The organism is Micromonospora sp. WMMD730 (assembly GCF_049178955.1).
Classification (GTDB): Bacteria; Actinomycetota; Actinomycetes; order Mycobacteriales; family Micromonosporaceae; genus Micromonospora; species Micromonospora wenchangensis.
In genome coordinates, this window is the sequence record NZ_JBMHML010000002.1 from 7,494,934 (window position 1) to 7,552,604 (window position 57,671).

The 57,671-nt window shown below is 71.8% G+C and carries 46 protein-coding genes and 1 pseudogene (2 of these 47 only partly in view); 20 read left to right on the forward strand and 27 right to left on the reverse strand.

Annotated features, from left to right (window positions below; translation table 11 throughout):
* The 3 genes from ACN265_RS32310 to ACN265_RS32320 all read left to right on the forward strand — a co-directional run.
* Positions 1-226, forward strand: the 3' portion of a protein-coding gene (locus tag ACN265_RS32310; RefSeq protein WP_421411174.1) for a TetR/AcrR family transcriptional regulator. 440 nt of this gene lie to the left of the window's left edge; 226 of the gene's 666 nt are visible here — the last part of the coding sequence; the start codon falls outside the window, past its left edge; it ends in the stop codon at positions 224-226.
* Positions 227-562: 336 nt separating this feature from the next.
* A complete protein-coding gene (locus ACN265_RS32315; protein ID WP_421411176.1) occupies positions 563-1,675 on the forward strand; it encodes a serine hydrolase domain-containing protein in 1,113 nt (370 codons plus the stop codon).
* Positions 1,676-1,957: 282 nt separating this feature from the next.
* Positions 1,958-3,199: a serine hydrolase domain-containing protein gene (locus ACN265_RS32320; protein WP_421411178.1), complete on the forward strand. Its 1,242-nt coding sequence runs from the start codon at positions 1,958-1,960 to the stop codon at positions 3,197-3,199.
* A gap of 174 nt (positions 3,200-3,373) precedes the next feature.
* On the opposite strand, the gene ACN265_RS32325 is transcribed toward ACN265_RS32320, so the two are convergent.
* Positions 3,374-3,586 carry a hypothetical protein gene (locus ACN265_RS32325; protein WP_204925386.1) on the reverse strand — a complete coding sequence of 71 codons (213 nt, stop codon included), beginning with the start codon at positions 3,584-3,586 and terminating at the stop codon, positions 3,374-3,376.
* Between the two features lie 156 nt (positions 3,587-3,742).
* Positions 3,743-3,949 (reverse strand): hypothetical protein, encoded by a 207-nt coding sequence (locus tag ACN265_RS32330; RefSeq protein WP_421411180.1) that lies wholly within the window; start codon positions 3,947-3,949, stop codon positions 3,743-3,745.
* A gap of 134 nt (positions 3,950-4,083) precedes the next feature.
* Here ACN265_RS32330 and ACN265_RS32335 point away from each other — a divergent pair.
* The 3 genes and pseudogenes from ACN265_RS32335 to ACN265_RS32345 all read left to right on the forward strand — a co-directional run.
* Positions 4,084-4,594: pseudogene (locus tag ACN265_RS32335) on the forward strand (sensor domain-containing protein); the annotation flags it as partial.
* On the forward strand, positions 4,586-5,320 hold the full coding sequence (locus tag ACN265_RS32340) for a sensor histidine kinase (RefSeq protein ID WP_421411731.1): 735 nt from the start codon (positions 4,586-4,588) through the stop codon (positions 5,318-5,320). The pseudogene ACN265_RS32335 and the gene ACN265_RS32340, both read left to right, overlap by 9 nt.
* Positions 5,308-5,967 carry a response regulator gene (locus ACN265_RS32345; RefSeq protein ID WP_421411182.1) on the forward strand — a complete coding sequence of 220 codons (660 nt, stop codon included), beginning with the start codon at positions 5,308-5,310 and terminating at the stop codon, positions 5,965-5,967. The genes ACN265_RS32340 and ACN265_RS32345 overlap by 13 nt, the downstream gene beginning before the upstream one ends.
* A 130-nt stretch (positions 5,968-6,097) precedes the next feature.
* Here the strand turns inward: ACN265_RS32345 and ACN265_RS32350 are convergent, their stop codons facing one another.
* The 4 genes from ACN265_RS32350 to sigJ (ACN265_RS32365) form a co-directional block, all read right to left on the reverse strand.
* Positions 6,098-8,608 (reverse strand): ABC transporter permease, encoded by a 2,511-nt coding sequence (locus tag ACN265_RS32350; protein ID WP_421411184.1) that lies wholly within the window; start codon positions 8,606-8,608, stop codon positions 6,098-6,100.
* Positions 8,609-8,611: 3 nt separating this feature from the next.
* On the reverse strand, positions 8,612-9,385 hold the full coding sequence (locus ACN265_RS32355) for an ABC transporter ATP-binding protein (protein ID WP_421411186.1): 774 nt from the start codon (positions 9,383-9,385) through the stop codon (positions 8,612-8,614).
* 214 nt (positions 9,386-9,599) lie between these two features.
* A complete protein-coding gene (locus ACN265_RS32360) occupies positions 9,600-10,787 on the reverse strand; it encodes an NAD(P)/FAD-dependent oxidoreductase (protein ID WP_421411188.1) in 1,188 nt (395 codons plus the stop codon).
* Positions 10,788-10,868: 81 nt separating this feature from the next.
* Positions 10,869-11,813 carry an RNA polymerase sigma factor SigJ gene (gene sigJ / locus ACN265_RS32365; RefSeq protein ID WP_420119643.1) on the reverse strand — a complete coding sequence of 315 codons (945 nt, stop codon included), beginning with the start codon at positions 11,811-11,813 and terminating at the stop codon, positions 10,869-10,871.
* A 120-nt stretch (positions 11,814-11,933) separates the two neighbouring features.
* Between sigJ (ACN265_RS32365) and bla the strand changes: the two genes are divergently transcribed.
* The gene (gene bla / locus ACN265_RS32370) at positions 11,934-12,839 is read left to right on the forward strand and encodes a class A beta-lactamase (protein WP_420119644.1); all 906 of its coding nucleotides are present in this window, start codon (positions 11,934-11,936) and stop codon (positions 12,837-12,839) included.
* A gap of 26 nt (positions 12,840-12,865) precedes the next feature.
* Here bla and ACN265_RS32375 read toward each other — a convergent pair whose 3' ends face one another.
* From ACN265_RS32375 to ACN265_RS32385, 3 genes are read right to left on the reverse strand one after another with little or no spacing between them, the layout of a single operon-like run.
* Positions 12,866-13,831, reverse strand: coding sequence for an ABC transporter permease subunit (locus ACN265_RS32375; RefSeq protein ID WP_421411191.1), 966 nt, complete (start codon positions 13,829-13,831; stop codon positions 12,866-12,868).
* On the reverse strand, positions 13,828-14,727 hold the full coding sequence (locus ACN265_RS32380) for an ABC transporter ATP-binding protein (protein ID WP_421411193.1): 900 nt from the start codon (positions 14,725-14,727) through the stop codon (positions 13,828-13,830). Before ACN265_RS32380 ends, ACN265_RS32375 begins: the two co-directional genes overlap by 4 nt.
* A complete protein-coding gene (locus tag ACN265_RS32385) occupies positions 14,724-15,119 on the reverse strand; it encodes a GntR family transcriptional regulator (protein WP_204925376.1) in 396 nt (131 codons plus the stop codon). Before ACN265_RS32385 ends, ACN265_RS32380 begins: the two co-directional genes overlap by 4 nt.
* Positions 15,120-15,338: 219 nt before the next feature.
* On the opposite strand from ACN265_RS32385, the gene ACN265_RS32390 reads away from it, so the two are divergent.
* From ACN265_RS32390 to ACN265_RS32405, 4 genes are read left to right on the forward strand one after another with little or no spacing between them, the layout of a single operon-like run.
* On the forward strand, positions 15,339-16,601 hold the full coding sequence (locus tag ACN265_RS32390; RefSeq protein WP_421411195.1) for a serine hydrolase domain-containing protein: 1,263 nt from the start codon (positions 15,339-15,341) through the stop codon (positions 16,599-16,601).
* Positions 16,602-17,291, forward strand: coding sequence for a VanZ family protein (locus ACN265_RS32395; RefSeq protein WP_421411197.1), 690 nt, complete (start codon positions 16,602-16,604; stop codon positions 17,289-17,291).
* A gap of 40 nt (positions 17,292-17,331) precedes the next feature.
* Positions 17,332-18,015 (forward strand): response regulator transcription factor, encoded by a 684-nt coding sequence (locus ACN265_RS32400; protein ID WP_421411198.1) that lies wholly within the window; start codon positions 17,332-17,334, stop codon positions 18,013-18,015.
* Positions 18,008-19,150: a sensor histidine kinase gene (locus tag ACN265_RS32405; protein WP_420119649.1), complete on the forward strand. Its 1,143-nt coding sequence runs from the start codon at positions 18,008-18,010 to the stop codon at positions 19,148-19,150. Before ACN265_RS32400 ends, ACN265_RS32405 begins: the two co-directional genes overlap by 8 nt.
* An 18-nt stretch (positions 19,151-19,168) precedes the next feature.
* On the opposite strand, the gene ACN265_RS32410 is transcribed toward ACN265_RS32405, so the two are convergent.
* Positions 19,169-22,039: a CHAT domain-containing protein gene (locus ACN265_RS32410; RefSeq protein ID WP_421411201.1), complete on the reverse strand. Its 2,871-nt coding sequence runs from the start codon at positions 22,037-22,039 to the stop codon at positions 19,169-19,171.
* A gap of 53 nt (positions 22,040-22,092) precedes the next feature.
* On the opposite strand from ACN265_RS32410, the gene ACN265_RS32415 reads away from it, so the two are divergent.
* Positions 22,093-22,461, forward strand: a complete 369-nt coding sequence (locus ACN265_RS32415; RefSeq protein ID WP_204925372.1) for a hypothetical protein — start codon at positions 22,093-22,095, stop codon at positions 22,459-22,461.
* An 832-nt stretch (positions 22,462-23,293) separates the two neighbouring features.
* Here ACN265_RS32415 and ACN265_RS32420 read toward each other — a convergent pair.
* The 9 genes from ACN265_RS32420 to ACN265_RS32460 all read right to left on the reverse strand — a co-directional run bounded on the left by ACN265_RS32420 (position 23,294) and on the right by ACN265_RS32460 (position 33,063).
* Complete coding sequence (locus ACN265_RS32420) at positions 23,294-24,898, reverse strand: hypothetical protein (protein ID WP_421411203.1); 1,605 nt, start codon at positions 24,896-24,898, stop codon at positions 23,294-23,296.
* Complete coding sequence (locus ACN265_RS32425; RefSeq protein ID WP_421411205.1) at positions 24,895-25,749, reverse strand: protein phosphatase 2C domain-containing protein; 855 nt, start codon at positions 25,747-25,749, stop codon at positions 24,895-24,897. Before ACN265_RS32425 ends, ACN265_RS32420 begins: the two co-directional genes overlap by 4 nt.
* Positions 25,746-26,423, reverse strand: a complete 678-nt coding sequence (locus ACN265_RS32430; RefSeq protein WP_357924500.1) for a vWA domain-containing protein — start codon at positions 26,421-26,423, stop codon at positions 25,746-25,748. Before ACN265_RS32430 ends, ACN265_RS32425 begins: the two co-directional genes overlap by 4 nt.
* A 127-nt stretch (positions 26,424-26,550) precedes the next feature.
* Positions 26,551-27,669 (reverse strand): polyprenyl synthetase family protein, encoded by a 1,119-nt coding sequence (locus ACN265_RS32435; protein WP_421411207.1) that lies wholly within the window; start codon positions 27,667-27,669, stop codon positions 26,551-26,553.
* The gene (locus ACN265_RS32440; RefSeq protein ID WP_421411209.1) at positions 27,666-28,808 is read right to left on the reverse strand and encodes a DegT/DnrJ/EryC1/StrS family aminotransferase; all 1,143 of its coding nucleotides are present in this window, start codon (positions 28,806-28,808) and stop codon (positions 27,666-27,668) included. The genes ACN265_RS32435 and ACN265_RS32440 overlap by 4 nt, the downstream gene beginning before the upstream one ends.
* A gap of 13 nt (positions 28,809-28,821) precedes the next feature.
* Complete coding sequence (locus ACN265_RS32445) at positions 28,822-29,370, reverse strand: cupin domain-containing protein (protein WP_204925366.1); 549 nt, start codon at positions 29,368-29,370, stop codon at positions 28,822-28,824.
* Between the two features lie 17 nt (positions 29,371-29,387).
* Positions 29,388-30,503 (reverse strand): type III polyketide synthase, encoded by a 1,116-nt coding sequence (locus tag ACN265_RS32450; protein ID WP_420119655.1) that lies wholly within the window; start codon positions 30,501-30,503, stop codon positions 29,388-29,390.
* Positions 30,504-30,615: 112 nt separating this feature from the next.
* Complete coding sequence (locus ACN265_RS32455) at positions 30,616-31,374, reverse strand: DUF3050 domain-containing protein (protein ID WP_421411211.1); 759 nt, start codon at positions 31,372-31,374, stop codon at positions 30,616-30,618.
* Positions 31,375-31,479: 105 nt separating this feature from the next.
* Positions 31,480-33,063 carry an AMP-binding protein gene (locus ACN265_RS32460; protein ID WP_421411213.1) on the reverse strand — a complete coding sequence of 528 codons (1,584 nt, stop codon included), beginning with the start codon at positions 33,061-33,063 and terminating at the stop codon, positions 31,480-31,482.
* A 1,782-nt stretch (positions 33,064-34,845) separates the two neighbouring features.
* Between ACN265_RS32460 and ACN265_RS32465 the strand changes: the two genes are divergently transcribed.
* The 5 genes from ACN265_RS32465 (at position 34,846) to ACN265_RS32485 (ending at position 41,937) form a co-directional block, all read left to right on the forward strand.
* Positions 34,846-37,458: a BTAD domain-containing putative transcriptional regulator gene (locus tag ACN265_RS32465; RefSeq protein WP_421411215.1), complete on the forward strand. Its 2,613-nt coding sequence runs from the start codon at positions 34,846-34,848 to the stop codon at positions 37,456-37,458.
* A gap of 86 nt (positions 37,459-37,544) precedes the next feature.
* Entirely contained in the window at positions 37,545-38,615 is a 1,071-nt protein-coding gene (locus ACN265_RS32470) for a methyltransferase (protein WP_420119659.1), read from the forward strand.
* A gap of 82 nt (positions 38,616-38,697) precedes the next feature.
* A complete protein-coding gene (locus tag ACN265_RS32475; protein ID WP_363649293.1) occupies positions 38,698-39,696 on the forward strand; it encodes a methyltransferase in 999 nt (332 codons plus the stop codon).
* A gap of 78 nt (positions 39,697-39,774) precedes the next feature.
* A complete protein-coding gene (locus tag ACN265_RS32480) occupies positions 39,775-40,689 on the forward strand; it encodes an aromatic prenyltransferase (RefSeq protein WP_421411217.1) in 915 nt (304 codons plus the stop codon).
* A gap of 57 nt (positions 40,690-40,746) precedes the next feature.
* Entirely contained in the window at positions 40,747-41,937 is a 1,191-nt protein-coding gene (locus tag ACN265_RS32485; protein ID WP_420119662.1) for a cytochrome P450 family protein, read from the forward strand.
* Positions 41,938-42,109: 172 nt separating this feature from the next.
* On the opposite strand, the gene wrbA is transcribed toward ACN265_RS32485, so the two are convergent.
* Entirely contained in the window at positions 42,110-42,718 is a 609-nt protein-coding gene (wrbA, locus tag ACN265_RS32490; RefSeq protein WP_204925357.1) for an NAD(P)H:quinone oxidoreductase, read from the reverse strand.
* A 307-nt stretch (positions 42,719-43,025) separates the two neighbouring features.
* Between wrbA and sigJ (ACN265_RS32495) the strand changes: the two genes are divergently transcribed.
* The gene (gene sigJ, locus ACN265_RS32495) at positions 43,026-43,949 is read left to right on the forward strand and encodes an RNA polymerase sigma factor SigJ (RefSeq protein ID WP_421411219.1); all 924 of its coding nucleotides are present in this window, start codon (positions 43,026-43,028) and stop codon (positions 43,947-43,949) included.
* Positions 43,950-44,030: 81 nt separating this feature from the next.
* Here sigJ (ACN265_RS32495) and ACN265_RS32500 read toward each other — a convergent pair whose 3' ends face one another.
* From ACN265_RS32500 to ACN265_RS32510, 3 genes are all read right to left on the reverse strand, one after another.
* Positions 44,031-45,353, reverse strand: coding sequence for a cellulose binding domain-containing protein (locus tag ACN265_RS32500; protein ID WP_421411221.1), 1,323 nt, complete (start codon positions 45,351-45,353; stop codon positions 44,031-44,033).
* 76 nt (positions 45,354-45,429) lie between these two features.
* The gene (locus tag ACN265_RS32505) at positions 45,430-46,794 is read right to left on the reverse strand and encodes a glycoside hydrolase family 43 protein (protein ID WP_421411223.1); all 1,365 of its coding nucleotides are present in this window, start codon (positions 46,792-46,794) and stop codon (positions 45,430-45,432) included.
* 14 nt (positions 46,795-46,808) lie between these two features.
* Positions 46,809-48,308 (reverse strand): glycoside hydrolase family 43 protein, encoded by a 1,500-nt coding sequence (locus ACN265_RS32510; protein ID WP_307798933.1) that lies wholly within the window; start codon positions 48,306-48,308, stop codon positions 46,809-46,811.
* 497 nt (positions 48,309-48,805) lie between these two features.
* Here ACN265_RS32510 and ACN265_RS32515 point away from each other — a divergent pair, with 497 nt between their 5' ends.
* Positions 48,806-50,032 (forward strand): cellulose binding domain-containing protein, encoded by a 1,227-nt coding sequence (locus ACN265_RS32515; RefSeq protein WP_421411225.1) that lies wholly within the window; start codon positions 48,806-48,808, stop codon positions 50,030-50,032.
* A 27-nt stretch (positions 50,033-50,059) separates the two neighbouring features.
* Here ACN265_RS32515 and ACN265_RS32520 read toward each other — a convergent pair whose 3' ends face one another.
* The 3 genes from ACN265_RS32520 to ACN265_RS32530 form a co-directional block, all read right to left on the reverse strand.
* Positions 50,060-52,417, reverse strand: coding sequence for a low temperature requirement protein A (locus tag ACN265_RS32520; RefSeq protein WP_420115773.1), 2,358 nt, complete (start codon positions 52,415-52,417; stop codon positions 50,060-50,062).
* Between the two features lie 274 nt (positions 52,418-52,691).
* A complete protein-coding gene (locus tag ACN265_RS32525; protein ID WP_420115772.1) occupies positions 52,692-54,176 on the reverse strand; it encodes a ricin-type beta-trefoil lectin domain protein in 1,485 nt (494 codons plus the stop codon).
* 186 nt (positions 54,177-54,362) lie between these two features.
* Positions 54,363-55,421 (reverse strand): polysaccharide deacetylase family protein, encoded by a 1,059-nt coding sequence (locus tag ACN265_RS32530; RefSeq protein WP_363649279.1) that lies wholly within the window; start codon positions 55,419-55,421, stop codon positions 54,363-54,365.
* Positions 55,422-55,663: 242 nt separating this feature from the next.
* Between ACN265_RS32530 and ACN265_RS32535 the strand changes: the two genes are divergently transcribed.
* Positions 55,664-56,359 (forward strand): histidine phosphatase family protein, encoded by a 696-nt coding sequence (locus ACN265_RS32535; RefSeq protein ID WP_421411228.1) that lies wholly within the window; start codon positions 55,664-55,666, stop codon positions 56,357-56,359.
* Between the two features lie 5 nt (positions 56,360-56,364).
* On the opposite strand, the gene ACN265_RS32540 is transcribed toward ACN265_RS32535, so the two are convergent.
* Positions 56,365-57,671 carry the 3' portion of a peptidase domain-containing ABC transporter gene (locus ACN265_RS32540; protein WP_421411230.1) on the reverse strand. The gene runs 847 nt beyond the window's last position, so 1,307 of the gene's 2,154 nt are visible here — the last part of the coding sequence; the start codon falls outside the window, past its right edge; its stop codon occupies positions 56,365-56,367.

Genomic DNA, 57,671 nt, shown 5'->3' on the forward strand with positions numbered 1-57,671 from the left:
CGCGCTCGACGTCCTGCACCGCAGGTTCGGTCTCGCGTCCGACGACCTCCGCCCCCGGCTGGCACTGGACGTCCTCGTCGCCGCGTTCCACCGCGGGCTCGAGACCTGGACCGCCCGGCCACCCGCCGCCACCGCCGACCAACTGGCCGCCGACACCCGCGCCGCGTTCGCCGCGGTTCCCGGCGTCCTCACCCTCACCGCTGCCACCCCGGCAGAAACTGCCTGACCGCGACGTTGCGCTGTCGACCGGTGTGGTCAGCGCGTTCGGGACGCCGGCGCGAGTCCCGCGATGGATCTTCGCCGACGACCGCAGTTCCAGGGCGACGGGTGACTCCCGGCCGTCCGTCCGGGTCACGCGCCGGTCCTCGGTGTCGGGTTGGGGTGCCACCGCTACCGAGGCTGTCCAGCAGGCTGGATTGAGGGCTTTCGTCGGCTTCCGCAGACTCAGGGAGTTCGATGTCGTAGGACCCACGAGGAGCTGTTCAACGTGCCTACCGTCCTCTTCCCGAAGGATCGACCCACCCGGCGGCGTCTCCGTGCACTCGCCATCACAGCGGTCGCCGTGACCACGGTCGGCGGTCTCGCGTTCACCGGCTCCGCCTCGGCCGGGCCGCCCGACACCCGCCGCGACAGCATCCAGCAAGGTCTGGACAAGCTCGTTGGCACCGACCGGCACCCGGGCGCGCTGGCCGCGGTCCGCGACCGGCACGGCCGGACGAGGCACTACACGGCCGGCACCGGTGATCTGCGGACCGGCGAGAAGGTGCCGGTGAACGGCAGGGTCCGCATCGGCAGCGCCAGCAAGATGTTCGCCTCCGTCGTGATCCTGCAACTGGTGGGCGAGGGCACGGTGAAGCTCGACGAGCCGGTCGAGACCTACCTGCCCGGCCTGGTACGGGCCGAGGGCGTGGACGCCACCAAGATCACGGTACGTCAGCTGCTCCGGCACGACAGCGGCCTGCCCGACTACACCGACACCATGTTCTCGGCCATGGGCGACCTGCTCACCTACCAGCACATCTACCTGGAGCCCCGCGAACTGCTCGACCTGGCCAACGCGCGCACGGACGGCAGGCCCGCCGGCGGCGGCTGGTCCTACAGCAACACGAACTACCTCCTGGCCGGCCTGATCGCCCAGCGGGTCACCGGCCGCCCGTTCAACGAACTGGTCACCTCCCGCGTGATCGAGCGGATCGGCCTGCGCGACACCTACGCGCCCGGGGTCGGCGACAAGCAGATCCACGGCCGGCACCCGCACGGCTACCAGCGTGACCCGGCGACCGACAAGCTGGTCGACTTCACGACGATGGACCCCAGTTGGGGTTGGGCCGCCGGTCAGCTGATCTCCACACCGGGTGACCTCAACACGTTCGTGCGGGCCCTGCTGGACGGCAAGCTGCTGCGGCCGGCCCAGTTGGCCGAGATGCGTACGACCATCCCGGCGTACCCGGCGGGCCGGAGCTACGGACTCGGCCTGTTCCGCATCCCGCTCAGCTGCGGCGCGGTGGCGTGGGGCCACGGTGGTGACATTCCGGGCTACTCGACCGCCAACGCGGTCACCGACGACGGCCGCGCCGTGACCGTCGTGGTCACCTCCCTCAACGGGTCGGTGAAGGACGGGTCTGTCGGCGCGGACCGGGACGCGCTCGTCGACGCCGCACTGTGTGGGCGGTGACGGCCGCCGCGAGAGCAATTTCCCCGCAGAGCGCCTGGGTACGGTGTGTCCACACCGTACCCAGGTTGCGTCGGTGTGGGAGGGCCCAATCCGACCGGCAGGCGATGCCGATGGTGGGCCCCGACCTGCCCGCGTTCGAAGACGATTCGGCGCACATTCTGACGCACGACCCGGCCATCGGCCCGGCCGCTGGCATGCCCCCGACCAGATCGAGTAGTGCTGGCTGTACCGGTCTCGGGTAGTGCGGGGGATCGTGCGGCGTGGATATGCAAACAACACTGAGTGAGTCAGCGCGAGGCAAATAAATGGGGAGTTCCCGTGTTCAGTATGGTGAATCGTCCGACGCGTGAGCCGCGTTCCACCGGTGCCTGGCGCCGGGGTGTGATCGCCGCAGCGATGGTCTCGGTGGCGGCGGCCGGCGTTGCGGTCGCGGGCGTGGCGTCGGCGGACGTGTCGAAGGCAAGCACCGGCAACGGCCGGGACAGGTCGCTGCAGGCGGCCCTGGACGCCGCGGTCGCAGACGGAACGCTTCCCGGTGCCCTGATGTCGGTCCGGGATCGGCACGGACGGGTCACCAACTACACCGCCGGGGTGGGTGACATCCGGACCAGGGCGAAGGTTCCGACCGACGGATACGTGCGGATCGCCAGCAACACGAAGATGTTCACCGCTGTGGTCATCCTCCAGTTGGTGGGGGAGGGCACCATCGCGTTGACCGATCCGGTGGAGAAGTTCCTGCCGGGTGTGATGCGGGGGACCGGTGACGGCGCGGCGATCGACGGCCGCCGGATCACGATCGGGCAGCTGCTGCAGCACACCAGCGGGCTGGGCACCTACACCTTCCTCGACAAGGGGATCCTGCCGATCCGGAACCGGTTCTTCGAACCCCGGGAGTTGCTCGACTCGGCCCTGACCCAGCCTCCGACGTACACCCCGGGTGAGGACCCGGTGTGGGAGTACAGCAACGCCGGATACGTGGCACTGGGTCTCGTGGCGCAGCATGTGACCGGCCGGCCGCTCGCCGAGGTGATCACGGACCGCATCCTGAAGCCGGCCGGACTGCGGGAAACCTACTACCCCGGCCCGGGGCAGCGGGGCATCCGTTCACCCCACCCGCAGGGCTACCTCTTCGCCCAGGACGGCAGGCTGCTGGATATCACCCGCTTCGACCCGTCGGTCGCCGGTGCCGCGGGGCAGATGATCGCGACCCCGACCGACATGAACAAGTTCCTGGTCGCCCTGCAGGACGGCCGGTTGCTCAAGCCGCGCGAGCTGGCGAACATGCGCCGGACGGTGTCGGCCCCCGGCCTTCCCGAGGGGTGGAGCTACGGGCTGGGCACGATCAGGTTCGAGCTCAGCTGCGGGGTGACCGCGTACGGCCACGGCGGCGACGCCGACGGTTTCCAGAGCCGTGTGGGGATCACGACCGACGGCCGGGCGGTCACCCTCGTCGGAACGAACGACGACGCCAAGGTGGATGAGTTGCTGGCCCTGTTCGACAAGGCGCTGTGCGCCGGCAGGTGAGATCGACCTGCCCTTCCCGGGCCGGTGCGGTGGATTCCACCGCACCGGCCCGTTTCCCTGTGCCGGTACGGCCCCACGCGTCACGGCGCGGCTACGGACGAGGATCTCGCCGTAGCCGCGCGGGACGACCTGGGTCTGAAGGCCCGGTCAGGGCACACCTGTTTCGAGGGTGGATCAGCTGCGGTACGCGCGATGCAGGAAGTACAGCCCGGCACCCACACCGCCGAGCAGCAGTACGGTGCTGCCGACGTGACCCCACCAGTGGTCCAGCAGACCGTCGGCCAGCGTGCCGGAGCGCAGCAGTTCCTCCATCACGACGGCCACCGCGAGGACGGCTGTCGCAGCGGCGATCCACCCCCGGCGGCCCGTGTTCCTGTCGCTCGTCATGGCTGGAATCGCCTCCCTTGTCTTCCGCCCCGGCGGTATCGTGCCGCAGTGATCCGCCTGCCGCATCGGCCCGGGGGACACTCCGGCACCTGTGCCGTGCGGCATTGTCCGCTGATGTCGTTGCGGCCACCGGTGCGCCGGCCGCGGCGGACGGGTTCACTGTTCGCGGTGGCGGTAGTGGCCGACCACCAGGGAGCCGGCGCAGACGAGGGCGGTGACGCCGAAGAGGACGCTGACGACGGTGCTGCCGGTGGTGGTGCCGACGGACGACGCGATCGCGTTGGCGGTGATGCTCACGAAGAGCAGCAGCCACAGGACCGGCCGCCGGTGGCGGCCGTCGCTCGACGAGATGTGTTCAGCCATCAGCACACGCTAGGAGGATCGCGGGTCGGAAACGATCCCGCCAGCGCGACGACAGGCAGTACAGCCTGCTGTACTGCCAGGCCGGTGGCAGGTGCCCTAAGGTCACGGGCGACGGGGGCTCGCGGGAGGTGGGCATGCGGCGGTACGCGGGGGAGCGGATACGCGCCGCCGTCGACGCCCTGGAAGACCTGGTCGGTGGCCTCACCACTGCCGTACTGGCGATCGGGGCGCTGCTGTGCCTGCTCATCGTGCTGGTGTCGAGCATCCTCGGCGTCGGCATCCTGCTGATCCCCGGTGCCCTGCGGGTCGTGCGATCGGTCGCCGACCGCGAACGGCTGCGGCTGTCCCGGTGGGGCCCGGAGATCCTCAGCCCGCCCCCCGGCACCCGACCGGGCCCTGGCCGGGCTGCGTGACCCGGCCGTACGTCGTGAACTCGTCTGGTTGCCGGTGCACTCCTCCTTCGGCCTGGCGATGGGCCTGCTCGGGCTGACCCTGCCGTTGACCGCCCTGCAGAGCCTGACCTTCCCGTTCTGGCACCGCCTGGTACCCCCCGAGGACGGCGGGCCCGGCCTGGTGTCGTGGCGGATCGACGGCCTGGTCGACGCGATCGGCGTGTCGCTGCTCGGCGCGGCCCTGATGGCGGTGCTCTTCGGCGCGGGCCGGTGGCTGGCCCGGCTCCAGGCGTGGCCGGGCCTGCTGCTGCTGTCGCCGCCTGCCGGCACCGACCTCAGCCTCCGGGTGGCCCAGTTGACGGCCACCCGGGCCGCCGCCCTGGACGCGCACGCCGCCGAACTACGCCGGATCGAGCGGTCGCTGCACGACGGTACCCAGAACCGCCTGGTTGCGGTCACCGTGCTGCTCGGCGCTGCCGGCCGGGCCCTGGCACGGGACCCGGCGGTCGGCCGGGAACTGGTCGAGCGTGCGCAACTGGCGGCCGAACAGGCGCTCGGCGAACTGCGTACCGTGGTGCGCAGCATCCTGCCGCCGGTGCTCGACGACCGGGGACTGGCCGGTGCGCTCGACGGTCTGGTCGCCGGGTGTGCCCTGCCCTGCCGTCTGGACGTCCACCTGCCCGGCCGATGTGCGGTGTCGGTGGAGGCCACCGCCTATTTCGTGGTCGCCGAGGCGCTGACGAACGCGGTCAAGCACAGTGGGGCCGCCGGCGTCGCCGTGAGTGTCACCATGGACGTGGTGAACCGCCGGCTCCGGCTCACGGTCAGCGACGACGGCTGCGGCGGTGCCGACGAGCACGGCGGATCCGGCCTGGCCGGCATCCGTCGTCGGGTCGAGGCCCACGACGGGAAGTTTTTGCTGATCAGCCCACCCGGTGGGCCGACGACGATGGACGTGGAGTTGCCGTGCGAATCGTGATCGCCGAGGACGACGCCCTGCTACGCGAGGGCCTGGTCCTGCTGCTGCGCGCGGAAGGGCTCGACGTGGTGGCGACCGCCGACAATCCGTCCGGTTTCCTCGCCGCCGTCGACGAGCACCGACCGGACGTCGCCATCGTCGATGTGCGGATGCCGCCCACCCATACCGATGAGGGCATCGTCGCCGCCGGTGAGGCCCGCCGCAGACAGCCCGGGTTGGCGGTCCTGGTGCTGTCGGCCTATGTCGAGCAGGCCTTCGCCACCGAGTTGCTCGCCGGCGGCAGCGAACGGCTCGGTTACCTGCTCAAGGAGCGGGTCGGCCGGGTGGAGGAGTTCCTCACCGCCCTGCACCGGGTCGCCGGGGGCGGCACCGCGGTCGACCCGGAGGTGGTGGGGCAACTGCTCGCCCGCAGCCGGCCGGACACCGCCCTGGACCGGCTCACCCCGCGTGAGCGTGAGGTGCTGTCACTGATGGCCGAAGGCCTCGGCAACACGGCCATCTCGGAGCGGTTGTTCGTCACCGAGGGCGCGGTGCACAAGAACATTCGCAGCATCTTCGCCAAGCTGGACCTCACCCCGACCGACCGGGTGGACCGCCGGGTCAGTGCGGTGCTGCGCTACCTCGAGGACACCCAGCGCCAGTCGTGAGCGTCCACGGCGTGCGCCGCCAGCCGGCGGTGCGGCCGGGAACAGCAGGCTGTGCCGTGACACGGACGTCGACGGGCGGGCCCGTGATGCGGGCCCGCCCGTCGAACGTGTTCGGCCGATCCGTGGCTGACTACTCCTTGATGCCGATGCCGGCGACCGGCGGGACGCGGAGCAGCCGGGCAACCGGCAGGATCGTGGTGAACAGCGCCAGCAGCGTCGTGCCGCCGATGATGGACACCCATCCCAGCGGTGGCACGTAGGGCACCAGCTGGCCGGTGAGCGTGTGCACGATCGACACCAGGGTGACGGCGGCGATGGCTCCGCCGATGAGCAGCGAGACACCGAGCAGGCCGGTCTGTTCCGCGTGGACCATCCGCTTGACCTGCTTGCCGGTGACACCGACCAGGCGCAGCAGGGCCAGCTCGCGGCCCCGGGCGAGGGCGGCCATGACCATGGTGTTCGCCGCGGCGAGAGCGGCGTAGCCGACCATGATGCCGATCAGGAGCTTGTTGAGCCAGGCGCTCAGCGCGAGGTCGTCGGCGAGCTGACCGCTGACGTCGGCCGTGGTCGTCACCGAGCTGCCGGGGTACTGGCCGATGACCTCGCCCAGCGCGGCGGAGACATCCCTGCCGGGCTCGGTGCGTACCAGGATCCGCTCGTAGCCGGCGACGGCGGTGTGCCCGGCGACGACGTCCTTGACGACGGTGACGTCGCCGAACGCGAAGCCCCGGTCGTAGATCGCCACGACGCGCAGGTCGGCGGGTGTACCGTCGCCGAGCCGCACCGTGACCTGGTCGCCCACCCGCCAGCCCCTCGACCCGGCCTGCAGCGTCGACGCTGCCATGGCCGACCCGCGCAGGTCCGCCAGGCTCCCGCTGCGGACCTTGAGGTCCATGGTGAGGTCGACGCCCTGCGGGTCGATCGCCTGCGCATCCGCGCCCTCGGCGGCTCCGTCCGGGATGATCGAGGTGTTCCGGACGCCGGTCGCCGCGAGCACACCGGGGATGTCGCGGATCTGCGCCAGCATGGAGTCGGGCAGTCCGGTGGCGGAAACCACTGTCTGCTGGGCCAGCATCCCACCACGGTTCTCGGCGACGATCTGCTTGTCCAGGTTGTCCTGGAGGAACCAGATCGAGCCACCGAAGCCGACGGACAGCACCAGTGCGGTCAGCACCGTGACCATGCCCTGGGCGTTGGCGCGCAGATTCGCCGCGGCGAGGTAACCGCTGTCACCCCACACCCGCCGCAGCACCGGGGCGAGCAGACGGGCGGCCGCCCGGTTGACCCACGGCCCGAGCAGAGCGACCGCGAGGACGAACAGGCACAGCAGACCCATCGCGGGCCCGAGGGCGGCGGTCCCCTTCGCCGCACCGGTGAGGGCGATCAGGACGAAGCCGCCGGCCAGGGCGGCGAAGCCGAAGATCAGGCGAAGGACACCGTTGCGGCCGGATTCCACGGCGATCTCACCGAGCGCCTCCGTCGGGCGGATCCGCACCGTCCGGCGCGCCGCGAGCAACGCGGCACCGGTCGCCACCGTGACCGTCGCCACCGCCACGGCGATCGCCGCCCAGCCGCCACCGCGAACCGGGAAGGTGTCCGGGATGAAAGCCCGGTCCACCAGCTCCTGGTGCAGCCAGCGGCTGGCGAGCCAACCGACGGGCACACCGATGACGACCGACAACAGGCTGAGCAGTCCCACCTCGGCGAGGACCAGGCGGGCGACCTGGCCGGGGGTGGCGGCGACGGCGCGCAGCAGGGCGAGGTCACGGCGGCGGTGCCGGACCGCGAGACCGATGGTGCCCGCCACCACGAACATGACCAGCAGCGCCACATAGCCGCCGAACACGCTGCCCAGCTGGACCAGCATGAGGGAGGCCGCCTGGTCCGCGGACTGCTCCAGCAGCCCCCGTTCGTCGCCGGCGTAGGCCTTGACGCCGGCCTCGGCGGCCAGCCGGCGCACGTCGGCCACCACGGCCGCAGCGGCACCGGGTTCGGCCAGGACGGCCACCGCGTCGACCTGTCCCAGCCGTGGGTGGATGACCGTCGCGTGCGCGTCGGTGAAGAACACCGCGGGTGGTGCGTGCGGGTCGGGCCGGGGACCCGCGTGGCGGACGAAACCGCTGACCCGGTACGTCCGCGCGCTGCCGTTCACCAGGACCGGCACCTCGTCGCCGGGAGCGACCGAAGCGGCCAGCCGTTCGTCCAGCGCGACCTCGGTGTCGCGGGTGGGTCGGGCACCCTTGGTCAACTGGTACGGGGTGATGGCGGTGCTGCTCCAGCCGTGACCGGTGGCGGTGCCGTTCGGCAGGATCGCCGGCACCGTCCGGTCGGCGACGACGGTGGCCACCCCCGGCAGTTGCCGGATCCGGTCGACCATCGAGGCCGGGACGGTTCCGCCCTCGGGCAGCACGACGGTGTTCGTTTCCGTTTCGCCGAGCATGGTGGAGGTGAGCGTGATGTCGCGGTTGGCGACGACGACGTCGGCGGCCGCGTAACGCTGGGGGGCGGCGGTGAAGCGCAGGCCGGACTCCACGAGGACGCCCAGCGACATCAGAATCAGCACTCCGGCGGTCATCGCCAGGAGGGTGGCGACCGCGCTGCCCTTGCGGTGACGCAGCATCTGTCCGGCCAGTTTCAGCACGGGTCAGCCCTCCTGCGTCTGCTGCGGGCGACGCCCGAGCGTCGCGAGGTGCTCGGCGATCCGCGCCGCGCCCGGCTGCGGCATGTCCTGCACGATGCGCCCGTCGGCCAGCACCATCACCCGGTCGGCGTAGGACGCCGCCACCGGGTCGTGCGTCACCATGATGACCGTCTGTCCCGCCTCGTCGACCACCGAGCGCAGCAGGGCCAGCACCTCGCCGGCGGTCTGGGTGTCCAGCGCGCCGGTCGGTTCGTCACAGAAGATGACCTCCGGTCGGGTGGCCAGTGCCCGGGCGATCGCGACGCGTTGCTGCTGCCCGCCGGACAGTTCCGAAGGGCGGTGGGACAACCGCTCGGTGAGCCCGACCCGCTCGACGATCTGCTGAATCCAGAGGGGGTCCGCCCGCTTTCCGGACAACCGCAACGGCAGCGTGATGTTCTCCTGCACCGTCAATGCTCCGACGAGGTTGAAAGCCTGAAAGACGAACCCGATCTCCGACCGTCGCAGCTTGGTCAGCTTTGTCTCCGACAGCTTCGACAGTTCCGTTTCCCCGACCCACACCAGGCCGCTGGTCGGGCGGTCCAGCCCCGCCGCGGTCTGCAGCAACGTGCTCTTGCCCGAGCCGGACGGCCCCATTACCGCGGTGAACGTCCCCCGCTGGAAGGTCGCGTCGACACCGGCGAGCGCGGTTACCGCGTGCCGATCCCCGCCATAGACCTTGCGCAACTGCTGGACCCGCACCGCCGCCGCCGGCGTCGCTCTGTCCACCGTCGGCACGAAATCGAGTCGTGCACTATTAACCGCCATCGCCGGACTCCCATTTTTTCGTTGATTTCTTCCGCGCCTGGAAACCATATTTTTGGGAATCCCCGCCAGCAATCCAGGTGGCGGGCCGACCGAGGTAGCGCTGGCTGTACCGTCAGGAGCCCGGCACGGTCGTCAGGTGACTCCGGCGGGGCGGATCGCGCGGCGACACGGGTGGGCGCTCCGTTCAGCCGCGCGTCCGCGTACGGGACGCGGCGGTGGGGAGCACGCGGCGACGGCGGGTCGGCAGCATCCCGGTCGGGTGGGACATGCTCCAGGCCGCGATCCTGCAGATCAGTTCCTTGAAGCGCGCGGCCGTCCTGCCGGTCAGCGCCGACGGCTTGGGTCGGTCGTCCGGGGTCACCCACTGCACGAGCGCGTCCCGGCGGCCGAGGCTGACGCACTGCCCGGCGTAGCCGATCCTGTTCGCAGGGATCCGGTCACCGGTCAGCCGCGCGGCGATCACGTCGGCTGCCAGATGTGCGGAGGGAACCCCCGAAGCGCAGGACATCCGCAGCGGCGTGCCGGTCACGCCCGGTGCGAAGGCGGCGTCACCCACGGCGTACACGTCGGGGTGGGAGACCGACCGCATGGTGTCGTCGACGACGATCTGCCCGGTCGCGCAGACGCTCAGGGTGGTGGCCGCGGCGATGGGGTGGACGCCGAATCCGGCGGTCCAGACGGTCACGTCGGCCGGGATCATCCGGCCGTCGCCGGTGACGACGCCGGCCGGCTCGACGGCGGTGACGTCGGCGTGCTCGTACACGGTGATGCCGAGCCGGTCGACGGCCCTGCGCAGGTGGTTGCGGGCCTTGTCGCTCAGCCAGTCGCCGAGGCCGGCCCGTGCGGCGAGCGACGCCCTGAGGTCGGGCCGGGCCTCGGCGATCTCGGTGACGGTCTCGATGCCGGTGAGGCCACCACCGACGACCAGGACGGTCGCGCCGGCGGTGAGGTCAGCCAGGCGGCTACGCAGCTGCAACGCGTACTGCTTGCCCGTGACGTGACAGGCGTGCTCGGTGACGCCGGGAACCGCGCGGTCGGTGGCGGTGCTGCCGAGGGCGTACACGAGTTGGTCGTAGGCGATCTGCCGGGGGCCGCCGGCGTCGACGACGGTGACCGTCCTGCGCTCGACGTCGACGGCGTCGACCTTCGCGATCAGTACCTGCACGCCCGTGCCGGCGAAGACGTCGACCAGCCGGCGGGGCCTGAGGTCCTGACCGGTCGCCAGCTGGTGCATGCGGACCCGCTCGACGAACTCGGCGTCCGCGTTGATCAGGAGGATCTCGGTGTCGGCGGGGTGCAGCCGCCTGTCCAGGCGCGCGGCGGCGTTGGCGCCGGCGTATCCGGCTCCGAGGACGACGATGCGGTGCTTCATGGTTTCGCTCCTGTCCGGTCGGTGTCGCCTCCTGAACCGGACGGCGGCGGGAAACCTGACAGTCGAGGGGCGTGACCCGGGTCACCAGGCGCCGGTCAGCGGCGCACCGTGCTCGGACGTGGCCCAGCGACGGGTCGCCCGTCGGAGCTTCGCGGGATTCACCTGCGCGTGGATGCCGGCGATGCCGTCGGTGGTCACATCCAGCGCGACGATCCCGACGACCCGGTCGTCGACCACCAGCACGAGCCCGGGTACGCCGTTGGCGAGCTCGGCGAACACCTCGGGGCGACCACCGATCGTCTCCCAGGTGGTCTCGCTGGGCGTGAACAGCGTGCGGAGGAACCTCGCCACCCGCAGGCCACCGACGACCGGTCGGGGCACCGAGAAGATCACACCACCGCCGTCGCCCATGCTGACCGCGTCGTCGGTCAGCATCTGCACGAGCGATTCCGTCCTGCCGCTGAGCGCCGCGGCGAGGAACTCCTCGGCGATCCGGCGGGCCGCTGCGGCGTCGACCGCCACCCGACGCCGGTCATCGGCCACATGGTGCCTGGCCCGCCGGAAGATCTGCTGACAGTTGGCCTCGGTGACGTCGAGGACCTCGGCGATCTCGGCGTGGGAGTATCCGAACGCCTCGCGCAGGACGTAGACGACGCGTTCCCTGGCGGAGAGCCGCTCCATCAGGGTGAGCACCGCCATCGACACCGATTCCCGCTGCTCCACGGTGTCGGACGGGCCGAGCATCGGGTCACCGGCGAAAACCGGTTCGGGCAGCCACTGACCCACGTACGTCTCACGCCGCGCCCGCGCCGAGGTGAGCCGGTTGAGGCAGAGGTTGGTGAGCACCCTGGTCAGCCATGCCTCGGGCGTCGCGATCAGGCCCCGGTCGGCGGACTGCCAGCGCAGGAACGTGTCCTGCACCGCGTCCTCGGCGTCGCTCGACGACCCCAGCAGGCGGTACGCGATCGCCTCCAACCGCGCCCTGGCACCCTCGAAGACTTCGACGTCGTGCGCCCCGACCGGCATGGCCCCAGGTTAACCAGCGGTGCCCGACCACCATCCGCGCACCGGACCAGCATGCCCGGCCGTACAGTGGCCTCGCCGTGCGATGCCGTCACCCGACCCCGCGAATGACCTGGAGCAGGCATGATCCCCGCGACACGCAGTCTCGCCGCCGTGGTGGCAGCGGTGTCCCTGAGCGCGTGCGGCACGGCCGGACCCGACAGCCGGCCGGTACGCGACGGCGCGGTGACGACCGCCCCGCCGTCCACGGCCGACCGGAACCACGCATTCCGGCAGCTCGAGGAGAGGTTCGACGCACGGCTGGGGGTCTACGCGATCGACACGGGCACCGGCCGCACGGTGGAATACCGGGCCGACGAGCGGTTCGCGTACTGCTCGACGTTCAAGGCCCTGGCCGCCGCCGAGATCCTCGACGGGACCACCGACGCCGAACTGGACCGGGTGGTGCGGTATTCGGCGGACGACCTGGTGACCTACTCACCGATCACGGAAAAGCACGTCGCCAACGGCATGACACTGCGGGCGATCGCTGACGCGGCCGTGCGCCACAGCGACAATACCGCCGCCAACCTCCTGCTGCGTCGCCTCGGCGGGCCGCCCGGGTTCAGGCAGAAGCTGCGCGAGCTCGGTGACGGGATCACCGAGCCGGTCCGCTCCGAGACCGCGCTCAACGAGGCGAAGCCGGGTGACCGCCGCGACACCAGCACCCCCCGGGTCCTGGCCCGGGACCTGCGGGCGTACGTCGTCGGCGACGCCCTCGAAACGGCGGACCGCGACGTGCTCACCGGCTGGCTGCGGGGCAACACCACAGGCGACGAACTGATCCGCGCCGGTGTCCCCGACGGCTGGATCGTCGGCGACAAGACCGGTGCCGGCGGCTACGGCACCCGCAACGACATCGCGGTGCTCTGGCCCCCGGACCGTGCGCCGATCGTCCTCGCGGTGCTGTCCACCCGCGACACGAAGGACGCCAGCTACGACGACGCCCTCATCGCCCGGGCGGCCGAGGTCACCACCGCACTCCTGTGACCGGATCAGGAAGGGGCGTCGTTCGCCTAGATCATGCGGCGTCGTACCCGCCACACCACCACAGCGACCAGGGCTGCCGCGACGGCGACGAACAGGGCCGCCTCGATGAACTGGAACGTCCAGAACCGGTCGGCCGGGTGGTAGACCCCGAACTGCTGGACGCCCCGGGCGTGCAGGAACTGGTTGAGGTTGGTGCCGGCCCGGTCGGCCGCGTCCTCAAGCTCGTGGTACTCGGTCGAGCTGAGCCTGCGCCCGGTCGCGTCGGCGTAGCCCTGTTCGATCGTCCAGTCGGCGACGCCGGGCCCGGGTCGGTGCCCGGTGCCGCCGACGGGGACCGGCTGCATGGCGGTGAGCGGGGTGGCGTACGCGGGGCGGGCCACCAGCGCCACCGACATCCGGGCGGCGAGGAACGCCCCGAACGCGACGCCGAACGCGGGCAGGCTGCGCCGCAGGATCGCCCCGGCGGCGGTGGCGACGGCGAACGCGAACAGTGCGTACGCGACGGGAACGACCCCCTCCAGGTCGAACGCGTCGTACTGGAACCGCCCTTCCCACGCGTCGAACGGCTGCCGGAACCAGGTGAGGACCGCGGTGAACGTGCCGGTGAGCGCGACGGTGACGCCGGCCAGTGCCACGAGCTTGGCCGCCAGCCAGCGCATCTGCGGCACGGCCTGCGTCCAGGCGAGCTGCCAGGTGCCGTCCTCCAGTTCGCGGGCGAGCAGCGGCGCGCCGAGGAACGCGCCGATGACGACGGGGACCAGGTAGAAGGCCGCGAGCAGGTTCTCGACGTCCCCGTACCCCTCGTCGAGCCGGCGGAAGGAGGCCGTGCAGGCCCCGTCGAAGCCGGCCTGCCCCGCGCACCGGGCGGGACCGCCGGGGAACAGGTCGTGCGCCTGCGTCCCGAACACGAGCAGGGCGATGCCGAACATGCCGACGAGCAGGCCCAGCACGCAGACCTCGGTCCGGTGCTGCCGCCAGATCAACCAGGTCATGCCGGCACCCCCGGGGCGGTCGCCGTGCCCGCCCCGGACGGCCGGCGCAGGTACGCCAGCACCAGGTCCTCCAACGCGACCGGCTGGGCCTGCCACCCGGGCGCGGTGGGGAGCGCGCCGTCGCGTACCAGCAGGGTGGTGTGCCGGTCGCTGTGGACGGCCTGCACGACGGTGTCGGCCCGGTCCACGTCGGCGGCCGTGCGTGGGCCGACGAGCAGCCGGTGCTCGGCGAGGAGGGTGTCGATGTCGCCGGTGAGCGTGACCCGGCCGTGGTTGAGCACGACCAGGTGGTCGCAGACGCGTTCCAGCTCGTGCACGACGTGGGAGGAGAACAGGATGCTCACCCCGCCCTCGGCCACCGCGCCCATGAGGACCTGGAGGAACTCGTGCCGGGCCAGCGGGTCGAGGCTGGCCACCGGTTCGTCGAGGACGAGCAGGTCCGGCCGCTTCGCCAGGGCCAGCGCCAACGCCACCTGGGCCTGCTGCCCGCCGGAGAGCGCACCGGCCTTCCGGTCGAGCGGGATGCCCAGCTTCGCCAGCCGGCGTTCGGCCAGCCCCTGGTCGAACCGCAGGTTGCAGGCCCGGCCGAAGCGGAGCAGCTCGGCGACGGTGAAGCGCTTGTACAGCGGGTGGTCCTGGGCCAGGAACCCGACCCGGGACAGCGTCTGCGGGGTGCTGGCGGTGACGTCGTGGCCGAGCACCTCCACCGTCCCGGTGCTCGGTGCCAGCAACCCGACGACCAGGCGCAGCAGGGTGGTCTTGCCCGCGCCGTTCGGCCCGACCAGGGCGGTCACGCCGCCCGCCGGCAGGGTCAGGGTGCAGTCGCGCAGCGCCCAGCCCTTGCGGTAACGCTTGCCCACCCCGTCGGTGCGCAGCGCGATCCCGGTGTCCGTCACGCCACGTCCTCGTTCCGCGTCTGCTGGTGGACGGAGGTGAAGAGCGCGGTGACCGCCTGCTCGTCGAGGCCGGCGGCGTAGGCGCGCCGCAGCCAGGTCGCCAGGCCGCGCCGCAGTGAGGTGTACGTCGCCGGTGGTATCACCGCCGACTGCTGCTCGTTGACGAACGTGCCCTGGCCGGGTCGGCCGGTGACCAGGTTCTCCTGCTCCATCTGCCGGTACGCCTTGGCGACGGTGTTCGGGTTGATCGCCAGGTGCTCGACCACCTCGCGGATGAGCGGGAGGCGGTCGCCGGGCCGGAGGAAGCCCAGCAGCACCGCCTGGCGGACCTGCTGCACGAGTTGCAGGTACGGCGGCACGCCGGAGTGGGTGTCGAGCCGGAAGACGAACACGGGAGCCCCTTACTGCTTTACTAGCACCCTAGTAAAGCAGTAAGGGGCCGGTCAACACCGCCACACCGGCCGCAGACCGGTCGGCCGGCGGTACGCCGTATCGCGGACGTACCGGAAAACGCATACGCCCGTGCAACGTGCCGGCGTCTTGACTACGGCCATGAGTTGGAGCACACCACCGTCAACGCACGAACCGCCGACCGGGCAGGGAGCGTGACCATGAACGCGGATCCCGTACGGGGTGTCGACCGGCGGCGGCTGGTCACCTGGGGTGGCATGGCCGCCGTCGGGTTGGTGGCGGGTGCGCCGTTGACGGCTGCCGGCACCGGCCACGCCGGGCCGGCCCGGCGTGGCTCGTCCGGGCGCGACCGGGCCCTGCCGGACACCCGGCCAGGCGGGGCCTACGACCGGTACGTGGCCCGGCTGGCCGCCGAGGGCAGATTCTCGGGCGTGGTGCTGCTGTCCCACCGGGGCCGGACGGTGCTGTCCCGCAGCTACGGCATGGCCGACCGGGAGCGGCAGGTCCGCAACCACGAGGGCACCGCCTTCAACCTCTCCTCGGGCAGCCAGCCCTTCCTGTCGGTGGCCGTCCTCCAGTTGGTGCAGCAGGGCAGGGTGGGGCTGGCCGACCCGGTGGGCACCTACCTGACCGGGCTCGCCGCTCCGATCGCCGAGCAGGTGACCATCCACCACCTGCTCACCAACACCTCCGGCCTGGACGCCCCGATGCCGGACTGGCAACGCGTCTTCCACAGCCGGGCGGAGGTGCACGGGTACCACCAGCAGTGGGTCCGGCAGGCGACGCTGACGGGGGTGCCCGGCACCGGGTCCAACGGCCACCTTCCCGGTGGGGGCGTCGGCCTGGCCATGGCCGCGCAGGTCGTGGAGGCCGTGTCCGGCACGACGTTCTGGGACTACGTGCACGAGCACGTGTTCGGGCGCTGCCGGATGACCGGCTCGGCGTTCTACACCAGGGACCAGTGGCTCACCGACGGGCACATCGCGCACCCGTACCTGCGGCAGGCCGACGGCAGCCTGGTCGACGCCGTCCGCAACCTGGACAGGGGCAGCCTCGACCCGAACATCCCGGGCCGCAACCCGGGCCGGGCCTTCATCGGGTACGCCTCGGGCGACGGCTTCGCCACCGCACCGGACCTGGTCCGGTTCGCCGAGGCGCTGCGCGACGGCACGGTGCTCGACCGGCCGTACGCCGACCTGTTCGCCGGGGCCAAGCTCCCGGGCCCGGTGCCCACGGCGTACGAGGGGTACACGATGCCGGTGAGCATCGTCAACGGCCAGTGGGTGATCGGCCGGGGCGGCGGGGCCGGCGGCATCGGCGCGAACTGGAGCATCTACCCGGACACCGGGTGGGTCGGCGTCATCCTCGCCAACACCGACGGCGTACCCATGCTGGACATCTGTCTGCGGGAGGCCGAGGCCGTCACCGGAGCACCGGTCGGCCAGCCCGGCGGCGGTGGCTGAGTGCTCCGGCGGGACCTTCCGACCCGCACCGCCGTGCTCGCCGGCCTGGCTGTCCTCGGGCTGGCGGGCGCGACGTTCACCGTACGGCGGCCACTGCTGATGTCCGCCCCGACGTGCCTGGCCGGGCGGTGGCACGGCTGCTACGACACGTTCAACGGGGTGGTGCTCATGACCCTGGTTGGCCTGCCGGTGGCGGCCCTGCTGGTGTGGGCGCTGGCACGGCTGCGGCGGGCCGCCGGCGTCACCTCGGCGTGGCGCAGGTCGCTGGCCGAGGTGGGCATGGTCTACGGGACGGTGCCGTTCGTGTGGATGACCCTGATGCCGGGGGCCGCGCCGGGCGTCGCCCCCGGCCGGGTGAGCCTGGTGCCGCTACGGGACCTGGTCACCATGGGGCCGATCGGGATCGGCGGCAACCTGCTGGTCCTCGCGGCGCTGGGATTCTTCGCCCCGATCCGGTTCCCGGCGCTGGCGTCGGTGCCGCGGGCCCTGGCGCTCGGTGCCGGCTGCTCGGTCCTGATCGAGACCGCACAGTACGTCCTGTGGCTGGACCGGGTGTCGTCGGTGGACGACGTGCTGGTCAACACCGTCGGTGCCGGGCTGGCCGCACTCGCCTCACGCCGGTGGTGGCGTACCCCGGGCAGGGTGCCGCCCCGTCCCGCGCCGGCAGCGGCCGACCCGGGGCCGGCATGAGCACCCCGGTGCCGCTGCCCGCCGACCATAGGCTGCCGACGTGCGCGTACTGATCGTGGAGGACGAGCCGTTCCTGGCCGAGGCCGTCCGGGACGGCCTGCGGCTGGAGGCGATCGCCGCCGACATCGCCCCCGACGGCGACACGGCTCTGGAACTGCTCGCCCTCAACCACTACGACCTGGCGATCCTCGACCGCGACATCCCCGGCCCCTCCGGCAACGAGGTCGCCCGACAGGTCGTCGCCTCCGGCAGCGGCATGCCGATCCTCATGCTCACCGCCGCCGACCGGATCGACGACAAGGCGTCCGGCTTCCAACTCGGCGCCGACGACTACCTGACCAAACCGTTCGACCTGCGGGAACTCGTGCTCCGGATCAGGGCGCTCGACCGCAGGCGCGGGCACGCCCGACCCCCGGTCCGCGAGACCGCCGGCCTGCGGGTCGACCCGTTCCGCCGGGAGGTCTTCCGCGACGGACGCCACGTCGCGCTGACCCGCAAGCAGTTCGCCGTGCTGGAGGTCCTCGTCGCCGCCGAGGGCGGGGTCGTCAGCGCCGAGGAACTGCTGGAACGGGCCTGGGACGTCAACGCCAACCCGTTCACCAACGCCGTCCGGATCACCGTCTCCACCCTGCGTAAACGGCTCGGCGAGCCGTGGATCATCGCCACCGTGCCCGGCGTCGGCTACCGCATCGACACCGGACACCCGGGAGACGGCCGTGGCTAGGGCGCCCGGCCTGAGCGTCCGGCTCAAACTGACCCTCAGCTACGCCGGGTTCGTCATGCTGGCCGGCGGTCTGCTCCTCGGCACCGTGTGGGTGTTCCTGCTGCGGTACGTGCCCGAGGTGATCGACGCCCCCCGGCTGCCCACGCCGGCACCCGACAGCTCCCCGCTGCCCGCTCCCACCATGTTCGTGCCGGACCGCTTCGACCTGCTGCGCGCCTTCGCCCCGAGAGCGGTCCAGGTGCTGGCGATCCTGCTGGTCTTCGGCCTGCTGGGCGGCTGGGTCCTGGCCGGCCGGATGCTCGCGCCGCTGACCCGCATCACCCACGCCACCCGGGTGGCGGCGGCCGGGTCGCTGTCCCACCGGGTCCGGCTGGAGGGCCGCCGGGACGAGTTCCGGGAACTCTCCGACGCGTTCGACTCGATGCTCGAACGACTCGAATCCCACGTCGCCGAGCAGCAGCGGTTCGCCGCGAACGCCTCGCACGAACTGCGTACCCCGCTGGCGATCTCCCGTACCCTCCTCGACGTCGCCCGCCGGGACCCCGACGCCGGGCCGGCCGAACTCCTCGACCGGCTGCACACCGTCAACCAGCGGGCGATCGACCTCACCGAGGCGCTGCTGCTGCTCGGCCACGGCGACCGGGGCACCTTCACCCGTGCCGACGTCGACCTGTCCCTGCTCGCCGAGGAGGCCGCCGAGACGCTGCTCCACCTCGCCGAACGACGTCGGACCACCCTGGAGGTCACCGGCGGGGCGGCCCGGACCAGCGGCTCCGCCGAACTCCTGCTGCGGATGGTGACGAACCTCGTGCAGAACGCCGTCGTCCACAACCTGCCCACCGGCGGCACCGTGACGGTCCACACCGGGGCGTCCGGCGACAACTGCATGCTGCGGATCGAGAACACCGGTCGCCGGCTCCCGCCCGAGCTGGTGCCGACCTTCACCGAGCCGTTCCAGCGCGGCACGGAACGGGTCCGCACCGACGAACACGCCGGCTTCGGACTCGGCCTGGCCATCGTGCACAGCATCGTCCGCGCCCACGCCGGAACCCTCGACCTCGTCGCCCGCCCCGACGGAGGTCTCACGGTCACGGTCCGGCTCCCCGGCATCGGCCATCCCGACGGGCCGGGGTGACCGGCCGGCCCGGGACTGCTACGGACCGGTGTGGATCAGCGCCGCCCACACCTCCGGACGGTCCGGGTGCGCACGCCGTACCCGGTCGATGGCCCGGTCCAGCGCGACGGCCGCACCGTCGGCGTCCAGGCGGCCCCCCGCCTTCAGCCCGGCGTAGACGTCGTCGGCGACCTGGGCCGCCACCCGGTCGGAGACCGCCCACTGGCTGCCGATGACGTGCCGGAAGCCGGCCATCTGCAACGCCGCGGTGAGGTGGATGCCCTCGTCGGGCAGGTCCCGACCACCGGCCGCGGTGCGGCACGCGGACAGGTAGGCCAGGTCGCAACCGCCGGCCGACCTGCTACGGGTGGCGAGCCGGCCGGCCAGCTTCAGGACGCTGAGCTTGCCGTCGACCAGGCGGAGGGCGGCGGCGCTGGGCCGCTTGAAGTCCTGGTCGCCGTGGCAGGCGAAATGCGCCCAACTGTGCTGCTCGAGCGCGGTCAGCACGCCCTCGACGGTGGCGCTGCGGCCGGAGAACACCCGCAGGCCGGGCACGTGCGAGCTGACCGCGCGCAGCTCGTCGCTGACCGCGGGCAGCGGCGCCTGGCCGGGCAGGGTGCCGAGCCCCACCGCGAACGCCTGCGGCGCCCCGTCCGGCGTCGGGGTGGCGCGGGCGCGCAGCAGCGCTGACAGGCTCGGGGTGTAGGACGACACGCAGCGGGCGGCGACCGAGATCCGGCGTCTCGCGGCGAGCGGGGCGCTCGCGCCGAACCGGCCGGCGGCGTGCAGCGGCAGCATCGTCAACGGCCCGGTCGGGCACCACCACACCCGGTGCCGCCGGTCCGGACCGCCACCGAGGATGTCGTCGAGGGCCGCGCAGACGGACTCGCCGACGGTGTCCCAGAGCCACCGTTGCAGGGACACCAGCGTCTGGCGCAGCGCGGCCCGCTCGACCGGCCCGCCGCCCTCCTCCACCGCCCGCTGCACATCGAGGAACGCCACGGCCAGACGCTGCGCGGTGTCGTGGGACAGCCACGGCAACGGCACGGCGCGTACCCCGTCGGCGGTGACGATGATCGCGTCGCTGCGCCAACGGGACGTGTTGACCAGCACCGCCGCCCCGCCCGCGCAGGCCGGCTGGAGGGCGGCGAACGACGGCGGGTGCAGGAAGTTCTCGAAGCCCGGCAGGCGGCGGGCCTCGGCCGCGAGCTGCTCCCAGCGTTCCGCCAACCGGCGACGGTGACCGGCGTCCTCGGTCCCCGCGTGGTGCGGTCCATCCAGCGCACCGGCCAGCAGGTCGCGGCCCAGCTCCCAGCCGGGACGGGCCGGCAGCTCGACGACCGGGGACGCCCCGGTTCCGTCCAGCTCCCGACGGGTCCGGTCGAGTTCCCCGGCGAGCGCGGGCGCGACCGTGGCCAGCGCGGACAGGTCGCTGCGGGTCTGCAGGGCCTGCGACCACAGCACCTGACGGCCCTGCTCCAGCAGCTCCACCGCGCGGTGCGGCTGCCCGGCGGCGATGGCCCAGGCAGCCGCGTCACCGGCCAGGCCGGACACCGCGGCCAGCCGTTTCTCCTGCACGGTACGGTCCAGCCCCCGCCACGCGAGCAGCGGCAGCAGACCCACGGCGGTGCCGTACGCCTCCAGGGCCAGCTCGGCGTCACCGGCCTCGGCGGCGGTCTGCGCCCAGGTGCGGGCCGCGGTCATCCGGATCCCGACGGCACCTGCCCGGGAGGCCGCCGACGACCGCCACATGCCGACCGCGGCGTCGAGGTCGGCCGGGTCCCGACCGATCAGGTAGCGCGTCCGCAGTGCCGTGCCGAGCACGTTGAGGGCCCGCGCCCGGTCCGGGTGGCCGGGGGAGAATCCGGCCAGCGCGGCCATGCCGGTGTCGACGGCGTCGCTGACCCCGGCCGGGTCGCTGCTCATCCGGGCCCGCACGAGCAGCGAGTGGGCCAGGCTGACCAGGTGGCCGGCCCGTTGGGTGCCGGCCGTCGGCGCGTCGGCGGCCTCCCGGGAGCTGCGGATCGCCTCGTCCAGGTGCGCCGACGAGTTGCTGCTGAGGCCGTGCATGACCAGCAGGACGCCGTGGGTGGCGAGCAGTTGCGCGCGGACCGTGCCGATGCTCGGCAGGTCGGCGACGACCTGCCGGCTGACCTGGACCGCCTCGCGCAGGTCGGCGTCGTCGTCGCCGTCCAGGTTCACCCAGCGTTGCATCAGCGCGATCGCCAGCACACCGTTGAGGGCGGCCCGGTCGATGTGCCGTGCGGGAATGGTGGCCAGCCCGCGACGGCAGTGCGCGATCGCCTCGTCGAGGTCACCCGGGCTGCCGGTCCGGGCGAACCGGGTGACCAGGCAGAGCGCCAGCAGCTGGTGGGCGGTGAGCACGTGGTCCGGGTCGGTCGACCGGTGCACCTCCCGGCTGAGCCGGACGGCCGTGTCGATGTCCGCCACCTGGCCGAACCTCTCGGAACCGAGCCGGTACACGTTCGCGCAGCGGAGCAGCACGTCGATCCGCAGCGGATCGTCCTCGCCGACGGCGGCCACCGCGACGTCCGCGTGCCGCTTGGCCAAGGACAGGTCCGACACCTCGCGCCGCTGTTCGAACCGGAAGCCGACGACCATGGCGAGCTGGGCGTTGACGTACGCCCACCACGGATCGTCAGGTGGGGTCAACGCCGTGGCCCTCCCGGCGGCGGCCACCGCGGCGTCGAGCTGCTTCGGGTCCGAGGTGCGGCCCCGCAGCATCAGCACGGTGGAGAGCGCGGCGAGCGCGTCCACCCGGGACGGATCCGCCGCGAGCAGGTCCCGCGCCACGCCCTCGGCCCGGACCAGCCGCGACTCGTCGCCACTGTCGTTGTAGGCGGCGATGAGCGCGTCCACCGCATCGATGGACCGCTCGGACGCTGGCACCGGCTCAGTAGATTCGACGGCGGCTCGGGCGTCAACCGACGGGAGTGTCGTACATGGAGCAACGCCGTCTGCTGGCCTCGTTGTGCGCCGCCGTACCGACCCTGCGCGAACGTGCGGAGGCGGGGGCGTGGAGCGACCTGCTCGACGAACTCCTCGACGAACTGGCCGCCGGCAGGCCGGTGGTGGAGGTCTGCCGGCAGCTCGGCTGGACGACCGGGACCGAGACCGAGCGCAGCATCGGCGTCGGCCCGTCGGACCACGCCGAGGGCGCCCGGCTGGAGGGTCTCGCGCCGGTGGTGCTCGACGGCGACTACCGCTGCCCGCTGCACCGCTGCTCGCGCCGGGCCCACCGGGACGACCGGGGACGGGTGCCGCACTGCGCGCTCGCCGACACGGCGATGACGTACCGGTCCGAGCCATGATCGAGGTGCTGCTGGGCGAGGTCGGACGGCGGATCAACGACCGCTGGCTGACCCGGGCGCTCGGCCCGGCCCTGCTGTGGCTCGCGGTGGCCGCCTTCGCCGTGCTACCGGGGCGTGATGCCGTCTTCGACGTACCCGGGGCGGCGCTCGCCGCCGCCGACGCCGTCGACCACCTGCGGGAGCGGGTCGGCCTGGCCCTGGTGGTCGGGGCGCTCGTCGTCGCGGCCGCGGCGGCGGCCGCCGGCTGCGCCCAGGCGGCCGGCAGGGTCGTCCGCCACGTCTGGCTGGGCACCTGGGCCGGCCCGGCCCGCCGGCTGGCGACCGCGTTGACCGCCCGTCGGCGGGCCGCCGCCGCGCGCCGGCTCACCGCACGGGCACGGGTGGTTCCGGCGGTGTACCTGCCGGCCCGGCCCACCTGGATCGGCGACCGGATCCGGCTCGCCGACGACCGGGTGGCCGCGCAGTACGGCCTGCGCCTGGGCCTGATCTGGCCGCGCCTGTGGCTGCTGCTCACCCCCGAGGGGCGCACCGACGTGATGCAGGCGCGTGACCGGCTCGACCGGGCCGTCGCCTGGGCCGGCTGGGCGGTGCTCTGTCTCGCGCTGACCCCGTGGTGGTGGCCGGCGGTGGTGCTCGGCGTGACCGTCGGTGTCGTCTCCTGGCGGCGGGCCCGGTCGGCGGCGGGCCTGTTCGCCGACATCGTGGAGGCGACCGTCGACCTGCGGCACCGTGGCCTGGTCGCCGAGCTGGGTTTCCCGGTCGAGCAGGGGCGTCCGCTACCGCCGTCCACCGCTGCCGCCGTCAACGACCTGCTGCACAAGGGTGCCAGCGGTCACGGGCAGTACGACCGGGTCGGCGCGGAGAGCGAGCCGACACCGTACCCGTCGTCGTCGGTGACGAGCGACAGCCGGGAGCGCCAGCAGCCGGCCGACGAGCCGGCACCGTCCGGGTCGAACACCACGTTGACCTGAGGGTTGCCGTCGGTCGCGGTGCGGATGCCGATGATCGTCGCGACGGGGAACGGGCCGTTCTTCGCCAGGGTGGCGGCCCGGGCGAGCTGGGTCCGGCTCCGGTCGTCCAGGCGTGGCGAGTCGGTGTTGATCCCGCACAGGAAGCCACGGACGGCGGTGACCGAGGACTTCGTCCGGGCGGACGTCCGGTTCAGACCACTGCCCACCCTGACGTCGGTGAAGAGACAGGGCCTGGCCAGCGGAAGGAGCTTCTCCAGGTCGAGCCCGGTCCGCAGGGGCAGGCCGGGATACCGGGTCGCCCCGGCCGCACCGCCGGTGGGCCGGGTCAGACCCGGGATCCCCGTCGGCAACGGGGGATAGGACGGCTGCCCGATCAGTCCCGTCGGGAGAACCGGCCTGGTCGGGTAGGGCCTGCCCGGGGAGTCGTCGTTGCCACTGAGCAGGCCGGCCAGCACCGCGACCGCGGCCAGCGCCGCGACGGCCAGACCCCAACCCCGGCCGGCCGGCCGGGCAACGGCCATCGCGGACGCGGGGACGACGCGGCGGACCGGGTCCGGGCGGGTCGGCTCCGGGCCGTTCGGGGCGGTGGCGGCCCGTTGCGGCGGTGCCGTCGGCGGGGTGCGGCGGATGCTCCGCTCCAGCGCGTCCGACCACTGCTGCGGGGCGGGCCGCAGGTGTGGGGCGGGGTCCAGGCTCCGGCCGGCGAGGGTGACCAGCTGCCGGTCGAGTCGGGGCCGGGCCGCCTGCGGGTCACGGGTCTGCTGGTCACCGGCGAACAGGCGCACCGCGAGCAGCCCGAACTTGTACGCGTCGGTGGCGGGCGTGGCCAGCTCCTCGGCGTCCGCGTCCGGCACGTGCCACTCGGGGGTCTCGGCCTGCGCCAGCACCGAGTCACCGTGCAGCCGCATCGCGTCGCAGTCGATGAAGTAGCACCGGGGCCGGGAGTCGAGGCTGAACAGCAGGTTGTTCGGTGACAGGTCGCCGACGCAGACGCCGAGCCGGTGCAGCAGGGTCAACGCCTCGCCGGTGTCCCGCAGCAGTTCCAGGCGCATCCGGTCGTCGATGTGCAGCCCCCGGTCGAGCAGATAGTCGTCGCTGTTCAACAGGTACTGCACCTGGGCCAGGACGGTGTCCGGTCCGCGCGGCAGTTGGATGCGGACCCGGAACCGGTCGGGTACCCGTGGCATCAGGAACCCACGGACCACGCCCTCCTTGCGGACGATCGCGGTGGGCCAGGCGGCGAGACCGAGCAGCGTCTCCGCATCCGGGCCGGCCCCGGCGGTGAGCCGGACGAAGCGGTTCAACGTGGTGACGTCGACGTCGTCGACGAACCGGGTCGCGTACTCCTTGTAGACCCACCGGGGGTCCTCGGTGAGGGCGTAGACGGTGCCCTGACCGCCGGTGCCGATGCGGGTACGCGGGCCGAGGGCGGACAGGCTCACCTCGGGTGGCAGCGGGCCGGTCATGACGGCTCGGGCGGCACCGGCCAGACGGCCAGCACGGTGCGGTCGTCGTCCCAGGACCCGCCGGTGAAGTCGAGCATCCAGGCGAGTCGGGTCATCGCGGGAGGCGTGGTCAGCGCGTCGCCGAACAGCCGCCCGAGGTCCCCGGTGCCGTGCCCGAGCGGCTCGGCGAAGCCGTCGGTGGCCAGCACCAGCACGTCGTCCGCAGTGAGCGTCACCGTCACCGGGCCGACCTCGGCGGGCACCCGGGGCAGGGCGGCGACGCCGTCCGGGAGCAGTTCGTCCTGCGGGTCGGCCGGGTCGGTGAACAGCGGCTCCCACCCGCCGTCGCGCAGCCGCCAGGCGGCCGAGTCGCCGACCCGGACCAGGTGGGCGACCGCCCGTCCGGGGCCGTCCGGCCGGACCAGAGCGACGACCACGGTGCTGGCCAACAGCGACTCGGCCCGCTGCGGATCGGTCTCGCCCAGTTGCCGTCCGGCATACTCGACGAGCGCCCAGCCCGCGCAGCGCAGCAGGTCGTGCCAGTCGACGGGGTCGTCGGCGCGTTGCAGGTAGTCGACGACCGTCCGGCACACCATGGTCGCGCCCAGGTGGGACAGCGGGGCGTTGGAGACCCCGTCGGCCACCACCGCGATCACCGAACCGGCCGCCGTGGCCAACGCGAAGTCATCCTGCCGGGGTACGCCGGACGCCCGGTGGCCGGGCCCGCGCACCGAGGCCGCCCGTACCTCGAAACCGGCCGCCGCCCAGCCGTCGGCCACGGTGTCCGGCCGGTACGGCTGCGTCTGCGGGGCGCGGGACGGCACCTGCGGCCCCGGCACCCCGATCAGCGGCGGCACCCAGTCGAAGCTCACACCACGTCCACAGCCATCCGGAAGCTGTCCGGCCGCTCCACGACCAGCTCCGCGGTGTCACCCCCGACGGCCTGCCCCGACCTGATGACGCTGCGGGTCAGCGCGGTGCAGAACTCGGCGATCGCGAAGCCCACCTCGACCCCGGGCGTGGCCACGAACGCGAACTCCGGCCGGGTCGCCACGTGCAGGATCGTCTCGGCCCGCGCCTCACCGATGCCGCACGCGATGATGTTCGGTGCGGTCGGGGTGCGCTCCCGGTCGGTCAACTCGGCGTAGACCGGCTCCCACTGGCCCGGGTCGGTGGGCTGCCCGTCGCTGAGGAAGAACACCGCCGGCCGGTGCACCGCGAAGCCCTCCCGCTTGAGGGCCCGTACGTCGGCCGGGATCCGGTCGACCAGCAGACTGAACGCGGCACCGTAGGAGGTCCCGGCGCGTACCGACAACTGCGGCAGCGCCGTCTCGTTGCGCAGGTCGGACAGGGCCGAGTGGACGATCACGTCCTCGGAGAAGCCGATGATCGAAAACCTGACCTTGGCCGCCGCGAGGGGCTCGCGCAGCAGGGCGTCGTGCAGCGACTGGAGCCCGGCGTTCAGCTCGCCCACCACCGGTGTCATGGAGACGGACTCGTCCGCCACCAGGTAGACCGGCAGCACCCGCCCGGCAGTCTCCGCCATGCGTACCCCCAACCGTCGTCAGTGGACGGCTTCAACGTAACACCGTGCGTCTATGTGACGACGGCGGTGCGCGACGTGCCGCCCCGCCGGGTCGCCGGGAGGTGGCGTCGAGCGGCGTCGAACCCGCTCACCAGCGTCGTTGCGTCGCGCTGACCGCCATCGCGGCGAGCCCACGACGACCGTCGGACGTGGCGTCGCTGGCCTCCAGCACGGCGAGGGCCCGCCCGGTGCGGCGGGCGATGTCCCGCTCGACGTGGTCGACCGCGCCGATGTCGGTGAAGATGCCCCGTATGCTGCGCAGTTCGTCGGCCGTGAGACTGGTGCCGACCTTGGCCCGGAGGTAGGCCGCCGCCGCCCGGTCGCGCTCGTCGGCGAAGCGCAGGGCCGTGGCGAGGAGCACCGTCCGTTTGCCCTCGCGCAGATCGTCGCCGGACGGCTTACCGGTCAACTCCGGGTCGCCGAAGACCCCCAGCAGGTCGTCGCGCAACTGGAAGGCGACGCCGATGTCGACGCCGAACGCGCGGTACGCGGCGACGAGACCGGCACCCGCGCCCGCGACAGCCGCGCCGATGTGCAGCGGGCGCTCCACCGTGTAGGCGGCCGTCTTGTACCTGTCGATCCGTAACGCCGAATCGACCTCCTCGTCGTTGCCGGCCTCGGCCCACAGGTCGAGCAGTTGGCCGGCCAGGACCTCGGTGCGCATGGCCGACCAGACCGGGCCGACCCGCTCGTACGCCTCGACCGGGAGACCGGCGCCGCGGATCATGTCGTCGGCCCAACCCTGGGCCAGGTCCCCGGCGAGGATGGCGCTGCCGGTGCCGAACGACTCCGCGTCACCCGGCCAGCCGTGGTGGCGGTGCTGTTCGGCGAAGGCCACGTGCGCGGCGGGGTGACCGCGGCGGGTCGGTGAGGCGTCGATGATGTCGTCGTGGATCAGCGCCGACGCGTGGAGCAGTTCGAGCGCGGCACAGGTGTGACGGACCGCCTCCGCGGTGGGGCCGGCCTCGTCGCCGCCGGCACCGATCCACCCCAGCCAGGCGAAGGCCGGCCGTACGCGTTTGCCGCCGCGCAACACGTGACCCTCCAACTCGGCGACCGCGGTGGCGAAGCCCGGCCCGATCGCGTCGGCCTCCGCCCGGCGGTCGACGAAGAACCGCCGCAGCACGGCGTCGATCGCCTCCGTGCTCACGGCCACCCCGGCGGCCGGACCGGCCCGGTGCTCCACGACGGGTGGACGGGTGTTCACGCCGCTCCCGCCCGGGTCCGGGTGCGCAGCGCGGTGCGCAGGGTCGCCACGACCCGTTCCACCTGGCCGGGGGTGAGTTCGGCGTGCATCGGGATGGCCAGGTTGCGCCGGGCGAGGTCGGCGGAGACGGGGCAGTGCTGGCTACTGGCGTAGACGGGTTGTCGGTGGCTGGCCCAGGTGCCGTGACCGCAGCCGATGCCGTGCGTGCGCAGGGCGGTGGCGACGGCGGCGCGGTCGACGTCCGGATGCAGGGTGACCAGGTAGGACTGCCAGGCGTGGCTGCGGTCGTCGGGTACGTGCGGCAGGGTGACGAGGTCCTCGTCGGCGAGCAGGTGGGCGTAGTGCGCGGCGACGGCACGGCGGCGTTCGAGGAGTTCCTCGACGCGGCTGAGCTGCACCTGGAGGATCGCCGCCGCGATGTCGGACAGTTTGTAGTTGTAGCCGATCTCGGTGAACTCGGGAATGGGGAGGCCGACGACCTGGGCCTGGTCGAAGATGCTGCCGATGCCGAACGAGGAGCGCAGGCGCGCGTCGACGGCGAGGGCGGGATCGGTGGTGAGCAGGGCGCCGCCCTCGCCACTGGTGATGCCCTTGCGTCCGTGGAAGGACAGGCACGCCACGGGGGCCAGGGCACCGGCGGGTCGACCGCGGTAGGTCGCGCCGATGGCGCAGGCGGCGTCCTCGACGAGGAACAGCCCGTGACGTCGGGTGAGGTCGTTCAGCTCGTCGTAGTCCGCCGGCAGGCCGAGGGTGTCCACGGCGATGACGCCGACGGTACGGGGGCCGATCAGAGCGGCTACGGCTTCCGGGTCGACGGTGCCGGTGTCGGGGCGTACGTCGGCGAAGACCGGGGTGGCGCCGACGTAGCGGGCGGCGTGGGCGGGCGCGGGGAAGGTGTAGTCGGCGACGATCACCTCGTCGCCCTCGGTGACGCCGAGGGCGAGCAGTGCCAGGTGCAGGGCGGCACCGCAGTTGCTGACCGCGACCGCGTCGGCCACGCCGTACCGGCGGGTGAGGTCGGCTTCCAGGGCCTTGCCGCTCGGTCCCTGGCCGGCCGGCCAACCCGAGGAGAACACCTGCGCGACCGCGGCCAGTTCCCGCTCGCCCAGACTCGGTCGGACCAGAGGAATCGCGTCCACTCTCATCTCCCCACTACGCCGGATTGCCGTTGGTGCCGGTCAGGGCCGGGAGCCCGTAGCGCAGGGGGGTGATCTGGTCGACGTCGTACCTGTCGCGCAGTCGCTGCACGGCGTCGGGGTCCACCGATTTCCCTGCGGAGAAGATCTCCACGATCTCCTCGAAGTAGTTCTCGTGGTCGGGCGACGGATGGCTCTGGAACAGCATCCGCGCCGGCTCGTCGGTGGAGTTGCGGAACGCGTGCGGGCAGCCGGCCGGGACGAACATGCAGCTACCCGGACCCGCCGTCACCACCCGGTCCCCGTCGGCGGACGCCCAGTCCTGCCATCCGTGCGGGGTGCGGGTGGTGGGTTCGAACGCCAGCAGGTCGAGTCGGCCGTCGAGGACGTAGAAGAACTCCTGCGCGTGGTGATGGGTGTGCGCCCCGACGTCGAAGCCGGGTGGCACCACCACCTCGAAGATCGACGTGGCCGAGCCGTGTGCCTCGGTCACCTTGAAGGTGACCTCCTGTGCCTTGGTGATCAGCTTGCGTCCCTCGCCGGGTGGGACGATGAGGCCACTCATGCGATGGTCCCCTTTCCCTAGACCAGTTCCGGGTCGCGGTGCGGAACCGCGGCGGCGGGGGGTGCCAGGTCCAGTGCCGCGCGGGTGTCGGTGCTCCAGCTGCCCACCGCCATCTCGGCGGTGATGCCGGGGCCGAAGGCCGCGATGATCCCGTGGTCCCCCGGGGACGGCGGGTCCTCGTCGAAGAGCCTGCGGGCGGCGTCGAGGACGACCGCGCTGGCGATGTTGCCGTACTCGGTCAGGGTCGCCCAGCTGTGCCGGAACATCTCCCGGTCGACGTCGAGGAACTTGGCGAGGTCGTCCAGGATGCGCGGACCGCCGGCGTGGATGAGGTAGAAGTCGAGGTTGCCGACGTCCCAGCCGTGGCCGTCGGTGAAGCGGCGCAGCACCGGGGCGAGGGGTTCCATCGTGCCGGGCACCCGGCGATCCAGCTGGAAGTGGAATCCGGTGGACCGGACGGCGTAGGAGATCCAGTCCTCGGTGTCCGGGATCAGGTACGAGGCGTTGCGTTCCAGCGTGATGCCGGTGCCACCGTGGCCCCGCACCACGGCGGCCGCCACCGCGTCGCCGAACAGCCCGTCGGACAGCAGCGAACCGACCCCGTCGTCGGTGGGTTGGTAGCAGAGCGAACAGAGCTCGCAGGAGACGATCAGCACGTTGCCCCCGGGGTACGCGGTGCAGAAGTCGTGCGCCCTGTTGATCGCCGTCCCACCGGCCGCGCAGCCCAACTGCGCGATCGGGAGCTGCCGGGTGTCCGGTCGGAAGCCCATCGTGTTGATCAGCCAGGCGGTCAGCGACGGCATCATGAAGCCGGTGCACGACACGTAGATGATCGCGTCGATGTCCCGCGCGGTCACCCCGGCGTGTGCCAGGGCCTGCTCGATGACGCCCGGACAGCGCTTCTTGGACTCGATCTCGTAGATCCGGTTGCGCTCCTCGAAACCCGGGTGGCGCAGCGCCTGCTCGATCGGCTGCACGATGTGCCGCTTGCGTACCCCGGTGTTCCCGATCAGTCGGAGCGCGAGCGGAAGCTGCGGGTTGCCGGCGTGGACCGTCCTGGCGAACTCCAGGGTCTCTTCCATCGTGACGACGTGTTCCGGTACACCCACCGACGGCTTGCACAACGTAGGCATCTCGGGAATCCACTCTCTCTCGGCATTCGGGGGTCACCGGCCGCTGGCCTGGTCGAGGCGTCCGGGCACCCAGGCCCGGTCCCTGACCGGCGGTCCGGCGGGACGTGATCGGTCAACGAACTGCGTCGAACTCCGCGAGCACCCCGTCCCAGAGGCCGATGCGTGCCCTGATCGCCGCGATGCTGACGGCGGTGGCCTCGGCCTCACGCTGCGGGTCGCCGTCGCAGAGCGCGGCGAGCAGCCGCAGGGCGAGCGGCCCGTGTTCGTCGTGGTCGAGGGCGATGTGGCGGTCGAGGTAGTGACGGAACACCGGCGCGTTGGCGAGTACGTCGTCGACGTTGGCGCGGACCGCCGAGAAGACGTCGGGCAGCAGGTTCTCCCGGCCGTGGCAGAACGACGACGCCACCTCGTGCGGTGCGCCGTCCAGCGCCACGGTGAGGGTGTGGCCGACGAAGTCGCGGACACTGGGCGGGATCTGCTCGTCCTTGAGCGCCGCAGTCGGGCTGACACCGCGGTCGAGTGCGGCGAGGAACCCGTCGATCGGCGCGGTGTCGGCGCCGATCTCGTCCATGGCCCGTCGGTACAGCTCGAAGTGGCTGACGTAACCCCCGCCGATGTCCTCGTCGGTCTCCTCGGCCAGGACGATCTCCAGGATGAACCGGCCGTGCTCGGCGTGCCCCCGGGGTCGCCAGGGCAGGGTCACCGAGGTCACCTCGGTCTGTAGGCGCTTGAGCAGGGTGAAGAAGTCCCATACGGCGAAGACGTGGTGCTTCATGAAGATCCGCAGCCGCTCCTCGGTGGAGATCTGCGCATAGAGGGGGTGGTCGATCAGCCTGGCCCGTGCCGTGTCGAACTCAGCATGCGCGGTCAACTTCTTCTCCCGGTCAATCGATGGGACGTCGTGGGGGTCAGCCGACCCGACGGGGACGGCCGGCACCGTGGGTCGGGCCCGCGACCGTCGACGTGGCGGTGCCCGTCAGCTCCGCTTCTCCAGCTCACCCTGGAGCCGGTGTGACAACGCGATCCGCTGGACCTTCAGGGTGCCGGTACGGGGCAGGTCGGCCTGGGGGATCTGGATCGGCGCGGCCAGTTGGGGGAACCTGGCGGCGGCGGTACGCCATCGGTCGAGGTCGAGCGGCTGGTCGTCCCGGGTGCAGATGACCGGGATCGGCTCGGAGTTCGGGCCGGGCACCACGACCAACTCGGTCAGTTCCTCCAGTTCCCCGAGCATGACGTCCTCGACCTCCAACGCGCTGCGCAACCCGGGGATCATGTCGACCTCCCGGTCGAACATGTGCAGGCAGCCGAGCCTGGTCCGGTAGCCGACGTCCCCGGTGCGCCACCACTCGTCGTCCCGGTTGGTGTCGTACCGCTCCTGCTCGGCGAAGTAGGTCTTGGCCAGGCCGGGCCAGGCGACCTCGATGAAGCCGGGATTCGTCTCCGAGGGTCGCCTGCCGTTGCGGCTGACCACCCGGATCCGCGCGCATCCCGGCATCGCCCAGCCGACACAGCGGCCGTTCGCCCGGTGGGCGGAGTGGCGGAAGTACGGTCGGCCGACGGCCGGGCCGACCTCGCTCTGGCCGTAGATCTGGAAGAACAGCGCTCCCCGCCGCTCGGAGGACCTGAGCAGCCGGCTCATCGTCCGGGGGTGGATCGCGTCGAACGTCGTGCTGAAGTACTTGATCGACGCGAACGGCTTGCGCCGGTCCTCGGTGAGTCGCTCCCACTCCATCAGCGAGTTGGGGAGCACCTCGATGAATCCCGGCCGGTTGGCGAGGAACAGGTCGGCGACGCGGTCCGGATCGGACTCCCGCATGAGCAGTACGGGCATCTCGAAGAACAACGCCAGTGCCATCGCTGCGAACATCCGTGAGTGCACGAAGGAGATGTGGATCGCGACCGTCTCCCGTCGGCGCATCAGCGACAGCAGCCGCCACTGCGGCGTGAGCCGGGCGCCCATTGTCTGCGGCGTGTGCACGACGAGCTTGGGCAGTCCGGTGGTACCCGAGGTGTGGGTGATCATCGCTGGCTCGTCGAACTTCCGGCACACCGGTGTGATCCGCGGGGAGCCGGCGAGGTCGGCGAGCGACGCCGTACCGGGGCGGTGCCCCGTCACGGTGACCACCCGCCTGGTGAGTTCGGCGAGTGGCACGTCGGCCAGGTCGTCGAGCTTACGGTCATCGGTGAGCAGGTTCGGCTGCTCCAGCCGGCCGAGGAGCGCGCCGACGGTGGCGGCGTCCAGGGCGGGCGAGAGCAGCACGGGCACCGCGCCGACGCGCGACGCGGCGCTCGCCAGCACCCAGACGTCGAAGTTGGCGCTCTTGTAGATCGCGATCCGTTCTCCCGGTCGTACCCCGGCCGCCCACAGCCGGGCCGCCAGGTCGTCCACGTGGCCGGCGATCTCGGCCACCGTCAGCCGCCGGCCCGCCTGCGGGAGGACGTCCAGGTCGTGGTCGAGGGTGAGCAGGGTGGACCTGTTCCGGGCCGCGGCCATCTGCGGTACGAGACCGAGGTGCAGGCCGTCCTTCCGGATGGAGCGGTGGATCGCGGAGCCCTTCATCTGAACCGCCTCCTCGGGATCTCTGACGGCCGTTCGGGCCGTTGTTGCGTACCGGTGCGTGTGAGGGGTCCGCGCCCCTGCGGCGCGGGGTGCACCGGCCCGGCCGGGTCGATCGGTCCGGGACGCCGCGACCTCGATCGGGAGGAGTCGCCGGTGCGTGGACGGTGCTGGTTCGGTGACGCGCCGGCCCTGCTCTGCTACGGCTGTGCCCATCTGCGCCGGTCGACATCGGTCCCGGCGGCGTCCTGCTCCCGCTTCCGGGTGCGCTGCCTCGCACAGCATCGAGTACGGGGCTTGACCCGGACTGTCCGGCGGCTTGGTGCCGGCTTGGTGCGGTCTTGGACCAGCGCGCCGGTCAGGCGATCCACCGGCGCTCCACACCCGGTCGTCTCGACGTCCCGTCCTCGCCGCCGGCCGGTCCGGCGTGATCTGGCCGATCTGGACCGGCCGGGCGACCCCGGTGTCCGGGCGCGGTGCCGCCGGGCTGCCGGGTGGCGAGGAGGTGAGGTGCCCGTCGCGGTGGTCGTGCACGGTCTCCAGCCGGTCCCGGCGGGACCGCCCCGCTTTTCTGCCCGGGGCCAGGTATCCGACGCGACACTTTCGTGCCTGCGGTACCGCCTTGATGTCGACCGGGGCTGCGGTTCGTCGGAAACCGTTTTCGAGGCGGTTTCGTCGGCGCGCTCCCGCCCTACCCTTAGGGGAAACCGTACTCCGTCGCCGGCCGGCGGCAGTCTCCGTGAGTTCGACCATATGCGCCGGGTGTCGCGTATTGGTGAGGTCGACAGGTGGGAGAGCCTGTCCGGGGTCGTCCCCGGGGGCCGCTTGCCGAAAATTGGCTTGCAATAACAATTGATCACCAGTGCCGGTGTCGTCGATTATCCGATCACCGCGCCGGGTGGTCCGGTCGGCGGGCCGCGTCAAGTCGATTCCAAGTCGACACCAAGCCGATGGCAAGAGGGATGCCCGAAAATGGTGCCGCGCAGCCTGGCCCGGTGTAGCCGCCGGTGACGTCACGCGTTGACGGGGGACACCGGTCGGCCCCGGCGTGCGTACGGCCGGTCGGTGGCCACTGGCCGGTGTGTCCGCGCGGGCCCGTGGGTCGGTGTGGTTCGCTGGTCCGGCCCCGGCGGCGCACGCTGCGACGGCGCGGGATGCTGAGCTGGGCGGGCGGTGTGGATCGACTGTGGCCGCCGCCCGGCTGGCCCGGGGCGGACCCGGAACGCGTCCGCCGGAAATGCGCCGGGCAGCATGGACGCACCCCGGCCGGCAGCCGTGATCGCGCATAAGGGTACGCCGAAGTGGCACCGTGATCAGCCAGGCGGCGGAAACCCGACACCATCCACCCCGGCCTAACATCGTGACGCCTTTTCGGTGATGTCAACGGGTGCCCGAAGCGAGGGCGTCCCGACTCGATACCATCAATGACCTGCATCGATTAGCGAAGGTTATGGTCCTTATTGCCACCACCTCCGGTCGGCGGTAGCGTTTTGCCCGGCAACATGAGCGCAGCCTAGGTAGCCGCGGGGGAAGGGGCACCGTCATGCGGTCTGCGGTCCATGCCCGGGTAACGGGCAAGCGGGACCACAAACCATTTGGTATCGTCACACCGGACCCGTGTCGTTGCGCTTCTTCCGCTGTTCACACCGGAAGTGCCGACGCATGATCAATATTGCTGTCACGGGGTCCTCATTCCGTACCGCGTCGGACCCCTCCCGAAGGGACGAGGAGCGGGTCGCCTGCCGGGTCCTGGCGGAGTTCCGCGCGCTGGGGCCCCTGGAGGCGGTGGTCGCGGGCCGACTGGTCGATCTGGGCGCACCGAAGCAGCGCGCGCTGTTGGCGTTGCTGGTGAGCCGGGCCGGTCAGCCGGTGGCGGTCGAGGTGATTCTGGAAGCACTGTGGGCGGAGCACCCGCCGCCGTCGGCGATGGCCTCGTTGCAGGCGTACGTGGCCAATCTGCGCCGGGTGCTGGAGCCGGACCGGGCCCCACGGACGCCGGCCACGGTGTTGCGCACCTGCCCGCCCGGCTACCTGCTGGACAGGCGGGTCGTGGACGTCGACGTCCACCGGTTCAGCGGACATGCCACGGCCGGCTGGCAGGCGTGGGACCGGGGCGACGCGCAGCAGGCGCTACACGAGTTCGAGACCGCCCTGTCGCTCTGGCGTGGGCAGGCCTACGCGGAGGTGGCGTACGCCCCCTGCATCGTGCCGGAGGTGGCGCGACTGGAGGAGTTGCGGCTGTCGGTCGTCGAGGCGCGCTGTGCGGCGCTCCTGGCGGTCGGCGCGCACGAGGTGGCCGTCGCCGAACTCGACGCGTTCGTCCACGCCTATCCGTTGCGCGAGTACGGCTGCGAGCTGCTGAGCCTGGCGCTGTACCGGGCGGGCCGGCAGGCCGACGCGCTGGGTGTGCTGCGGGCGACCCAGCGGCGGCTGTCCGAGGAACTGGGCATCGACCCACGACCGTCACTCCAGCACCTGGAACGCGAGATTCTCAACCAGGTGCCGGCGCTGGAGTGGCGTCCCGCCCCGCCTGTCGCGGTGCCGACCGGTCCCGACCGGCCCGCCGCGACGGGGCGGGCCCGGACGACCGGCCCGCTCCCACCGGCGGCACCGTCGCCGCTGGTGGACGGCGAGGTCTTCGTCGGCCGGGAGGACGCCCTGCGACAACTGCTCGACGCGTTGACCGGGGCGACCGGTCGGGGCCGGGTGGTGACCGTCTCCGGTGAGCCCGGCATCGGCAAGACCAGCCTGCTGCGCCGGTTCGCCATGCTGGCGGGTGCGCCGGTGCTCTGGGGCAGCTGCCCGGAACACGTCGTCGCACCGCCCCTGTGGTTGTGGGAGCAGATCCTGCGGGCGGCCGGCACCTGCTTCCCGCACCATCCCGTACCCGCGCCGGTGGCCGAACTCCTCAACGGCGACCACCAGCAGATGGCGGACGGCACCGAGGTGGCCACGGCCACGCTGCGCCGGTTCGAGGCGATCCTGCACTACCTGACCGACGCTTCGCAGGCCGCACCCCTGGTGATCGTCTTCGACCACCTGCACCGGGCCGATGCGAGTTCCCTGAGGTTGTTGGCCCACCTGGCCGAGTCGGTGCCGGAGAACCGCCTCCTGCTGGCGGTGTCCTACCGGTCGGGGGAGGCGGCGTCCCTGGCCGAGACGCTTGCCGCACTCGCCCGCTCGGAGCTGACCCGGATAGAGCTCGCGGGTCTGGACGTCCGGGAGACCCGGTGCCTGGCGAGCGACCTGCTGCACCGGGAGGTCGGTAGGCCGACCGCCGAGGGGCTCTGGGAACGCACCGAGGGCAACCCGTTCTTCCTGCGGGAACTCATCAAGCTGTTGACCACCGACGAGCATCTCGCGCATCCGCACACGGTGCCGGTGCCCGTGCCGGTACGCGAGGTGGTGCTTCGGCGGATGGGCTGTCTCCCGCAGTCCGCCCTCGACGTGGTGTCGGTGGCCGCCGTCGCCGGCCGACACTTCGCCATCGAGATCGTCGCCGAGGCGGCCGGCATCGGGATCGAGTCGGCGTTGGAGATCATGGACGCCGCCGGCGCGGTGGGCCTGATCGTCGAGGACGAGCAGCGACTGGGATGGTTCCGCTTCACCCACGCCCTGGCCGCCGAGGCGCTCTACGAGTCGATCGGGCGACTGCGCCGGGTCAGGCTGCACCGACGGATCGGGATGGCGGCGGCCCGGGCCTGGGCGGGTGTTCCGGAACGGGCCGCCGAGATCGCCCGGCACTGGCTGCTGGCCGCCGAACTCGATCCCGCAGCCGCCGCCCGCGCCTGTACGTACGCGGCCGTCGCGGCACGGGCGGCCGACACCCGACTGGCGTTCGGGGAGGCCGCCACACTCTGGCGGCAGGCCCTGACCGCTGCGGAGTTGGCTCAGCGGGAGGATTTCGACAGGTATCCGCTGCTGCTCGGGCTGGGCACCAGCCTGTACCGCGCCGGGAACCCGCGCGACGGGTTGCCCGTGTTCATCCAGGCCATCGAGGAGTCACTGGTCGTGGGGGAGTCCCGTGGCAAACCGGCCACCTCCCGGCTGGTAGCCGTGGCGGCGGCGGCGGTCGGCGAGCCGCTCTGGCGTCAGTCCGGCGACGGTGAGGCCGGCCGTCGGCTCGTCGACGCCCTGGAGCGTGCACTGGCACAGGTGACCGACCCGGTGTCCCATGCCCTGTTGCTGTCCTGCCTGGGCGTGGCCCGCATGCGCGACGACGACCGGGGTCGCCGGGTCGCCCTGTCGGACGAGGCGCTTGCGCTGACCCGGCTCGTGAACGACCGCCTGGCCCTGACCGACCTCCCCCAAGTCGATGCCAACCGGTCGAACAGTCCCGGCCAAGCCCGGTGGTCGATGCTCGACGGCAGATCCGATCAGGGGCCGAACCCTAACTGACCATCAGCCGGTCCCGGGACGTTCCGTGGTGGGTGCCGGGGTCACCTGTCGTGCCGCGGCAGCAAACAATTCGGAGGGATCAGTACATGACGCCAGAAGCCACGCTCGCCCGGTTCCGTGAGTACATGGTGGGGCCGACGCGATTCATGAACCTGCTGTCCTGTTTCGAGCTCGGGCTGATCGATCGGTTGCGGGAGAACCCGGGTCTGACGGCGGTGAAGCTCGGTGACGCGGTGGGGGTGAAGCCGGACGCGGTGGAGCAGCTCCTGCAGTTGATGGTCAAGGAGGGCTTCGTCGCGTACGACGAGGGTTCACGCGCCTACTCGCTGGACGCCCTCGGTGGCGTCGCGGAGGCCGACCTCGACCGCGCGCTCGCCTTCATGAAGATGATCAAAGTGGCCATGCTCCGGCAGATGTTCTATCTCACCGAGAGCGTGCAGACCGGAACGCTCGTGGGGCTCAAGGAGTTCTACGGTTTCGACGGCACGCTCTTCGACGCCGCGGCCGAACACCAGGACATCCTCGAGTCGTGGGGCCGGTTGGCGCAGCTGGAGACCGGCCACGTCTACGGCTGGTTCTTCGAGAACCTCGACATTCCGGCCGGCGCGCGGGTGCTCGACCTGCTCGGCGGCAACGGTCTCGGATCGATCATGACCTACCGGTCGAAGGCGTCACCGGGCCTGCACGTCACGAACTTCGACGCGCCGGGCAAGGAGGAGGAGTCGCTGCGCAACTTCCGGGAACACGGCGTCGAGGAACACTGCTCGTTCGTCGGCGGCGACATCTTCACGGATGTCCCGACCGGTTTCGACGTGGTGCTGATCAAGCACTACCTCGACATGTACGACAGGGGTGACGTGCTCAGGATCCTCAGGAGCGCCAACGGGGCCCTGGAGGTCGGTGGTCAGCTCGTGATCCTGGCGCCGGTCTATCCCGAGGACGTCACCGATCGCGACGACTCCCAGGTCGACTTCTTCCCGACGTTCCTGCTCGGCTGCGCCACCGCTCAGGGCGGGTTGCAGAAGGTGTCGACGTACCGCGACTGGCTTGCCGAGTGCGGCTTCGAGCTGACCCGGGTGGTCGGCAAGGACCCCGCCGACATCCCACCGGACGCCATCCCGAGACGGTTCATCCTCTTCGCGACGAAGACCGCATGACCAGTCGGGACCGGAGCGCCCCACCGACCCCCGTCGCCGGCACCGGGTGCGCACTGCACCCCCACACCCGAGCAGGAGCAGCATGACCAGCGACCAGCCCACCCCGGACCGCATCATGCACCTCGTCAACGGCTACTGGGCCACCGGCATCCTCGGCGCGGCGGCGAGCCACGCGCTCTTCACCCACCTGGAGGCCGGCGCGGACACCGCCGGCGGGTTGGCCGACCGGTCCGGCATCTCCGAGCGCGGAGCGCAGACCCTCCTGGACGGGCTCGTCGGCATCGGCCTGGTCGAGCTGCACGACGGTCGCTACCGCAACACCGCCGAGGCGAGCACCTTCCTGGTCGAGGGGAAACCCACCAGCCTGAGCGAGTTCGCCAAGCTCAAGATGACCCACATGGCTGCGCTGGCGGACCTGCCGGAGGTGGTCCGTGCCGGCGGACCGATCAGGGCCGCGACCGTGGAGGTCGCCGACAACCCCCACTGGAAGAAGGTGGTGACGGCCATCGCCCCGCAGTCCGTCCCGGTCACGGCGATCGTCGCCGAACTGCTGGGACTGGCGGACGCCGGCGAGATCTCGATCCTGGATCTCGGCGGCGGCTCGGGGATCTTCTCGGCCGCGTGGCTCGGGCTGAACCCGGCGGCCCGGGCCACCCAGCTCGACTGGGCGCCGATCAACGCGATCGCCCGCCGGCTGGTCGCCGAGCAGGGGGTCGCCGACCGGTTCACCTGCATCGACGGGGACTTCCACAGCACCGAGTTGGCGGCCGCCGCCTACGACGTCGTGGTCTACTCCCACGTGGCCCACCAGGAGGGTCCGGAGGACAACACGGCCCTGCTCGCGAAGGTGCGCGGCGCGCTGCGGCCCGGCGGCACCCTGGTCATCTGTGACTACGTGGTCGACGACGACCGGAGCGGCCCCTCCTTCTCGCTGATCTTCGCGGCGGAGATGCTGCTCAAGAGCAGGCGGGGCGGGACCTGGCGGCGGGCCGACTACCTGGCATGGCTCGCCAAGGCCGGTTTCGAGGACGTCACCTTCCACCCCACTCCGTCGCCGACCACGGTGATCCTCGCCCGCTAGCCGGGCCAACCCATGCTTCTGCCGCTGCCGACGGGTCGGCCCGTGCTCCGCGCGCCGGCCCGGACACCTGGAGGATGAATGTCCGAGCACCCCGAGTCAGCAGACCTGTACTCGGCCATCGAGGAGTCGGCCCGGTTGCTGGAGGTGCCCTGCTCGCGTGAGCGGGTCCAGCCCATCCTGGACGCGTACGCGGATTCGCTGCCGAGTGCCGTCATCGCGCTGCGGGTGGCGACCGGGACGCGGTACCAGGGTGATCTCGACTGGCGCTTCACCGTCGGGAGGGAGGTCGACCCGTACGCGGTGGCGCTGTCGAACGGGCTCACCGGGAGGGCGGACCACCCGGTCGATGCCCTGCTCGCCGAGATCCGCGAGAACTGTCCGATCGCCGGTTACGGAATCGACTTCGGCGTGGCCGGCGGGTTCAAGAAGATATACGTCTTCTTCCCGCCGGACGGCATGCAGTCGCTGGCCACGCTCGCCGCATGTCCCTCGATGCCCCGCAGCCTGGCCGACAACATGGAGTTCTTCGCCCGGCGCGGCCTCGACGACAGGGTGAACACCTTCGGCATCGACTACCGGCACCGGACGGTGAACGTGTACTTCGGTGCGCTGCCCGACGCATGCCTCACCCCCGAGGGCGTCCTGTCGATGACCCGTGAACTCGGTCTGCCCGATCCGGGCGAGCGGATGCTCCGGCTCGCCCGGCATTCCTTCGGCATCTACGCCAGCCTGGGCTGGGAGTCCTCGGCGGTCGAGCGATTCTGCTTCGCCGTGATGACGTCGGACTCGGCATCCCTTCCGGTCCCGTTGGAACCGAAGATCGAGCAGTTTCTCCGGGGGCTGCCCAACAACGCCGCCGACAGCAGGTTCGTCTACTACGCAGGGGTGTCGTCGACCGGTGAGGAGAACTACAAGGTCCAGTCGTACTACAACTGGCAGCCCCGGATGCTCGACCAGATGTTGCTGTCCGACTCCGGTACGACAAGCGGGTGACGCCACGCGCGTTGTCCCGGTCCGTAGCCGTCGCCGTGTGAGAGAGCAGTGGTGCTGATGAGCGACTCCCCGGATGTCCTCGACCTGACCGGTACGGTGCAGGACTTCCTCACCTCGATGCACGCCGCCGGACCGGTCCGGCAGGTGCGGCTACCCAACGGCGTGCCGGTCTGGATGGTCACCCGGCACGCCGAGGTGCGCGAGGCGCTGAACGATCCCCGCCTGTCCAACCGGGACCAGCACGACTGGTTCGACCAGGGCGCGTTGAGTCCGCAGGTGCGGTCCGCGATGAACACGTCGATGCTGCGTATCGACCCGCCCGACCACACGCGGCTGCGCAGGCTGGTCGCCAAGGCTTTCGTGCCCCGGCGGATCGAGGCGCTGCGTCCCCGGGTCGAACACCTCTCCGGGGATCTGCTGGATCGGCTCGCGGCCGGTGCCGACGAGGCGGATCTCATCGCCGCGTACGCGTCCCCGCTGCCCGTCCAGGTGATCTCCGAACTGCTGGGGGTGCCGGTCGAGGACCGGGCCAACTTCCGGAGGTGGGCCGACGCGTTCAGCGCCGGGCTGGGAGCGCCGGTCTTTCCGGTCCGCGAGGTCACCGACTTCGTGGCGCACCTGCAGGGGTTGGTCGCCCGGCGGCGGGTCGACCCGGACGACGCGCTGCTGTCGGCGTTGATTGCCGCCCGGGACCAGGCCGACCGGCTCACCGAGGACGAGCTGATCTCGACGGCCTTCCTGTTCGTCGTCGCCGGCCACGAGACCACGACGAACCTGATCGGCAACGGTCTCTACCTGCTGTTGCGGACCCCGGAGCTCGCCGACCACATCCGGGCCCACCCCGAGGATCTGCCCCAGGCCATCGAGGAGTTCCTCCGGTACGAGAGCCCGGTGACGGGTGCCGCGTTGCGCACCGTCACCACGGCGATGAACCTCTTCGGTACGGAGGTGGCGGCGGGGGATCTGGTCATGGTGTCCCTGCACGCGGCCAACCGGGACGGCACCGCGTTCGCCGACGCCGACCGGTTCCTGATGAACCGTGAGCGCAACCCGCACCTCTCGTTCGGCTACGGCATCCACTTCTGCATGGGGGCGCCGCTGGCCCGGATGGAGGCACAGGTCGCCATCGGGGATTTCCTGGCCCGCTTCCCGCAGGCCCGGCTGGCGGTGGATGCCGACGCCATCGAGTGGCACCCGGGCCTGCTCACCCGAGGGTTGGCCGCGCTGCCGGTCCGGCTCGCCGGTTGACGGCGTACGCCACGGGCGGCGTATGACGACCTGTCGCCGGCAGGGCGGCCCGGGTGGGTCCGGTCGGGCCGGACGACCACCGTCCCGTCCCCGCTTCGTGGGCCACGTCGAGGGGTGACCCGCCGGCCGGGCCGGCGGGTCACCCCTCCCACGGCTGTCGCCGGAGGTCGGATCAGGCGGGGCGGCCCGCCTTCAGCGCGGCCATGGTGTCGACCACGCGGCGGGCCTGGTAGCGGGCCGCCTGGAGGGTGACGTCACTGGGCGGGCCACCGCCGGCCACGTGGGAGGTGCCGTAGGGGTTGCCCGACTGGAACTGGATCGGGTCGGTGTAGCCGGGAGGGACGATGATCCCGCCCCAGTGGTAGAAGATGTTGGACAGCGACAGGAGGGTCGACTCCTGCCCGCCGTGCGCGCTGTTGGACGCGGTGAAGGCCGAGTAGACCTTGTTCGAGAGCTTGCCGTGGAACCACAGTGGACCGAGGGTGTCGATGAATGCCTTGAGCTGGCTCGACACGAGACCGAAGCGGGTGGGGGTGCCGAACATGACCGCGTCGGCCCATTCCAGGTCGTCGCCACTGGCCACCTCGACGTCGGCGGTGTCCTGGACGTGCTGGGCCCACTCCTCCCTCGCATTGACCGCCTCGGCCGGAGCCGTCTCGGCCACCCTGCGCAGGCGTACGTTCGCGCCGGCCTTCTCCGCCCCCTCGACCGCGGCCTTGGCCAGCGTGTGCACGGTGCCGGTGGCACTGTAGTAGATGATCGCGAGGTTCACTGGTTCCATGATCGTTCTCTCCCGGTCGGCGGTGCCGTGACGATGGCCGTGGATCAACTGCTGACGGAGCACGGGCCGAAGTGACCCCGGACGAGACCGGCCGGCACCGGCGGCGCGAGGTCCGCCACGACGGTTCCGGTGTCGCCCGGGGCGAGGTTCATGTCAGGTTCTCCCCGCGGTTTGCTGGGATAGTGTTCGGCCTACCGATACGACGAAACAGCCCTGCCGAATGTCAGGCGGCGCTTCGACTCCGCAGCTGCGGGTGCCGTCGGTCGAACCGGTGGGGAAGCGGACGATCAAGGGAGTCGGCGTCAGCATGACCAACCCCAGCGGGCCCGGACTGGACTGGCCCGAGGCGGCCCCGAGCGGGCCGGTGAGCGAGCGGCCCCAGCTCATCGGTCTCGCGTACCGGCTGCTCGGGTCCCTGGCCGACGCCGAGGACGTCGTGCAGGAGGCGTACGCCCGCTGGTATGCCCTCTCCCCCGACCAGCGGGGAGCCATCGAGACCCCGGGTGCCTGGCTGACCAGGGTCGCCGGCCGGATCTGCCTCGACGTGCTCGGCTCGGCCCGCGTCCGGCGGGAACGTTACGTGGGGGAGTGGCTTCCGGAGCCCCTGCCCGACAGTGCCGAGTGGACCGGCGACGGTACGGGTGACCCGGTCGACCGGGTCACCCTGGACGAGTCGATCAGCATGGCCTTCCTGGTGGTGCTCGAATCGACGACACCGGCCGAGCGCGTCGCGTTCATCCTGCACGACGTCTTCCGGTACTCCTTCGCCGAGGTGGCCGAGGTAGTCGGCCGTACGCCCGCCGCGTGCCGCCAGTTGGCCTCGTCCGCCCGTCGCCGGGTGCGCGGGTCGTCGGCGCCCAGGGTGCCGGCAGCCCGGCAGGCCGGTGTCGTGCGGGCCTTCAAGCAGGCGTGGGAGGACACCGACATCGACGCGCTCGTCGGTCTGCTGACGCCCGACGCCACCGCGACCGGTGACGGCGGCGGCCTGGTCAGCGCCGTACTCCACCCGATCGAGGGTGCCGAGCGGATCGCGCGCTTCTTCGCCGATCGGGGCGGTGCGGCCTCCGGCGTCCGGCTCCTGGAGCGCACGGTCAACGGGCAGCCCGGTCTGGTGGCGCAGGTGGCGGGCGTCGTCGGGGCGGTGCTGGCGTTCGACGTCGAGGGTGACCGGATCAGGCGCATCTGGACGGTCCTCAATCCCGACAAGCTCCGTGCCTGGACGGCCGGCTGAGCTGCGGGCCGTTCCCGGACGCCGGCGTCCGGGAGCGTCGCGGGCGGGCCACCCCGGGCCCGCCCGCGACCGGTACGGCGGTTACCTGGTGCAGGTGACGCCGTTGAGCGTGAACGTCGGCGGCGCGGCGGCGTTGCCGGTGTGGTTGGCCTGGAAGCCGATGCTGACCGAGGCGCCGGGGGCGATGGTCGGGTTGTAGCTGACGTTGCGGGCGGTGACCTGGCCGGAGGCGGGCGTGTAGGTGGCGTTCCACCCGGAGGTGATGCTCTGCCCGCCGGGCAGGGTGAAGACCAGCGACCAGCCGTTGACCGGGGTGCTGCCGGTGTTGGTGACGGTGAGGTCCTCGGTCAGGCCGGTGCTCCACGCGTTGACCGTCGCGGTGACCGCGCAGCCCCCGCCGCCCGGCGGTGGGGTGGTCGGTGCGGGTGTGGTCGGGCCGGGTGTGGTCGGGCCGGGTGTGGTGGGCGTGGGCGTGGGCGACGTGAACTGGGTGAAGAACCGCCACGTCTCGGCCGGCAGCCAGGTGCGGGTGCCGCTGTCACCGGGTGCGCCGTCCTGCGGGGCGGCGATGTGCCCCTCGTCGAAGGCCGCCCACACCACCGGGTACCCGGCGCGGCAGCCCGAGTAGGTGGTGCTGCGGTGGGTCAGGCTGCCCTGGCTCGGCTCGGGCGGGTTCTGCGCGGTGCAGCCGTTGTTGCGGACGAACCGGTCGCGCAGCGTACGCCCGCCGGCGATGGAGAGCACGCCGTCGCGGATGCCGTGCGCGCCGAAGTAGGCGATCGGTTGGGTGCCGCCGCTACATCCGCTGAGCTGCCCGCCGGAGTAGACCGCCACCGCCCGGAACACGGTGGGCCGGGCGCAGGCGACCGCGTAGCTCATCGCGCCGCCGTAGCTGAAGCCGAGGGCGAACCGCTGGGTGGTGTCCACGCACAGCCCGGCCTCGACCCGGCTGAGGATGTTGTCGACGAAGGTGATGTCCTCCCCACCGGCGTTGCCCCAGCCGTTGTTCAGGCCCTGGGGCGCGACGAAGATGGTGCTGTTGTTCGCCAGTCGTTGCAGGCCGTAGTAGGACCACACGTCGCGCTGCACGGTCTGACCGGTGGCGACGTCGGTGGCGGTGCCGCCGACCCAGTGGAAGCCGAGCACCAGCCGGTACTGCCGGTTGACGTCGTAGCCGTCGGGCACCCGCAGGATGAAGCTGCGGTTCTTGCCGTTGCTGGTGATGGTGTGGGTGCCGCTGGCCAGGGTCGGGGCCTTCCCGCAGCCGGCCGTCGCGGCGGTCGTCCCGACGTCCGCGGCGCGGGCGGAGGCGCCCAGGCCGCCGCTGACCATCGCGGTGCCCAGGCCCAGGGCCAGCAGCATCGTCGCGGCCACCGACCCGAGTCTCGATCTGCGTCCTGTCATCAGGTGTCTCCTCGTGCGTGGGGGTGGAGGTGGTCGCCGCCGGCCACGGTGGGCCGGGCGGCCGGGCGGCGGGGCGTCAGCGGAACTGCCACCAGTTGACGTTGAAGAGGTTGCCGCTGCCCCCGGCGAACCGCAGGTACACGTCCTGGGTGCCGGTGACGCCGCTGACCGGGCAGGTGACCGTGGTCCAGGTCTGCCAGCCGCCGGTCACCGGGACGGTGCAGGTGCCCACGGCGGTGCCGGTGACGCCGCCGAGCCGTACCTCGATGCGGCCACCGGTGGTCGCCGACGCGACCCGGGCGGTGAACGAGGTGGCACCGGCCCCGAAGGCGACCCCCTTGACCTTGATGTGGTCGCCGTTGTTCAGCCAGCCGACGTTCATCCCGCCCTCGCTGGACGGCTCGGTCTCCACCCCGACCGACCAGGCGATCGTCTCCGCCTCCTGGCGGACGTACGGGTTGAGCGTGCCGACCTGCGGTGCACCGGAGGTGGTCATGGTGATCGTCGGGATGGTGCCGTCGGCGCGGTAGGCGAACTTCTCCACCGCGACCGAGCGGGTGAAACCGCCGCCGCCGGGCAACGCGCCGTTGTGGTAGAAGAAGTACGAGCCGCCGTTGAAGTCGATGACGGCGGCGTGGTTGGTGAAGCTGGCCCCCTGCCGGGGCATGATCGTCCCCCGGTAGGTCCACGGCCCGGTCGGGCCCGGCGCGGTGGAGTACGCGATGAACTCCGAGCAGCATTCGGCCGCGAACACGTTGTAGTAGAGGCCGTTGCGCTTGTAGACCCAGGGTGCCTCCTCGTACAACGTGGGTCGGCTCGGGTTGCCGCTGCGGGTGCCGAAGCCGGCGGTGGTCAGCGGAATCTGGGTCGGGCCACCGGAGAACGAGACCATGTCGGTGTTGAGCCGCACGTACCACAGGTTGGGGTTGCCCCAGTACAGGTATGCCTGCCCGGTGTCGTCGACGAAGGCGTGCGGGTCGATCTCGCCGTTCTCCACCAGTGGCCGGCCGATGGCGTCGCGGAACGGACCGGTGGGGTTGTCGGCGACCGCGACGCCGATCGCCATCCGTCCGGTCGCCCGGTTCTTGACCGGGACGTACCAGTAGAAGCGGCCGTTGCGGTAGACGGTCTGGCCGGCCCACGCGTCGGCGCTGGCCCAGCTGAAGGTGGCGAGGCTCATCGGGGAGCCGTGGTCGGTCCAGTTGACCATGTCGGCCGACGAGTAGACGCGCCAGTCCTTCATCGTGAAGTACGTCGAGCCGTCCTCGTCGTGGCCGGTGTAGAGGTAGACCCGGCCGTTGTGTACCAACGCCGCCGGGTCGGCCGTGTAGATGGTCTGCACGATGGGGTTGTCCGCGTGGCCGGCGACCGGGCTCAGCACGACCACGCAGAGCAGACTCGCGAGCAGTGCCGCACCGCGGCGCAGCAGGGTCCTGGTCATGGTGTCCTCCTCGGTCAGGGCGTGATGCGGAAGGTGGCGTCCTGCCTGTCGTTCAGGGCCGACCCGGCGCTGAGCGGGTCGATCCGCAGCAGGTTCCCGGCGTGCCGCAGGTACCGGTCGGGGAAGTTGGCGGAGCGGAACGACGTCCATGCCGCGTCGGCCAGGCCGGCGGTGCGGTGGAAGGTGGCGTCGGCGCGGAACGTCGCCGACCCGTCGTTCGGGTCGAGCCGGATGGCGTAGTTGCTGTGCCGCAGGAAACTGCCCGGCCGGTTCACCGACTCGAACGAGACCCCGGCGGCGTCGGACAGGCCGGCCACCATCCGCCACAACTGGTCCTGGTACGGGTCGAACGGGAACGGGTCGATCCGGCCGACGCCGTTGCTGTGCCGTACGACGTAGTCCGGCAGGTTCGACGACTTGAGCCGGACCCAGTTCGGGGTCCCCCACCGGGACACCATCGCGTTGTACTCGGCGTCGCTGATCCCGACGATCGAGCCGTGCTTGGCGTTCAACGGCGGGGTGTAGTCCCGCTGGTTGAGCGCCGTCCACGAGTTGCCGCCGATGTTCGAGGTGGACCAGATGTAGTAGTCGGCGTTGACCGGGCTGAACGAGTCGCCCCACAGCCGCCAGCCGCTGCCGTCGTTGTTCTTGACCAGCAGCGGAGCCTCGATCGCGTTGCCCATCCGTAGCCCGCTGGTGTAGGTGGTGAAGCTGTTCGGCGCCCCGGTCGAGGAGCGCGCGCCGTGCAGCAGGCCGGTGGAGAGGTTCTTGTAGTAGAGGTAGGTGGTGCCGCCGTCGACGACGACATCGCCGTCGAGCACGCCGAACCCGGGGCTGAAGAACACCTGCTGGGGGCCGATGTTGACGAAGTCGCTGGTGTAGTTGACCATCAGCACGTCGCCGCCGCTGTTGCAGGAGTAGACGATGGCGTACTGGCCGCGGGCGGCGTCCCAGAACGCGGTCGGCGCCCAGGTGTGCGAGTTGGGCAGGGTGTGCATCCTGATCCGGCGGTAGCCGGTGAAGTTCGTCAGGTTGGTCGAGTCCCACACGTGCAGGTACTGGCTGTTCAGGCCGAAGTTGGTGCCCTTGAGATCGGTGGCCAGCACCACGAAGGTGCCGTCCTGCTTGCGGAACACGAACGGGTCGCGCAGGCCGAGCTGCCCCTGGGTGGGGGTGACGACGGGGTTGTTCTGGTTCAGCGGCGTCCAGTTGAGACCGTCGCGGCTCACCGCCAGGTGCAGGCCGTAGTCCGCGCCCTGGAAGCTCGGCGTCTCGGTGAAGTAGGTCATCGCGTACGCGGTGTTTGCCGCCCACGCGACGCCGGGCAGCCCGGCCACCGATGCTGCGGTGAGCGCCCCGGATGCGGCCACGGCCTTGATGAGTGCTCGTCGGCTGATCGCCACGGATCGGACCCCTTCTGTCGTGGTGCCTGGTGGTGTGCGGATGGTGGGCGGGTCGTCGCGGCGCAGGGTGAGGCTGGCCGCCACCTGCGGCCCGGACGGGTGGGAGGGCACGCTGACGCCGACGGTCGGTGGTGTCCGCCGTCGTCGGTTCCTGGTGGTGTTCGACGTCCCGTCGACCGTCGTTCTGTTAGCGTTAACAGGTGCTGCCCGGGCACCCTCAGCTGCGGTTGGGCGACGCCTCGGTTCTCCCGACCGTGCGCCACGTCCGCTGATATGGACTCTCGTGGATGAATACGTGGTCCGTCAAGATGTGACACGGACTTTCTCGAAACTTCTCCGGCCTCGGTTCGCGGCTGTCAAACCGGCTATTCCGGCCCCTCTGCGAGGTTGTAGGGCTGCTCTACCTGCGGTTATCCGATCGGACGGGAGAAGTGGCCGCCGGGCAAGTCATGTGATGTTTGCGTTAACAGTTTCGAGGTATGGTGAGTGCGGCGGTGGGTGGCTGTCGTGCCCGGCGTCGGTACCGGTCGGGTCGGAGCTGGCCGGAACCGCGCACCGGATGATGTAAGCCGTTGACAAGCGTCGATGTGTTGCCGCACGGTGGACGCATGCCAGGGGTCCGTTCGTCCGCGCCGCGCCGCCGCGTGCGGCCCGGCCTGCTCGTCGCCGTCGTCTCGTCGATCGCCGTGTTCGGCGTGGGAGCGATCGCCGTACCGGCCGCCGGTGCCGGCACCACGACGCCCCCCGGAGCGGCCGCCGGTGGGCTCCCCGGGGTCGCGCCCGCACCCGCTGCGGCGCCCCTGACGGGAGCGGCCACGACGCCGCCGCCGACCATGGCACCCACCACCCCGCCGGGCACACCGAACACCTCGCCCTTCCCGCCGGGCGTGCCCACGAACGTCACCGCCAGCCAGGTCAGGACGAGGTCGGTCACCCTCACCTGGACGGCCGCGACCCCCGGCTGCTGCGCCATCGCCGGCTACGACATCACGTACTACAGCCCCTTCGACGACGTCGTCATGTCGGCAAGCGTCGGCGACGTCACCACCACCACGATCAGCAACTACATCACCCCGGGCCGGCAGTACTCGTTCCGCGTCTCCGCCCGGGACGTCGTCGGGCACCGCTCCCTGGCGTCGGAGCCGGTCACCGTGGTCACCCCGGTCACCGACACCGGGCCGGACACCACCCCGCCGAGCGCGCCGCAGAACCTGACCCTCGGCGACGTGACCGACTCGACCGCCACGCTCTCCTGGTCGCCGTCGACCGACGACGTCGGGGTGAGCGGCTACAACGTCTACCGCTTCGACGGCTGGTTCACCTCGTTCCTGGTCGCCACCGTGCCGACGACGACGTACACGATCGCGCTCCCCCCGCCGCCCCCGCCGTCGACGCCGCTGCGGTACCAGTTCTACGTGCGGGCCCGCGACGCGGCCGGCAACGTCTCGATCGCCTCCAACACGGTCTTCGCACCGACGACGCCCACCCCGCCGACGACGCCGATGCCGCCGCCGCCCACCTGCCGGGTGACCTACCAGAACCAGTCCGAGTGGCAGGGCGGGTTCGTCACCGTCGTGACGGTCCAGAACACCGCGACCGCGCCGGTGGACGGCTGGACGCTCACCTTCAGCTTCCGGGGGGACCAGCAGATCACCTCCGGGTGGAACGCGACGACCGGCCAGAGCGGGACCACGGTGACGGCCCGCAACGTCGACTGGAACCGCGTCGTACCGGCGAACGGCTCGGTGAGCTTCGGCATCCAGGGCAGCTGGAGCACCAGCAACGCGCCACCGACCAGCTTCGGGCTCAACGGCAGCCCCTGCACCGTCGGCTGAGCCCCGGGCGGGCCGCCGGGAACCGGGTCACGTCCGGGCGGGCCGCCGGGTCCGTGGGTCACCCTCCTGCACCGCCTCGACTACGGCGAAGCCGACGCCGAGCACGGTCAGCAGCAGCAACGAGACCACGGACGGCAGCGCGACGGTCACCGGCGCGAGGACGGTGACCACCACCGCGCCGATGAGCCGGTGGGGGCTGACCGTCCGGAAGATCCGCAGCCAGAACATCTGGTTGCCGAACAGGTACAACGCCACCCCGAAGAACAGCATGTAGTGGCCCAGCAGGGCGCTGTGCCGCTCCTGGGACGCGGCCAGGGTCTGGTGCAGGCCGTAGGCGACCAGGACGATCCCGGCCATCATCGGCAGGTGCAGATAGGTGTACGCGTCCCGCGCGGCGCGGACCCGACGGTCCCCCTCGTAGGCCCCGAGGGCGATCCGGGCCGCGTCGATGCCGGTGAAGTAGCTCCACCAGATCGTGCCGAGGGCCACCACCGACGCGACGACGACGACCAGCGTGGGGGCGGAGATCGGCACGTTGTTGATGGAGATGCCGACGGAGAGGACCGCCTCGCCGACGGCGATCAGGATGACCAGGGCGTGCCGGTCGGCCCAGTGCCGGACCAGCCTGATCCGCCACAGCCGCCCACCGGCCCAGTACCCGGCGACGTACTGCACGAGCAGCGCGGCCACCCAGAGCAGCGTGACGGCGGGGTGCCGGGCGACCGCGTCGGGGGCGACCACCTCGACGACGACGATCACCAGCAGGATGGCGATGGTGGCGGTCGTGGCGACGAACCGGGTCCGGGTGCCCCGCAGGTCGGAGTTCTCCCGGACGAGCTGCCGGAAGATCAACCCCTGCATGAGCTGGACGCCGATGTAACACCCGACGACCAGCAGCGGGCCGGGGAGGCTGCCGGGCAGGGGGACGAAGGCCTGCGGGATCGCCAGCCCGATCAGCAGCACCGCCGTCATGATGCCCGCCGTGCACAACCGCACCAACGTGCTGTCGTGCCGCACGGCGTTGGCGAGCCAGGTGTACGACGTCCAGGCCCACCACAGCAGCGCCAGCAGGATCATGCCCTGGGCCAGGCCGAGCAGGGTCGGAAACCGGTTCATCACCGCGGTGACCTCGATGAAGGCGTACACGAACACGAGGTCGACGAAGAGTTCCCGAGGGTCGACCGTCCCGACGTGGAGGCTCTCCTGCTCGACCGACTCGTGAAGTTGCCGGTGTTTCCGCCGGAAGAGGGTGTTGTCCAGCACCAGCATCGTGCAGACGGCGGCGACGAGCACCACCAGCGCCTGCACCGCGGTCAGCCGTCCGACCACCGTCAGCAGCGCCAGCAGCAGCGCCACCCCCACCAGCGGACCCCGACCCAGCAACCGGACCGCCCGCCACTCCACCACGACGAGCGCGCCCAGATAGAGCAGCACACCGCCGTACAGGACGGCGACGCCGGCCGACGGCCACGGGTGGGTGCTCTTCGGGGTGGTGTGCGTGTTGAGATACTTCAGCCCCAGCGCGAAGAAGATCAACCCGCCGATCATGGGCAGGTGCAGCCCGCTGTAGACGTCCCGACCGACCCGGGCGCGGTCCCGCCCGGAGCTGGCCCGCAGGGCCCGTTCGATGATCACCTTGGCCAGGTCGAAGTAGCTCCACCACAGCGCGAAGACCACGGTGATGCCCAGCACCGCCCCGACGGCCAACTGGGAGGTCACCGGGCGGTCCACCCCGAGCCCCTCGCTGGCGCCGATCGAGATGATCGTCTCGCCGAGCGCGATGAGCACGATCAGGGCGTGCCGTTCGGCCAGGTGCCAGGGCGAGACGACCCGCCAGCCGCCCTTGCTGGCCGCCACGAGGATCAGCGAGTCGATCATGAGAGCGCTCGCGAACAGCACAGCCTGCACCAGGGCGGCGTCGACGACCGCCGGCAGCAGCGGCGGCACCAGGTAGGAGGCGAGCAGCACCAGCCCACCGGCGATGAAGATCAACCAGGCGGCGACCACCGACGGCTGTCCGCCCTCGCCCCGGTGGCTGACGAACGTGAGGACGACCATGGCGGTCGCCCTGATCAGCAGATATCCGCAGATCAGCACCATCGGGCCGGGCAGCCCGCCGGCCCGGTCGGTGAACGCCTCGGGTATCGCGACCCCGATCGCCAACAGGGCGGCGGCGATGCCGAGCATGATCGGGGGCATGATCCCCCGGTCGAGGTGCACCACGTTGCCGAGCCAGACACACGGGGTCCAGCAGTGCCAGAGAAGGAGGATGACGAGCACGCCCTGGACCAACCCGAGGGGGCTGAAATGCTCGGCCATCAGCGTGGTGACGGCCAGGAACGCGAACACGAAGAGCAGATCGACGAAGAGCTCGACCCAGCTCACATCGCCGATGGCCCCGGGGTCACGGGCCACCAGACGCCGACCCCCGGCTGTCGGGTGTGGCGCGGGATCATCCCTCCGCACCCGATAAGCCTCGCAAACCGGACACGGCTTGTCCCGCCAACGTCGATTAGCGGAGCGAACGGTCGGCGCCGGGCGGAATGCACCTCCGCCGCGTACGTCCACCGGGAGCGGGCCGGTGTCTCCCTGGATGCGGGAGACACCGGCCCGGTCCGCGTGGTGCGGCGGCGGTCGCCGGTCGGGGCCGGCCGGGCCGTCAGGTCAGGGGCGTCAGGGTGAACCGCTGGTTGGTCTGCCCGTGACAGTCGTAGAGCTGGACCTGCGCCCCGTTGGCCGTGCTCCAGACGTCCAGGCACCGCCCGGACTGCACGCTGCTGATGGTGCCGTTGGCGTTGACGTTCCACTGCTGGTTGGTCTGGCTGTGGCAGCCGTAGATCTGGACCGCCGCACCGTTGCCGGAGCCGGCCGCGTCCAGGCACATGTCGCCGTACACCCGGAGTTGTTTGTTCGTGGTGTACGTCCACGACTGGTTGGTCCCGCGGTTGCAGTCCCAGAGCTGCACCCGGGTGCCGTTGGCGCGGGAGGCGTTGGGCACGTCGAGGCACCGGTTGGACTGCGCGCCGACGATCAGGCTGGCGGCGCCGGGCGGGTTGCTCGGCGGCGGCGTGGTCGGCGGCGGGGTGGTCGGGATCGGCGGCGGGGTGTCCGACGGGATCGGCGGCGGGGTGGTCGCGGTCGGCGGCAGCAGCGGGCAGGTGCTGCGGTAGCTGACCACGCCGCTGTTGTCCGCCAGCGGGCAGAGGAACTGGCTGTACCGGGCGTCGTTGTCGACGAACATCTTGAGGAACGGCAGCATGGTCCGGATCAGCACCGGGTTCGACCGGCCGACCATGAACCCGTGGTCGGCCCCCGCGACCTCCAGGTAGGCGCTCTCGGTCGTGGCCGGGATGCTGTTGTACAGGCCGGAGGCGTAGGACGGGGTGACCACCGTGTCCGCCTGCCCGGCGAAGACCATCGTGGGCACCCGGTCGTTGGCCAGGTTCGACGACGGCGAGTACGGCGCGATGCCGACCGCCGCCTTCAACGCCGGGCGGCGCAGGGCCGCGCTGAGCGCCCCGCCGCCACCCATCGAGTGACCGGAGACGGCCAGCCGGGTGGGGTCGATCCGGTCCCGGACCGGGCTCTGCTGCACCAGGTAATCCAGTGCGGCGAGCAACTGGGTGCCCCGGGCGGTGTCGAAGTCGTTGCGGCTGTTGGTCTCGATGCCGATCACGACGAAGCCGTGCGAGGCCAGCCACGGCCCCATCCAGGCCAGCTCGACGGAGAACAGCGCGGTGTAGCCGGGCGAGATGGCGACCGCCCCGAAGGTGCCCTGACTGGTGTCGGTCGGGTAGTAGATCCGTCCGCCGTTGAAGCCGTACCCGGTCGGGACGGCGACCGAGGTGTTGGCGAACGGACCGTTCACGGACGCGACGCTGCTCCGGGTCGGGTCGGGGCCCCGCTGGTACGGGTTGTCGGCGGCCGAGGCCGTGCCGGTCGTCACCGTCATGGTGAACAACCCGACGAGGGCAGCGGCGATCCCGGCCGCGGCGAGCGTGACCAGCCGGCGTCGTCGACGGGGGGAGACCCGGGCCGGGTGGGGCTGTGCCGGGGGCGGGGAGTGCGGTGCGTGTCCTCGCACTGTCGGTACCTCCTGGTGGTGGTGGGTGGCCCGTGGCGTGCTGTTAACGTTCACGTTCATCGATGGATTTCAGGTTGGCAGGTAATCCCGGGGTTTTCAACCGGTAGTTTCGAGCAGGTGACTGAAAAGTTTCGGGTCCGCCTCGACGGGCGGTCGTGCGGCGGCCCTCCCCGGACGCCGTGACGTCCGGGGAGGGCCGGTGGTCGGGGAGGGGCCTGCGGGCCCCGGTCGGGTGCCGCCCGCCGGTCAGCCGGTGGTGCACGACCGGATCTGCGGCCGGGCGCCGCTGTTGCCGTTCATCATCGTGGTGAAGCCGAAGGTGTTGCCGCTGCCGTTGGACCGCATCGTCATCACGTAACCGGAGCTGTCCCAGCTGGGCGTGCCGTTCCAGGTGGTGTTGACCTTCTGTGGCGCGGTCAGCGCCACCACCACCGTCCAGTTGCTGCCGCCCTGGACCGTCACCGAGGTGTTGTACCGGTCGCCCCACACGTTCGGGTACGTCGCCGTCGCGGTGCACGTCCCACCGGCCGGCGGGGTGGTCGGCGTGCCGGTGGGCGGGGTGGTCGGGGGGTTGGTCGGCGGGGTGCCGTCCGGGGCCACCGCCCGGCCGGTGCTCGGCGAGATCATGCCCGGGCAGAGGCCACGGCTGTTCAGGTTGGCCATGATCTGCGGAATCGCGTCGCGGGTGTTCTGGATGCCGTCGTGCATCAGGATCACCTGGCCGTTCTGGAGCCGGCCGGCGTTGGAGACGATCTGGCTGACGCTCGCGCCGTTCCAGTCCTGGGAGTCGACGTCCCAGATCACCTGGCGCATGCCGAGCGACGAGGCGACCGACTGGAGGGTCGAGTTGGTCTCGCCGTAGGGCGGGCGGAACAGTTGCGGCCGTACGCCGGTCGCCGACTGGATCGCCGAGTTGGTCTGGGAGAGGTCGGACTGCATCTGGCTCTGACCCATCGAGGTCATGTGCGCGTGGTTCCAGCTGTGGTTGCCGATCCACATGCCGGCGTCGACCTGGGCCCGGGCGGCGGACGGGTTGCCCTGCACGTTCTGCCCGACGTTGAACATGGTCGCCCGGACGTTGTTGGCGCGCAGCACGTTCAGCAGCGCGCCGGTGCTGCCGGTCGGTCCGTCGTCGAAGGTGAGACCGACGTAGCCGTTGCAGGCGGCGGCGCTGGACGGGGTGGCGGAGACCGCGACGCCGACGGCGCCCAGCGCCACGGTGGTGGCGAGCACCGCCAGCCGGACGGTCAGGCGGGAGGCTCGGGAACGGGACGGGTGACCGGAGCCACCGGTGCTGGAGATCATGCGCAGGTCCTCCTGGGGGCGGTGCTGCCTGGGGATGCGGGGTTCTATCGAGATGCATTGATGTCGCTGTGAATCGGAGTATTGCAGCGGCATTTCGAACGCGTCAACGACTTTCGGAAACTTTCGGAAACGTGTTCGGTCGGGGGTGTCGAGGCCGGCGAGCTGCCGGAGACCGCCGTCGTTGCGGCAGCGTCCCGCCGCCCGGGGTCGCCCCGCACCGGCTGCTGCCGGACAGTGGAACCGTGGACACCGTCGCGGAGTTGACCATCGTCCGGCACGGGCAGAGCGTCGCCAACGTCGCGTTCGCCGAGGCCCACACGCGGGGCGTCGCCACCCACGGGCTCACCGGGCGCGACGCCGACGTCCCGCTGTCACCGCTGGGCCGGCGACAGGCCACCCGGCTCGGCCGGTGGCTCGCGGCGCAACCCGCCGACCGGCGTCCCGACCACGTCGTCTGCTCCCCGTACCGGCGGGCCCGGCAGACCTGGGCGCGGGTGGCGGACACCGCCGCCGCCCTCGGCGTCGCCCCGGTCCCGGTCGACCTCGACGGGCGGCTGGTCGACCGGCTCATGGGTGAGCTGGAACTCCTGACCCCGCTGATGATCGCCGAACGGTTCCCCGCCGAGGCGGCCCGGCTCGCCGCCGACGGCCTCCACGCCTACCGGCCACCCGGCGGCGAGACGTTCGACGACGTCGCCGCCCGCGTCCGCGCCGCCCTGGCCGACCTGCACCGCCGGCACGCCGGACGCCGGGTGTGGGTGGTGGCCCACGACGCCGTGGTCGTCGCCGCCCGGCACGTCCTGGAGGGGCTGCCGTTCGCCGACCTCGACGCGATCCTCGCCACCACCCCGGTCGCCAACACCTCACTCACCCGCTATGCGGCCACCCACGGCCGCCTCGACCTCGTCGAGTTCGCCGCCGTCCCGCACGCGCCGTGACCGGTTCAGCGGACCGGGTCGGGCCACGACCGGACGGCACCGGGCACCCCGGCCAGCCGGGCGAACGGTCCACCGGCAGCCAGCAGCACCCCCGGAGGTCCGCTCTCCACCAGCCGCCCCCGGTCGAGCACCAGCACCAGGTCGGCGTCCGCGACCGTCGACAGCCGGTGCGCGATCACCAGCCGGGTCACCGGCAGCGTCCGCAGGTTCGCCTCGACGGCCGCCTCGGTCACCGTGTCCAGCGCGCTGGTCGCCTCGTCCAGGATGAGCAGGGCCGGGTCGGCCAGCAGCGCGCGGGCGAGCGCGACCCGCTGCCGTTGCCCGCCGGACAGGCCGACGCCGCCGTCGCCGAGGTGGGTGTGCAGCCCCATCGGCAGGGCCGCCACGTCGTCGTGCAGCGCGGCCAGCCGGACCGCCCGGTCGACGGCGACGTCGCAGGCGTCCGGGCGGGACAGCGTCAACGCCTCGCGCAGGGTGCCCGCGCCGAGGTAGGTCTCCTGCAGGACCACCCCGATCTGCCGGCGTACCGAGGACAGGTCCAGCGTGGCGAGGTCGTGGCCGTCGACGTGGATGCACCCCTCGGTCGGGGCGTACAGACCGGTCAGCAGGCCGACCAGGGTGCTCTTGCCGCTGCCGGAGCCGCCCACCACCGCCACCTTGCTGCCGGGCCGGATCACGGCGGTGACGTCGCGCAGCGCCCAGGGCGACCGCCGGTCGTACCGGAAACCCACGCCGGTGAGGGTGACCAGCCCGGTCAGCCGGGGCGCCGGCATACCAGGGGTGGGCTGCTCGACCGGTGCGTCCACGATGTCGGCCAGCCGGTCCACGGTGGGGGCGAGCAGGGTGAACGACGGCAGCCGCTGGGCCAGCGCGACCGCCGGGGTGATCGCGGCCACCGCGAGCGCGGCCAGGCCGGCGGCCCGTCCCGGCGAGTCGGCCTGTCGGACCGCGACCAGCAGCATCAGCACCGGGCACGCCATCGACCAGGCGGCGAGCAGCGCGTCCGCGACCGCCGTCAGCCGGGCCAGCCGGTGCGCCGCCGACACACCCCTGTCGAACGACTCCTGCCAGCGCTCCCGTACCCGCTGCTGGGCCCCGGCGACCCGGATCGCCGCCATGCCCTGCACCGCCTCGGAGAGCCGGGCTGCCTCCTCACCGGAGGCGAGCAGTTCCTCCCGTTGCAGCGCGCCGGAGCGGCGGCCGACCCACAGCGCCGTACCCGCCTGCACCGCGATCACGGCGGCGGCCACCAGCCCCAGCACCGGGGCCAGCACGGTCACCACGGTCAGGTAACCGACCACCAGCAGCCCGT

Excerpts from the sequence above, each read along its gene's own strand:
- ACN265_RS32505 (WP_421411223.1), bottom strand. The coding sequence starts at position 46,794 with ATGACCAGGACCCTGCTGCGCCGCGGTGCGGCACTGCTCGCGAGTCTG.
- sigJ (WP_421411219.1), top strand. The coding sequence starts at position 43,026 with ATGACCAACCCCAGCGGGCCCGGACTGGACTGGCCCGAGGCGGCCCCG.
- ACN265_RS32470 (WP_420119659.1), top strand. The coding sequence starts at position 37,545 with ATGACGCCAGAAGCCACGCTCGCCCGGTTCCGTGAGTACATGGTGGGG.
- ACN265_RS32360 (WP_421411188.1), bottom strand. The coding sequence starts at position 10,787 with ATGAAGCACCGCATCGTCGTCCTCGGAGCCGGATACGCCGGCGCCAAC.
- ACN265_RS32430 (WP_357924500.1), bottom strand. The coding sequence starts at position 26,423 with ATGGCGGAGACTGCCGGGCGGGTGCTGCCGGTCTACCTGGTGGCGGAC.
- wrbA (WP_204925357.1), bottom strand. The coding sequence starts at position 42,718 with ATGGAACCAGTGAACCTCGCGATCATCTACTACAGTGCCACCGGCACC.
- ACN265_RS32485 (WP_420119662.1), top strand. The coding sequence starts at position 40,747 with ATGAGCGACTCCCCGGATGTCCTCGACCTGACCGGTACGGTGCAGGAC.
- ACN265_RS32445 (WP_204925366.1), bottom strand. The coding sequence starts at position 29,370 with ATGAGTGGCCTCATCGTCCCACCCGGCGAGGGACGCAAGCTGATCACC.
- ACN265_RS32500 (WP_421411221.1), bottom strand. The coding sequence starts at position 45,353 with ATGACAGGACGCAGATCGAGACTCGGGTCGGTGGCCGCGACGATGCTG.
- ACN265_RS32450 (WP_420119655.1), bottom strand. The coding sequence starts at position 30,503 with ATGCCTACGTTGTGCAAGCCGTCGGTGGGTGTACCGGAACACGTCGTC.
- ACN265_RS32515 (WP_421411225.1), top strand. The coding sequence starts at position 48,806 with ATGCCAGGGGTCCGTTCGTCCGCGCCGCGCCGCCGCGTGCGGCCCGGC.
- ACN265_RS32460 (WP_421411213.1), bottom strand. The coding sequence starts at position 33,063 with ATGAAGGGCTCCGCGATCCACCGCTCCATCCGGAAGGACGGCCTGCAC.
- ACN265_RS32480 (WP_421411217.1), top strand. The coding sequence starts at position 39,775 with ATGTCCGAGCACCCCGAGTCAGCAGACCTGTACTCGGCCATCGAGGAG.
- ACN265_RS32375 (WP_421411191.1), bottom strand. The coding sequence starts at position 13,831 with ATGACCTGGTTGATCTGGCGGCAGCACCGGACCGAGGTCTGCGTGCTG.
- sigJ (WP_420119643.1), bottom strand. The coding sequence starts at position 11,813 with ATGCCGGTCGGGGCGCACGACGTCGAAGTCTTCGAGGGTGCCAGGGCG.
- ACN265_RS32390 (WP_421411195.1), top strand. The coding sequence starts at position 15,339 with ATGAACGCGGATCCCGTACGGGGTGTCGACCGGCGGCGGCTGGTCACC.
- bla (WP_420119644.1), top strand. The coding sequence starts at position 11,934 with ATGATCCCCGCGACACGCAGTCTCGCCGCCGTGGTGGCAGCGGTGTCC.
- ACN265_RS32415 (WP_204925372.1), top strand. The coding sequence starts at position 22,093 with ATGGAGCAACGCCGTCTGCTGGCCTCGTTGTGCGCCGCCGTACCGACC.
- ACN265_RS32340 (WP_421411731.1), top strand. The coding sequence starts at position 4,586 with ATGGCGGTGCTCTTCGGCGCGGGCCGGTGGCTGGCCCGGCTCCAGGCG.
- ACN265_RS32325 (WP_204925386.1), bottom strand. The coding sequence starts at position 3,586 with ATGACGAGCGACAGGAACACGGGCCGCCGGGGGTGGATCGCCGCTGCG.
- ACN265_RS32420 (WP_421411203.1), bottom strand. The coding sequence starts at position 24,898 with ATGACCGGCCCGCTGCCACCCGAGGTGAGCCTGTCCGCCCTCGGCCCG.
- ACN265_RS32330 (WP_421411180.1), bottom strand. The coding sequence starts at position 3,949 with ATGGCTGAACACATCTCGTCGAGCGACGGCCGCCACCGGCGGCCGGTC.
- ACN265_RS32525 (WP_420115772.1), bottom strand. The coding sequence starts at position 54,176 with ATGAACGTGAACGTTAACAGCACGCCACGGGCCACCCACCACCACCAG.
- ACN265_RS32530 (WP_363649279.1), bottom strand. The coding sequence starts at position 55,421 with ATGATCTCCAGCACCGGTGGCTCCGGTCACCCGTCCCGTTCCCGAGCC.
- ACN265_RS32475 (WP_363649293.1), top strand. The coding sequence starts at position 38,698 with ATGACCAGCGACCAGCCCACCCCGGACCGCATCATGCACCTCGTCAAC.